Genomic DNA, 57,671 nt, shown 5'->3' with positions numbered 1-57,671 from the left:
GCGAAGCACCTTCCTAAAAAATTATCGATAATCGGTTGTGACGCCGGTCACGAAGCATGTAGAGTCGTTCTCATCAATTATCGATAATCGATCAAGGGAGATCATCTTGAAACTCGTTACCTTCCGCCGCCACGGAGTTCAGCAGACCGGAGTCCTGAACGATGACGTCTCGGCGGTGACTGCCGTGCCGGGCGGGCAGGACCTGCTCTCACTCATCGACCACTGGGCCGAGGCAGCTAACGAGCTCGCCTCCGTGACCGGCGAAGCAATCCCCGTGGCGGACGTTGATCTGCTGGCTCCCATTCCGCTCCCCCGCCGGAATATTTTCTGTGTGGGCCGCAACTACGTTGAACACGCCAAGGAATTCGCCAACTCCGGCTACGACGCAACTGCAAGCGCCACAGCCCAGCCGGAATACCCGGTGGTGTTCACCAAGGCGCCCTCCACGGTCATCGGCACCGGCGCGGACGTTGACCCGCACACCGGGGTGACCTCAGAACTCGACTACGAAGCCGAGCTCGGCGTCATCATCGGTACAGGCGGCCGTGGTATCAGCAAGGGCGATGCCCTGGACCATGTCTGGGGTTACACAATCATCAACGACGTCACCGCCCGCGACCTGCAGAAAGACCACAAGCAGTGGTTCCTGGGCAAGAGCCTGGACACCCACTGCCCGATGGGTCCGTGGGCGGTCACGCGGGACGAGGTCGGTGACGCGCCGCTAGACCTGCACTGCACCGTCAACGGCGAAACCCGGCAAAAGGCCACGACCGCAGACCTGATCTTCGACATTCCCACGATCATCGAAACGATCAGCGCCGGCATCACCCTGCAGCCTGGCGACATCATCGCGACCGGCACCCCGGTCGGTGTCGGCATCGGCTTCACCCCGCCTCGGTTCCTGACCAGCGGAGACGTCGTCGAAATCAGCATCAGCAAGCTCGGCACACTGAGGAACCGGATCGGAGAAGGACGATGAGCACCGCAACCCTCCCCGCAGGACTGACAGAAGTCGGAACGAAGCACCTCTTCGTCGAGACCACAGGCACCGGGGACGATGTTGTCCTGGTCCACGGTCTCGGCGGCACCACCAGCTTTTACGAACCCCTCGTCGCCTCACTTGCCGAACGGTTCAGGGTCACCCGCTACGACTTCGCCGGACACGGACGCTCGCCCAGGGACAGGGAACTGAGCCTGGAATCCCTGGCCGCCGAACTGGCCCTGGTCATCGAATCCCGGACCGCCTCGGGCCGGGCACACCTCGTCGGCCACTCGATGGGAACCCTCATCGTCCAGCAACTGGCGTCAACCCGGCCCGACCTGGTCCAGGAAATCGTCCTGCTCGGCCCCGTCCGCGAGCAGTCGCAGGCGGCCAAGGACGCCACCCGGGCACGCGCAGCCCTCGTCCGGGCGAAGGGCATGGCGGCTGTGGCAGACACCATCGCCAACGCCGCCACCGCCGACTACGCAGCCCTAGGAAACCCTCTGGTCCGCCCGTTCGTCCGTGAACTTCTCCTTGGCCAGGACCCCGAAGCGTACGCCCAGGCCTGCGAAGCCCTGGCCGCCGCCACCAACCCGGACCTGACCGCAATCCGATCCAAGGTCCTGCTCCTGACCGGCAGCGAGGACAAAGTCAGCACCCCGGCCTCCAACGAAGCCATGTCCGCAGAACTGGGCAGCGCCGAACTTCTGATCGCACCCGAAACCGGCCACTGGACGGTACCCGAGGCGCCGGACTTCGTCACGGCCGCCGTCGTCGACTTCCTGACCACCACGACACTCAAGCCAGACATGAAGAAGACGTGCGCGTGCAGTATCGCCAGCCCCGGCTGCCAGTCACGCCGCCAGCAGACCATCACCATGCAGATCCGCAAAACACCATAACAACCCCCGCACCGTCTCCACCTCAAGATAAGGACAACGAAGTCATGTCGAAAACCCTCTTCACCAACGTCAACATCCTTGACAGCACCGGCGCCCAGCCCTTCCTGGGCGAAGTGCTCATTGTCGATGAGCGCATCACCGACGTCCGCCCCGGTTCCGGGAACTTGCCCCGAGAGGGCGCCAAGATCATCGACGGCCGAGGACAGACCCTGATGTCGGGCCTGTGCGACGCGCACACCCACTTCACCTGGAACAACGGGTCCCTGGACGCACTGGGCACCATGCATGTTGAGGAGCACCTCCTGCATTCCATCCGCTCCGCGAAAACCTACATCGACTACGGCTATACGATGTGCTTCGGCGCCGCCAGCGCCAAGAAACGCCTCGACGTCGTCGTCCGCAACGCCATCAACGCAGGTGACGTCCCGGGCCCCAGGTACCTGGCCAACGGGCAGGAAATCGCCACGACCGCCGGCGAGCTCGTCCCTGGCATCACCCAGGTCGCCGACGGGGTCGAGGAGATGCGCAAAGTCGTCCGTGAAACCATCGGCCTGGGCGTGGACCAGATCAAACTCAGCATCTCCGGCGAGGAAATCACCGGGACGCAGGCCGCCACCGACACCTACATCACCGAAGAAGAACTCCAGGTCGCCGTCGATGAAGCCCACCGCCGTCACGTGCGCGTCTGCACCCACGCCCGCAGCCGCGACTCCGTGATCATCTCGATCAAGACCGGCGTGGACATGATCTACCACGCCTCCTACATCGACGACGAAGGCATGGACCTGCTCGAAGCCGCCAAGGACCGGGTCTTCGTCGCCCCAGCCATCAACTGGCTCGTCGCCACCATCAACGACGCCGAAGCCTTCGGCTACTCCCACGAAGACGCCGAAAAGGCCGGCTACGTCCACGAACTCGAAGTCGCCATCAAAGGCATGCAGGAAATGCGCCGCCGCGGCATCCGCGTCCTGCCAGGCGGAGACTACGGCTTCGCCTGGACCCCCCACGGCACCTACGCACGGGACCTGGAGCACTTCGTCAAGCTCTTCGGCTACACGGAAATGGAGACCATCATCGCCGCCACCGCCCTCGGCGGAGAACTGTTCCAAAAGCCCAACGAGCTCGGCAAGGTCCTGCCCGGATTCTACGCCGACCTCATCCTGGTCGACGGCAACCCGCTCGAAGACATCACCATCCTCCAGGACATCACCAAAATCACCGCCGTAATGAAAAACGGAGAATTCCACCGCGAACCGGTCGAAAACACACCAGCCGCCCCCGAAAGCGCCGACCCCGCAGACCTCGCCCTGACCCACCTCTAACACCCTGTTCTATGGCCCCGGCCCCCGGCCGGGGCCATAGAACCACGTTCACCCCTCCAAAATGATCAAACGCTCCCGCATTCTGTGCGCGCTGAGAAGCGTGCACCTCCCCTAGCTTTCCTTTTCAAAAAGACAATGACGCCATTTTGACCCTAAGGAACCACCAATGAAGCCCCTCATCATCATCGGAATCACCGCCGGGATCCTCGCCGGCCTCTGGACCCAATTCAGCACACCCCTTGGCCTTATCACCTGGGTCGGCTTCCTCTCCTGGGCATGCTTCTTCGCCGCCGGCGGGAAACGCGCCGGGCTCCTCAAGACCATGCCCGCCAACCTCTCAGGAGTCCTATGGGGCGCCGTCATCCTCTGGGCAGCGGCGAACCTCCCCATCCCCGGTGCGCTCGGAATCTCCGTCGCCATCGCAGCCTTCGCCATGTGCGTCCAGGCCCGTTGGAGCGTCCTGGGCTTCATCCCAGGAGCGTTTGCCGGATGCGCCGCCTACTTCGGCACCACCTTCGACGCAGCCGGCACCTGCCTGGCCCTGATTGCCGGCGCCTGCCTTGGCTGGCTCTCCGAATACACCGCAGGAATCCTGACCACCACCCGCAAAAAAGACCAAACACCCGCACCAGTCGCGAACACCCAACCCGTCGCCTAAAACAACAGCAAGGCCTCTCCACCGCCCAACCCCTCCCAGGTGCCACCGGCGACGCTCCCCGGCGGTCGGTGGCACCTGAACCCAACCCAGCCCGCCACCGCCACCACCTAAAGGAACCGCGATGAACGCACCAACCGCCCATGCAGCCGCCGGGTCCTACCCGATCGAACACAGAACCTCCACATCCCAGCCAGCACGGTCCTTCAGGGTCGATGACTGGTTCCGCCTCCCCACAGCAACAGTGGAAATCCGCCGAAACGGCACCTACGTCAGAACCGCACGCGTCGAAGAAGCCACCCCGGACTCCCGGATGCTCTGGCTCTCACCCGAAGGCGTCGACTCACGCATCCTCATCGACAAACTCGACGGATACGAAGTGTGGATCGACCCCCACCAGCTCTACTACATTCCGTCACAGCGATAACCGAAGGGGGCAGCCATGACTACCGTTACCGAACGGCCCGGCACCATCGACCCGACCCACGTGCGGGACGTCATGTCCAGGGTGCCCACCAGCGTCACCGTCGTCGCCGGACAGCCTGAACTTACCGGTGAACGCGCCGCCATGATCATCGGATCATTCGTCTTCATCTCCGCAAACCCCTGCCTGGTCGGCTTCTTCGTCGGCCACGAGTCCTCCACCTGGCCACAGCTCAATAAAGCCACCGTGCTCGGCATCAGCACACTGGGATCCGCACAGGCAGGCTTCTGCCGCAAACTGGGTAAGAAGGAAGCCGACCGCTTCGCCGACCCCTTCTGGACCCACGGGACCTACGGTGCCCCACTGGTCACAGGCGCCGTCGCAACCATGGAATGCCAAATCGAGAACGTTACGCCCATCGGGGACCACGCCTTCGTCCTGGCCCGAGTCCTCGGCCTCAGCACCGGCAGTCGCACAGACCCACTCGTCTTCCAAAATCACGGATTCTCCGGCCTCCTCCCCCACTGACGCCCCAGTGCCGCCACTGAGAAACGGGAGTAAGCCGTCCCCACCGTGCCGCAGTTTTGCCACAACCGGACGTCGCCATAGGTTGACGGAATCACCATTATCGGCGTTAGCAACGGGAGTAGAAGAAGTAGCTGCGAGAACTCCCGCCTCCCGACGTATTCAACGTTTGCGCAGGTCAGGAGCAGCTTTTCCTTCGAATCGAATCACGTTGAAGCTAGCCGGATTTGCCGCGTTCACCGCGGTTCACCGCGAAAGCTATAGGTTTCCTGCATCTAATGCATGTTTCCACGGTTTAGGGGTTGCGGTGAATGGTTTCGTCCCGCGGATGCTGGTTGATCAAGACATCGGGCTGTTCCAGGCCGACGAACGGGTTTTCACTGCGATGCTGGACGGCTGGCGCGCACAGATGCTCGCGCGAGCCCTCACGACCGAAACCATCAAACAGCGCTGCCGGCTGCTGGAACGGTTTCAGAAGTTCACAGGTGAGTTTCCGTGGCAATGGCGCCCGGCGGACATTGAGGATTTCCTGGCTGATCTGCGGTCCGGCGAGAAGCCCATCAGCCTGAAAACGCTGCGCTCGTACAGCAACGCCGTGGTGATGTTCTGCTCCTACCTGACGCACCCTGGTTATGGTTGGGGCGAGTTCTGCGAACGCACATTCGGCGATTGCCAAGCCAAATCTGCTTCGAGTGGAACATGCCCAGGCACACTACCGACAAGGCGGTGCCGGCGCAGCGGCGGTCATTCACCAAGGCAGAACTGCAACGGCTCTTCGATCACATCGACGATCTCATCGACCGAGAATACGCGGCCGGCACCAAGCGCTGGCTGCCCCTGTTCCGCGACTCGGTGGCCTTCAAGGTTGGCTATGCCTAACTGGCTCACCGACAACGGCTCCAGCCTCGACGGGCTGACCCAAGCTCATCTCGACCTCTGGCAAGCAGAAGGACCCACCACCAGGCGGATCGCCGAACACTTCCTGAAATGGGCCATCAAGGCCAAGGCCGCTCCTGCAGGGCTGACTATCATCTCGCATCCTCGTGGAACCAGCGCCAAACTCGATAAGACAGGGCAGGCCGAAGCATTGAACCGCGTGCTCAACGCCGGCGGTCAAATCGAGGCACGCGATCAGGCCGCCGCGATCCTCGTCTTCGGGCAACAGGCCGAACGCATTGCCCAGCTCGCCTGGGAAGACGTGACGGTCACCGAAGAACTCGTCACGGTCCAGCTCGGATCAATAAACATCGCTGCCAAACCTGTTGGATGAGCCGTGGCGGGAGCTGGCAGAGAACCCGACGCATGGCCTCACCGCCGCACATCCCAACAGCAACTGGGTCTTCACCGGACGATCCCCAGGAAAACACATCCACCCCGGCCACCTAACCCAACGCCTGACCCGGATCTTCAGTACCCGCGCCGCGCGGCTCGGAACACTCCACGAACTCACCAAACTCGCCCCCCGTCGCCATCATCGCCGAGACACTTGGATACTCCCCCACGACCATCGAACGCCACGCCACCAGCTCAGCCGCCAGCTAGCCCAATACATAGCAGCCGCTCACGAGTCTCGGACAACGGGAGACCGCGACCGGCGGAGCGGTTACCGTGTCGGACGATCGAGAAACTCCTGAAGGGCCGGTCCCAAGACGCGGCCGAGAAACTCCGTCCAGATCGCCGCGTCATGTTCGTCGTAGTATGCGAACCAAACATCGCTTGAGTCGGTTGTTGCGGAAGTTGGTGCAAACGATCGAAGGTAGTGCTCTCGCACGTCGGGGGGAAGTTGGGATAGGAACTGCTCATCTGGAGGCGGCAACGTGACGGCGACTTGGCTGATGATCTGGAGCGCCTCTCGCCGCCTAAGCTCATCAAGGAGGGGCCATAAACGGACCCGATTAAAGCCGGTTGCGCGTTCCGGCGTCCTTGATTGCTCGAACTCGACTACGAATCGGTTGCCTGCGCGAGTATCCCAGCCGCTTTGGCCGCATTGGACGGCAATGATGAGGTGATCATCAGCCCATGGCCGAGTCCAGGCATTGCTGCCCAGTCGCTTGAACCCTTCTTCCTTCAACCAAGGTCCTAAACCCGGCCGAAGAACATCAACTAAGTCACGCGATCTGAAGGTGTCTGCACGGGGCGCCCGACGGGCTCCCTGGTCTTGACGCGTTCTTCTGAATCTCACGATGTAACGATAAGGCGGCTGGCAGCTTCGGCAGGACTCACGCTCGGAAGACCTCGGACCATCAACGGAACTATCGTCCTCCGATTCTGGGCTACTCCCGGCCGATGAATAACCGGGCATGCCAGTTGAAACAGGCGGGGGTGCCTGGAGAGGGCGCCTCTCATGCAGTCATTTCGTGGCGTTTTCTCCCCGGACTCCTTGAGTCAGATGCGTGCGTGCTCGGCCACGCAGGAACGAGGCGGGTGGAACATTTGCGGCCAATCTTCGGACCGGAGCAATATGACCGCAGAGGCTCCTCCCGCCTGAGCCATCACTCATTTCTTGTGATGCTGTTCCAAGAGTTCGTGGCTGTAGTGGAGCATTAATTCGTAGTGGTAGTGCAGTCCAATCCAAGGGGACGCGAAAAATTCATCGATGTTGATGGCCTCGTGGACTGTTCGTTCTTTCTCTGCTCCGTGTGTCCGTTCCGGCGCGCTTGGGTGGGAACGCCTGCTGAATGGCCAAGATTCGAGGACGGGGCATGGCCTGTTCTCCTCTCTCGAATTCCCTACTAAAATGTCTTGCTTTAAGACCCGAGGGCCAGACGTGACCTTGGTGTCCCGGTTCTTAACTGCATTGGTCTTCTGTCAAAAGGCTCGGAGGATGTCTTCGACGCGTTGTTTGGCGTCGCCGAAGAGCATCTGGGAGTTGTCGCGGAAGAATAGCGGGTTTTGGACGCCGGCGTAGCCGGCGGCCATGGAGCGTTTGAACACCACCACATTTTCTGCCTCCCAGACCCGCAGGACGGGCATGCCGGCGATGGGGCTGCCTGGGTCTTCAGCGGCGGCGGGGTTGACGGTGTCGTTGGCGCCGATGACCAGGACCACGGAGGTGCCGTTCAGGTCGTCGTTGATTTCGTCCATTTCGAGAACGATGTCATAGGGGACTTTGGCTTCGGCGAGGAGGACGTTCATGTGCCCTGGGAGGCGCCCTGCGACGGGGTGGATCCCGAATCTGACGTTTACGCCCTTCTCTCGTAGTTGGTGGGCGAGTTCAGCGACGGGGTACTGGGCCTGCGCGACGGCCATGCCGTAGCCGGGGGTGATGACCACGGACGAGGCGTTGGTCAGCATGTCGGCGGTGGCCTGTGCGGTGATTTCGCGGTGCTCGCCGTATTCTTTGTCCGCTCCGGTGGGGGCGGCGATCCCGAAGCCGCCGGCGATCACGGAGATGAAGGACCGGTTCATGGCCTTGCACATGATGTAGGACAGGTAGGCGCCGGAGGAGCCGACGAGGGCGCCGGTGATGATGAGAAGGTCGTTGTTCAGCAGGAAGCCCGCGGCTGCGGCTGCCCAGCCGGAGTAGCTGTTGAGCATGGAGACAACAACGGGCATGTCGCCGCCGCCGATGGAAGCCACCAGGTGCCAGCCAAGCCCCAGGGCCAGGAGGGTAACAATGATCAGGAGCCAGAGCTGGGAGTCGTTGACATACCAGACGGTCAGGACCACGAACGAGGCAAGGGCGCCGAGGTTGATCGCGTTCTTGCCCGGCAGCATCAAAGGCGTGGACTTCATCCGGGCCGAGAGTTTCAGGAACGCCACGATCGATCCGGTGAAGGTCACCGCTCCGATGAACACGCCGATGAACACCTCGGCATGATGGATGGCCATGAGCCCGGATGACAGGGCCGGGGCTTCGAGGTGCCCGTTCCAGCCCACCAGGACCGCGGCGAGACCAACAAAGCTGTGCAGCAGCGCGATCAGTTCCGGCATGCCGGTCATTTCGACCACTCGGGCACGCCAGAGCCCGATGGCCCCGCCGACGAGCACCGCGGCGATGAGCAGGACCAGGCCGGTCAGGGCGTGGCCGGTCCCCCAGGCATCCTGGAGGGTCAGCCAGATGGTCGCGGCGAGGGCGATGACCATCCCGGTGATGCCGTAGATGACCCCGGCGCGGGCCTTCTCGTGCTTGCTCAGCCCGGCGAGCGACAGGATGAACAGCAGGGCCGCGACGATGTAGGCCGCCCCCGCAATAGAGTCGGCGGTCAAAGGACCGGAGACGGGGTCAGTCACGGTAAAGCTCCTCGTAAGTGTTGCTGCTGCTGTGGGGGTGACGGCGCTCATGAACGTGCCTTCCCGGCCGAGAACATGGCGAGCATGCGCCGGGTCACGGCGAAGCCGCCGAAAATGTTAATGCTGGCCAGCAGCACAGCGACGGTGGCGAGGACCTGCATAACAATGTTGTCGGAGGTGACCTGCAGCAGGGCACCGACGACGATGATCCCGGAGATCGCGTTCGTGACCGACATCAGCGGGGTGTGCAGGGCGTGGTGGACTTTCCCGATCACATAGAACCCGACCACGACCGAGAGCATCAGCACAGTGAAGTGCTGCGGCAGCGGCGCCGGGGCGACCGCGTTGACCAGGAACAGCGCGGCGATGCCCGCGGCGAAGAGTCCTGCCTTGCCGGCGGGGCTGAGGCCCTGTTTCTTTTTCGGTGCCGTACTTTTGGCGGCCGTTTCGGCGTCGGTCTTCACTGCGGGTGCGGCGGAGACTCGGACCGGTGGCGGTGGCCAGGTCTTCTCACCTTCGCGAACCACCGTCACGGAGCGCTGCACCACGTCGTCGAAGTCGATCCGCAGGACCCCGTCCTTGTCCGGGGTGAGGAGCTTGAGGAGGTTCAGCAGGTTCGTCCCGTACAGCTGGGACGCCTGGGCCGGGAGCCGCGCCGGAAGATCCGTGTAGCCCAGGATCACCACACCGTTATCGGTAACGATCCGTTCCCCCGCGACCGAACCTTCGACGTTTCCGCCCTGCCCGGCGGCCATGTCCACGATCACGCTGCCCGGCTTCATACCCGCGACGTCCTCGGCGGTGAGCAGCTTCGGCGCCGGGCGCCCCGGGATCAGTGCCGTGGTGATAATGATGTCGACATCTGCCGCCTGCTCCGTGTACATTTCGGCGGCACGGGCGTTATAGGCCTCGGAGGTGGCCTTGGCGTACCCGTCGGAGGACTCCATCTCCTCCCCCACCTCAACCTTGAGGTAGGTCCCGCCGATCGACTTCACCTGATCTGCGACTTCAGGCCGCGGGTCCGTGGCACGCACAATTGCGCCCAGGCTGGACGCCGCCCCGATCGCCGCCAAGCCCGCGACACCGGCCCCGGCAACCAGCACCTTAGCCGGCGGGACCTTGCCCGCCGCGGTCACTTGGCCCGTGAAAAACCGGCCAAATTCATGCGCCGCCTCAATCACAGCACGGTAACCGGCAATGTTAGCCATCGAGCTCAGCACATCCATCGACTGCGCCCGTGAAATCCGCGGCACCGCATCCAAAGCCAACGCCGTGATCGGACGCGCCGCCAACGCGTCCACCAGCTCCGGCCGCAACCCCGGACTCAGTGAGCCAATCAATGTCGCGCCCGTAGCCAGTCGATAAATCTCCTCCTCACTGGGCGGATTAATGCGCAGCACGACGTCGCTGCCCCAGGCCTCATCAGCCCCAACGATCAGTGCGCCTGCTTCGGCGTAGGCCTCGTCACGGAAGGACGCCGACTCACCTGCGCCCTTTTCGACCACGACCTTGTAGCCCAACCCCAGCAACTGCTTCACCGTGGTGGGCGTCGCCGCCACCATCGTCTCCTGGCCTAACTCGGCCACAATGCCAATACGTGTCACGATCATTCTCTTTCGTCTGTCTAACCTGCCCGGCGGGAATCCACAACCATGCAAATAACATGGGTTCACTGCTCGCGGGACCCGTCAGGAAAATGCTTGAGTAGCCTCTGGGGCCCGCGCTTTCTTCGGTCATACTCTCGGGCTGCACGCTCAGACGATGAAATAGCCTTAGGGCACGCCGATCGGAGGCCTGTCCACGGAAACGAGGCCACGCACACTTACTCGTCTTAAGGGGCTCCATACCTGGGAGCTGTCTCCAGCAGTAAGACGGGGGGATATGAGCTGTTCCGGTGACGCTGCAAGCTTTCTTCCTTGAAGGCTCCTCAATTGTTCAGCGGATGGTGTATCCGCCGTCAATGGCGATGGTATGGCCGGTGATCAGCGACGCAGCATCGCTGAGCAGGAACGTAACGGCACCAGTGATGTCCTCGGGTTCCCCGAATCGACCGATCGGGATCCTCGACAGCAACTCCGCAGCCCATTCGGGCCTGCTGAGGCTGGATGCGGTGAGTTCCGTGCGGACGAATGTTGGTGCGACAGCGTTCACGCGGATCCCTGACGGCGCCCATTCAAGGGCGAGGATCTTCGTCAGGTGGATCAACCCGGCCTTGCTGGTGCCGTATGCTGCCCGTTCCTCAATACCAACGATTCCTGCCTGTGAGGCGATGTTGACCACCGCTGCGGGGGATCCTCGATCTACCCAGTGTTGCGCCAAGGCTGTGGTCAGGAAAAAGCTGCCTTTGAGGTTCGTGTCGAAGACGCTGTCCCAGTCCCGCTCAGTCAATTCCAGGGCGGGTTTGGGTACGTTGAGCCCGGCGTTGTTGACGAGCAGGTCAATTCCACCGCTCAAGGGCATCAAGATATCGACGAAGTCGCGGATGCTTGTGGTGTCACCCAGGTCAACGGCAAGGCACGGGGTTCCGTACCGTTCGGTGATCTGGCGGGCACTTGTGGCGTCGCGGCTGGTTCCGTAGACCGTAGCGCCGGACTCGGCAAGGCCATCGGCGATGGCTTTGCCGAGTCCGCCGGCTGCTCCGGTGACCAGTGCTTTCTTGCCGTCCAGGCGGAAGTCGGGCACCGGTATTCCTTTAGTTGTCGAAGGTGTGGTCGGACCAAGGCAGGCTGGTTCCGCGGTACTTCGCGGCGCGTACGTCGCCGGAGCGTGCGTGTCCTTCGAACCGTTCTACCCGGGAGGCGCGTCCGCAGAGTTCACCGAAGAAGGCGCTGGATTCGGTGTTGGTCACTTCCTGGTAGGTGACGGTGCGCAGGTACTTGCCGACCCAGAGGCCGCCTGTGTAGCGGGCGGCGCCGCGGGTGGGCAGCACGTGGTTGGTGCCGATGACCTTGTCTCCGTACGAGACGCAGGTTCCTTCGCCCAGGAACAGTGCGCCGTAGTCGTGCATCTTCTCCAGCGCTTCGCGGGGGTTTTCGGTGAGGATCTGTACGTGTTCGTAGGCGTACTCGTCTCCCAGGGCGTAGGCGTCGTCGAGGGTTTCGACCACGTGGACGGCGCCCCAGTCCCGCCATGCGGCACCGGCGTAGTCGCGGGTGGGAATGTCCACGAGGATTGTGTCGATGTGCTCGATGACTTTACGGCCGAGTTCTTCGCTGGTGGTGATCAGGACGGCTGGTGAATCGGGGCCGTGCTCTGCCTGGGACAGCAGGTCCACTGCGACGATGAACGGGTCAGCGTGCTCGTCGGCGACGATCAGGACTTCGGTGGGGCCGGCGAAGAGGTCGATGCCGACTTCGCCGAAGAGCTGGCGCTTTGCCTCGGCGACGAAGGCGTTGCCGGGCCCGGCCAGCATGTTGACCGGCTTGATGGTCTCGGTGCCGATGGCGAGGGCCGCCACGGCCTGGATGCCGCCGAGGAGGTAGATCTCGTCGGCGCCGGCCAGGTGCATGGCGGCAACGGTGGCATCGGGAACCTCCCCCTGGATAAGGGGGGTGCAGGCAGCAACGCGCTCGACGCCGGCAACCTTGGCGGTGACGATGGTCATGTGCGCGCTGGCCAGCAACGGGTACTTCCCGCCGGGGATGTAGGCGCCGGCAGCCTGGATCGGTACATTCTTCTGGCCGAGGAAAACACCCGGCAGGGTTTCGATTTCGAAGTCACTCAATGACTCGAGCTGCTTCTGCGCCATCGTCCGGACCTGCTCCTGGACGAACTTGATGTCCTCGATGGTCTGCTCCGGAACCCGGGCGATGATCTCGTCCAGCTGCTCCTTGCTAAGCCGGAAGGACTCGGGTGCGTACTTGTCGAACTTCTCGGAGTACTCCCGCACTGCTGCGTCGCCGCGTTCGCGGATGTCAGCGATGACGCTCTCTACGGTTGCCCGGATTTCAGACGTGCTCCCCCGCATATCGCTGCTCCGGGCCGGCGTCTTTAGCAGGACAGAGGGCACTGAACTTTTAAGGGTTTCAACTGTCATCCAAAACACTTCCATCTTCATCGATGGGCGGCTCGTGGAGCGCCCAGCCCGGCATCGGTAACTACTTCACGGAAGTGTATACGTATACACTTCACGAAACAACAGCTGCTAGATGGCTGTGCATACGTATAAGCTAGCTCCGGTAGAACTAAGCCAAGCTACAGGAGGTCGGGAAAAGTGGTTACCAGCCGCGACGTTGCGCAACTGGCGGGCGTCTCCCAAGCGACGGTTTCCCGCGTCATGTCCTCCTCTGCCAAACTCTCACCGGCCACCAAGGCAAAAGTCCAGGCTGCCATGGTGACGCTTGGCTATGTGCCCCACGCCGGAGCCCAGGCCATGAAAACGCGCAGGACGAACACAGTAGGTGTTGTGGTCGCCGACCTGATCAATCCCTTCTACGCGGAAGTCCTTGATGAACTCAGCCGCGCACTGGACACAGCCAGGTTCCGCGTAGTTATTTGGAACACGGGCGGGGGCAGCCGGCATGATGCGCTCCGGGCCATCCGCGAACGAGCCGTCGATGGCGTTATCTTCACGACCGCGACTGAGGACTCCGTTGAATTGCAGGCGGCAGTGGAAAGAAACAGCCCCATCGTCCTCATCAACCGCGTGGTCAAAGGCTTGGACTGTGATCAGGTGACCAGCAGCAACGTCAGCGGCGGCGCCGCGGTGGCCGATTACCTCCTGAGCCACGGAAAGTCCCGGGTAGCCTTCATTGGTGGCCCTCAAAAGGCGAGCACATCGCGGGACCGCGGCATTGGATTCCTGGGAAGAATGGCTGACTCGGGACACGCCGTACCCAGCACGTTACAGTTCCACGGCGAGTTCTCCCACGACCTGACTGCAGAAATCATGACTAGGCTGCTGGTGATGGCGGACCGACCGCAAGCTGTTTTTTGCGGTAATGACTATATGGCATTCGGTGCCATCGATGCCCTGCGCGCCAGCCGGCTGAACGCCCCGCAAGACTGCTGGGTCATCGGATACGACGACGTCGAGATGGCGGCGTGGGAATCATTCAACCTGACCACCGTGCGCCAACCCAGCCGTGAGATGGCACGGGCGGGAGTTCGGCTCCTGCTGGACCGCATCCACTCGCCCGGCCTGCCGTCCCGGCGCGTTGACTTCCCGTACGAGCTGGTGGTCAGAGGCAGCACCAACCAGAGCGCCGCATCAAGCCCGAACGTTGCTGCCGAGGCAGCAGCCGAAACCACTCTCCTGGACTGAAACTGTAGAGGCACGCCTGCGCATCCCGCCGCGCAGTTCCGGGGGCCTAGGGCGTGTCTCCTAAATGTGCGGGGTGCTGACTGGAACCCTTGAGGGGTGTCACGAACAGCTCTACTAAGTGATGATCAGTGGTCCCGGATCGAGCCCCTGCTTCCTAGGTACGTGGGTCGGTAGTTGTTTGAGCGTTCCTCAGGTTTGAGCTGTGGCGGCCCGGTGGCCGGTCTCTGAGAACAAGACGGCGGTGCGCATCGTTCAAAACGCAGACATTACCCTCGAAGACGTCCGGATCCCGTATTCAAACTGGTTGCCTGGAACGAAATCCTTCAAGGACACCAACGTCCTGCTTCGTAACTCCCGAATCTGGGTCAGTTGGCAGGCCGTTGGACAGCAGTTCGCAGCATTCGACGTTGCCAGGGCATACGCCCTGAAAAGGCACCAGTTCGGAAAACCGATCGCCTCGTTCCAGATCATCCAAGGCCAGCTCGCCAAGATCATAGCCAACGCAACCATGTCCTTGGCCTGATGATTCAGATGGCGCGGCTTCAAGACAGTGGAAATCTCACAATGGACCACGCCGCTCTGGCCAAAGCGAGCTGCAGTGACAGGATGCGCCAGTCGGTTGCTCTGGGCAGGGCGATGCTCGGCGGCAACGGCATCAGTACCGACTATGAAATGGCGAAAATCTTTGCCGACGCCGAGGCGATCTACTCCTACGAGGGCAGCTATGAAATTAATAGTCTGCTCGTTGGTCGAGCAGTCACCGGTATTTCTGCCTTCGTCTAACCCCTGCCGAACACTGACTTCCGACGTCTGGGCAAACGCCTGATCAAGAGACGTAGCCGAGAGGAGAAAAACTCATGGACATCCACAACACTTCAGCCATCGTTACCGGCGGGGCATCCGGGCTGGGAGCGGCCACCGCACGAGCTTTGGCCGCGCAAAACGTCCAAGTACTTGCCATTGACCTGGCGAAGTCTCTGGAAGATGCACAGCCGGTCGAAGGCGTCACCTATCTGGCAGCTGACGTGACGGACCCTGAAGCCGTAAGGCAAGCCGTTCGACGTGCCGCAGCACATTTGCCGCTTCGCGTGGACATAAACTGTGCAGGGATCCTGCCTATGGCCCGTATCCTTGGCCGGAACGGCCCACACGATCTATCGCTTTTCACGAAAGTGCTCGAAGTCAACCTGATCGGGTCCTTCAACGTTCTGGCAATAGCCGCAGCGGAAATACAGAAGACAGAGCCAGATGCCCAAGGCCAACGTGGCGTCATCATCAATACTGCTTCCATCGCTGCCTATGAGGGACAAGTAGGGCAGGTGGCCTACGCGACATCCAAGGCAGGCATCGCCGGGATGACCCTGCCGGCGGCGCGTGACCTGGCCACACACGGTATTCGGGTGAACGCCATTGCCCCGGGGGTGGTCGAAACACCAATGATGGCCACTGTTACACCGGAAATCCGGGAGGGACTGGCCGCAGGCGTGCCGTTCCCCCAGCGCCTCGCACGCCCAGAAGAATTCGCTCAACTGGCCCTGTCCATCATCGACCACGACTACATAAACGGCGAAGTGATCCGCATGGACGGGGCCTTGCGGATGCAGCCGCGCTGAGCCGTACAGACCCCACTCCAAGCTGCCCGCCAAAGGAATACCCATATGGCAGATAGCAGTTCACTCCCCGTTCCCACTAGCGATGACGTAGTCATCGTTGGTGGTGCCCGGACCCGTCATGGGAGGATCAATGGACAGCTTGCTCCCCTCAGCGCCCCGGCCATTGCCGTTGCAGGAGCCCTGGAAAGGGGCCACGTCGACCCGAACATGATTGACGCCGTCATCATGGGCCAAGTCGTCCAGGCCGGGGCCGGCCAGAATCCGGCGCGGCAGACGGCCATAAAAGCGGGCATTGGATGGAACGTGCCAGCGGTCACCATCAACAAGGTCTGCCTCTCCGGACTCGGGGCCCTCATCGATGCTGCACGAATGATCCGGTGCGGAGACGCTGATATTGTGGTCGCCGGCGGACAGGAGTCAATGAGCCAAAGCCCCCATATCCTGCCCGGGGCGCGGCAAGGATGGACTTACGGAGGATCCTCGCTCGTGGATTCGCTCGCGCACGACGGTCTGACAGACGCGCACGAAGGCATCCCGATGGGAACCCTCACAGAACGGGGCAACAGTCAATTGGGCATCACCCGGGGACGCCAGGACGAAGTTGCCGCCGCATCGCACCAGCGTGCAGCTAAAGCTGTAGCCGATGGCGTTCTGTCTCAGGAGATTGTGCCCGTAAGGGTACGCACTAGGAAGAACAGCACGGTCGTTGTCCGAGTGGACGAAGGCATCCGTCCGGAAACGTCCACGGAGACATTGGCGAACCTCCGGCCCGCATTCGTCGACGGAGGTTCGATAACCGCCGGAAACTCCTCCCCGCTCTCTGAGGGAGCGGCTGCACTGATTCTCGCAAGGTGCTCCACCGCCGAACGCCTGGGCCTGAACGTCCTTGCCGTGGTGGGAACCTACGGGCAGGTGGCTGGGCCGGACAACTCGCTCCATGCACGGCCCGCGGAGGCCATCCACGCGGCATTGGCCAAGGCCTCGTGGGCCGTCGATGACCTGGACTTCATCGAGATAAACGAAGCTTTTGGTGCCGTTGCCCTCCAGTCACTGGATGAACTGAACGTGCCCCTCGACCGATGCAACATCAATGGCGGCGCGATTGCCCTCGGGCACCCGATCGGAGCATCGGGAGCCCGGATCGCTGTCCATACGGCGCTCGAACTCGACCGTAGAGGCAAAGGCCGCGCAGCCGTGGCCTTGTGCGGCGGTGGCGGCCAGGGCGAAGCCCGGCTCCTGTACCGCAACTAATTCCTCAGGATCCACCACCCCCTGCCACCCCATCTGAAAGGACAGTCGTGACGACTACCAATACGGTTCGCGTCTATAAGAGCGAAGAGTACCTCCCCCGCGAAGACCAGCTCGCATATAAGATCGCGGAAGTCGCAGCCGACCCCGTCGAGGTGACTCGGGAGGTAACCCATATGGTCATTAACCGAATCGTCGACAACGCCTCCGTGGCGATCGCTTCGCTGAATCGTGCCCCAATTGTCGCCGCCGGGGCGCAGGCATTGACCCACAGGCCATACGCAAGCTGAGGCTCTGAATGGAACGATCGTCGGAGTTAGGAGCTCCGGTTGAACAATTGAGTTGCTCGGACAACTGCTGTGCAAGCGGTGGTCCTCAATCGCTTCCGCTTTTACCCATACCTGTTCAACTGGCATGCACGGGTATTCACGGCGTGGGAGGAGCCTTCCGGCTTCGCGCAGAGCTGAGCTGGCGTCAGGCTTCCCCCTTCCCAGAGCTCCTCACCTACGCAAACAAAGCAGAACAGCAGTAAAGCAACAAGATTTAGGTAGACCATGTTTCAAACGCCTCACACCTTACGCCGCGTTACCACCGCGGATGCAGCTAAGATCGAGGATCTGTTGAACCTTACGGTCGAAGGGCTCATCCCTGTCGCCCTTGCACTCGACCATGGCATCAGGGTGACCCGAATCGGCCCTGGAGACTACAGTGTCGAAACCGCCCCCGATATTGCACGCGGTTACACCGTTTGTGAGCACCGCTAGTCGCAGCTACCTCCACTCCCGTTGTATAAACGCCCGTGAGTGACTATGACAGGTTTGGATGGCCTCGGCAGGTCGGCTACTTCTGGGTCCACTTCAGAGTCGCCGGGCATCTTGTGACGGTTATATGTGGCCCCGCATCCGCAGGTGGATTCATCAGTGGATGGATTCGGGGACGGCTGGTCTGGGCAAGGGCGCGATTGACGCGCTTTTTCCTTTAGCGCGGGGCGTGCCCGCCGCGCATTTTGGTCCTGGGTCTTCAGGTACCAAGGGAATGTCCCAAGGACGCCAGATGCGCGGCGTCCTCGAAAGTACTTGCCGACGTCTTCGGCGAGGATCCCTGAGGTGGGTCTGACCGACTCAGGGGAGCGAGGTTAGGACTATTGGGCCGGGGTCAGCCAGGACACCGCCGGGCATCTGCCAGGAGTTGAGCCCCCTCCTGGCCAATGTTGACGCGATGGTCGAAGTCGAGAGAGGGAGTCGGAACATGACCGGGGCTCAATTTGCTCAACATCGCCCCTCTTGACGGTCCAGGCAATGCGCCTGCCCTGGTCCCATTACCCGCGTCGCGTCTCCATGCCGAACCCGAGGTCATCTTTTTGCTCTACGGTGTCTAAAGATATTACGAACGGCCTCCAAATATACTAAGCTTGACTCATTCGAGGCGGACGCCTTGTCTGAGGGGCGAAAGAACACCGAGACGAAGGAGTGCTGGAGATGTACGAGCGGTTGCCTACGCTAGAACTATGGGAGCGGACTGCTTTGCGCAGGGACAAGGGGGAGGACCTGATACCCATGCAAGGCGTACCGATGCTACCCATGCCGCCCCATGTGGTCGATGCGGTTGCTCGGTCCGCCGGTAAGGTGTTTCCACGACAGACGCGCGGGTGCTATGCATTGAAGTCGGCGATTGCCGACCAGTTGCGTCGGCGACATGGCCTGAGCGTAAATCAGGACTCCGATCTACTGGTGACTCACGGTGCTCAGCACGGTATGAGCATCGCGCTCAGAGGCATTCTCTCGCCCGGAGATGAAGTCTTGGTCCCCGCCCCCACTTACTTCTTTGACGCTATCGTGAAAATGGCGGGTGCACATCCAATTTATGTTCAAACGAACCCCAGTGACGGATGGGCCTTACCGATAGATGCACTTTCTTCAGCGGTCACGCCTGCCACTCGTGCGATCATCATCTGCAATCCGAACAACCCGACGGGAAATGTTCCAACTCGCGAAGAACTGACAGCATTGCTGAAGTTTGCAAAAGTGCATAACCTCTATGTCTTTTCAGATGAATCCTATGAGGACTATTTCCACGACGGTCCAGGTTACACGCCGCAAATGTCCCTGGCTGACATCCACAACCGTTTGATAACTGTCACAAGCCTTAGCAAGAACTATGCCTTTTCGAGCTGGCGAGTAGGATATATTCATGCTCCCAGCGATATACTGGAGGCGATTCACCCTGCGTTTGAATGTGACGCAATCAACGTCGGGGATATCCCCCAGATCGCCGCAGAGGCTGCACTCACTGGACCTCGTGACTGGCTTGACGTCGAATTCGTTTCGTTTCGCTCGCGGCGAGATCTTCTGTTGGCGGAGATCCGCGGCGCAGGATTTCAGGTTGTAACGCCGCGAGCCGGGATCTTTTGCTATGCAGACCTCACCCCCACTGGGCTCCAGGGTCACGCCCTAGAGGAGGCATTGCTTGATGTCGGCGTGCCCTGTTCCTCGGGCGATCGCTTCTACGGCAACGGCGGATATGCGCGCATTCTCTATGGCGGTACCGCTGAGAACATAATGCGCGTGGGAGAGCGGCTGAGTTTGCTCCAAAAGCTTTAGTTTAGACGTATTGGAATCTTCTCTTCTTAATTTCTCTGCGAGAGAAATCTAACGACGTGGAAGGAAGGTTTTTTCGGTAGCCAAGAGATCCACTTGGTTAACGAAAAGTCTTTCCCGGGCCGACTTGGACTGTCGGCTGCCTTGTGAGCTTGGCGGACTGCTGGTCGCCTAGGATTGGGATTAACGGCCCTTCGCAGACGAGAGTGGTTATAGCGTTTTGAGGCGGGCGCCGCTGTCGTTGGGACGTTTACTTCTCGGCGTGGTGCGGCAGGAAGATGCCGGGGCCCCTTTGTATCGGTAGTGATTAAGCAAACCAGTAACCGAAGAGACCCGGCATGAATGACTCTTTGTCTCGTCCGATGGCCGTTGGTGCTCATGTACGGACACTTTGCTGGGGCGTCGAGCGCCTTCTCGTCAGCTCTGTCACGGCAACGGTAAATGGTATCGACGTTTCCCCGGGCCTGACAATCGAAAGGTGGGGGAGCGGGCTGCGATGAACGGATGGCAGGGCGATCTCTCCGGCGCGCCCGCCGGCAGCGTTTTTAATCTGCTCTGCCCCGCTGCCCGCCAGGCCGGAAGTTGCTCGATATTAACGAGCATACAATCTGACGGCCGGAGGAGTCCGGAGCCTGCGGCAGCGTTCACCGGGAAGCCGGTCACCTTGAGCCTCCGACGATGAGCCGGGTTAGGGCCGTCTAACACCGGGGGCAGGGCGTGGCCTCATGCAGTTGCGGCGTGGTGCGGGAAGAGCGTCAACTGTAATGAAAAAGCCGGAGAATGCGTCAAATAAGTTGGAACTGCGTCACCTTAGATGGAAAAGGACAAAGAGAGTGCGCATGTGCTCCTTGGAGCCTCTCCCCTTCCAACTCGATACGCAGGGGTGCCAGTAAGTTGCCCTAGGCAACTAGTCAATGCGAATCGACAGAATACTATCCCAAACCCCAACTGCCCTAAAAGGTGGTGCGCAGAACCACGCCGCTGACTTGAAGGAAAAGGAGAACGACAATGCCCACGGCCACCTCAACAATCACTGTCACAGCCACCCACCCGGCTCAACGAGACCGACAACTGGACCAGGCCGCCGCACTACTCCGTGAGAAGGCAATTGATCGTGGCATTGTCGTAACCAGGGTCGACCGCAGAACATTTACGATCGCCCTCAGCCCCGAAGTCGCCTACGGCGAAACCCGGGAAGTCGATTTGATGTGAACGAAAGTGTGATTCTGGGAGCGACTGATGGCCGCTTGAGGGAAACGCAAGAAGATGACGCAAAAGCAGACCAGCGATGCGATGACAGCGCGAAACATCCTCTGCTGATATGGACAGCACTGGACTCCGGGGACGTCGTGTCGATGCGAACGTCAGGGAACCGGAACTATGTCGGAACAGTGGAGCAGAAGACAAAGGACGGGCTCATTATGTGGATCAGGGATGATCTAAACGAAAGAAAGCTTTTCCACTTTCGAGACTGCCTCTCCGTCGTCTTAATCTCACCTAGGTCGCGTCGATAGTAGACGTCAGTAAAGCTGGTCGCCTGCCTCATGCTGCGCAGCCAATCCGACCAGGACCGCGACGAAAATGTGGGAGCGGTAGCAGGCGCCGTTATGGGTCAGGACCCTGCCGATTCTCACGCCGCGGGCGGCAAGGCCGCAATAGCGTCGGCCCGAAGCGGTCCCGATGGGGGCATATGGCTGGCCTGCTCTTGCGATCTTCCAGCCCCGCTTCACCTGAACCCCGGTACCTGGGTGACCAGCGGGTGGCCGTCGGGACGGCCACGTTGAACCGCTCAGGTGCCCGGCGAAGGCTTCGCCATAACGCGTTACGGCGGTACACGAGGATCTCCTGGATTTTGTTTGCTCTCAAGCACCACACAACAGCCGGGTCCTCTCTCCCGTCCCATCCAGGACGTGCACTTTATTGCGTCCCATCCCCCGCTACCTTCTTAGTAACCACGGGCAGGCATCGTCGACGAACCGCTCCTACGGATAGCCGATCCCACAACTGTTCGTCTAAACCTCTCCGCGGCGGCCGAAGAAGTAATATCTTCAAAAGACCCTTGTAATATCTCACAGGTCCGCTAGGCTTTGGTTATGTGAGGTCGATCACGCTTGGGAAGTATCCCAGTACCTCAACACATCCATCTACATTTCAGTTAGGAAGCTCTTATGCCTTCGCCGATTACGACCCCTGCGGGGAACCGCAGTGGATGGCTTGTTGCCGCTGACATCGGGGGAACCTTCACCGACATCATCGCGTTGGGCCCGGACGCCCGCGTAGTTCCGGTGAAAGTTCTTTCCACTCCTCCAGACTTCGGCACAGGCGTCATTAACGGAGCAGTTGAGGCGCTATCTGCTGCCAGCGCACATGCCACCGAAGTTGTTGGCGTCCTGCACGCAACTACCGTCGCAACGAACGCCATTCTCGAGAGGCAGGGAGCCAAGACCGCGCTCGTTACGACCAAGGGGTTCCGAGACGTGCTGGAAATCGGTCGCCTGCGACGGCCTCTCCTCTACGATCTGTCTTGGAAGAAGCCGGACCCATTGGTCAAGCGTCGAAATCGTCATGAGCTTTCTCAGCGGATCGCTTCAGACGGCACGGTGCTGGAGGCCATCGAGGGTGCGGAGTTGGAGGCTCTCGCCAAGCAACTCGTCGAGGATGGCATCGAATCGGTGGCCGTGTGCCTCATTAATTCCCATGTGTCCCCTGAAGAGGAGCGCATGGTGGCGGACAAGTTGCGGGGAATGCTGCCCTCCCTGTATGTCACGGCCTCCGTGGACATCTCGCCGGAGCAGGGAGAGTTCGAACGAACTAGCACCGCAGCAGTCAACTCTTACGTCGGACCTCTTGTCCACGTCTACATCAATGAACTGAGTGATAGCCTCAGAAATCAGGAAATTACAGCACCCTTTTCAATCATGCAGTCCTCGGGAGGACTGCTTGATGCGCAAGCCGTCTCTGAAAAGCCGGTACAGATCATAGAATCAGGACCAGCTGCCGGTGTTATTGCTGTCCAGAAGCTTGCTCAATTGCTCCAGCTTGACAACGTAGTCGCGTTTGACATGGGTGGAACCACTGCGAAGGCGTCTCTCATCGAGAACGGCCGCCCGTTTGTAGCAAGTGACTATGAAGTGGGCGGAGGGATGAACATCACTCGTAGCATGGGTAAGGGCGCGGGTTACACCATTCGGGTTCCTTCTATCGACATCGCCGAAGTCGGCGCCGGGGGCGGCAGCATCATCAACGTAGATGCTGCGGGTGCGATGAAGGTTGGTCCTCAGAGCGCCGGCTCACGTCCAGGACCTGCTTGCTACGGAAATGGAGGGGCACAACCCACGCTGACGGATGCCAACGTCGTGCTGGGCTACTTGAACCCTGAATCTATAGCTGGTGGGCGCGTTGAGATTTCCCCTGATCTTGCCGTCCGCGCATTGGAACCAGTTGCGAGGGAAGTCAACAAAGAGGTGCTTGAGGCTGCCAGGGGTGCATACGAAATCGCCGTCTCCAACATGACCTCCGCTGTGAAGGCTGTCACCAGTGAACGCGGCCGGGATCCTCGTGATTCTGTCATGGTGGCATTCGGTGGGGCGGGGCCCCTTTACGGCGCTTCGCTTGCGCGTGAACTGGGAATCAATACAGTGATCGTCCCTGTCCATACCGGACTATTCAGCAGCCTGGGACTGCTGGTGGCCGACACGGAGTACCAGGTTGTCGCCCCTTACACCTCGCAACTGCAAGACCTGACGGCGTTGATTCACCAGTTTGAGACCCTCGAGGCGGAGGCTTTTGATGGTCTGGGCTCATCGGAGTCGGCTGATACTAAAATCGAACGCCTTCTCGATATGCGATACAGGGGCCAGCGCTTCGAGCTGAGGATCCCGATGCCCGAGGGACAGATCGACGCAAATACTCTAGCTGAATCCTTCGCTCGTTTCCACGCGGAGCACTTGAAGACCTACGGTCGGAAAAGCGGGGATGAGCTCGTGGAAATCGTCAACGTCCGCGTCCGCATTTCGATTCCCAATCCTGTGAGTATCGATCAGGCGCTCGCTCTTCCGCTCATGGAGGCCAACGCGGTGGAGACACGGCTGTGCCGTTTCGACACTGAAATCGAGACTCCAGTCATTCGCAGGGCACACCTTGGAATGAAGCCAAAGGCAGGTCCTCTGGTCGTGGAAGACATGGACTCGACGACACTTGTTCCCCCTGGAGCCGTGGCACATCTCGACAAATACAACAACATCATTATCAACTGGGACATTAATGGGGTAGCAGAATGAATACATCGCTTCTTCGCGACGCTGCGACATTCGAGGTCTTTCGTAACGCAGTTGCAGGCCTAGCCGACGAACTCGCGATCACAATCCTCCGAACAGCCCACTCGCAAATCGTGGCCTCGAGCATGGACTTCTCCGCCGCCCTATGCGATGCCAGCGGGCAAACAATTGCGCAGGCAAACACATGTCCAGTTCATCTCGGTTCAATCCCTGACGCAATGGAAGCTGTCTTAGCAGCATTCGGTGGCGAGATCAACGAGGGCGACGTCTACATTTTGAACGATCCCAGTCTAGGTGGCATGCATCTGCCTGACATTTTCATTATCTCGCCCGTTTTCTACGAGAGCGAACTACTGGGTTATGTCGTGACCGTCGTGAACCACAGCGATGTGGGAGGGTGGGTTGCCGGCTCCATGGCTTCGCAGTCCACGAGCATCTTCGCGGAAGGCATTCAGATTCCCCCCTCGCGTCTGGTCGATGCCGGCGTCGTCAATGAGACCTTTTATAGCCTCATTTTGAGAAACGTACGCGAGCCCGGCATGTTGCGAGGGGACCTTGAATCACAGCTAGCTGCGTGCCATGCCGGTGGAACCGGAATGAAAGACCTCGCAGCGCGCTATGGCATCGTCGAATACCGCGCTCTCCTCGATGAATTGCTCGACTACTCAGAGGCGCTCGTGCGAAATGCCCTGGAGCACGCTCCCGACGGCATCTACTCCTTCGAAGATCAGATTGACGAGGATGGGCTGGGATCAGGCCCGATCCCCTTCAAGGTCGAGATCACCATCAAGGGGACGGATATCCACTTCGACTTCACAGGGTCTTCACCTCAGGTCGCCTCCGCATTGAACGCAACCTCGTCGTTTACCCGATCCGCTTCGTATGCCTCTCTCCAAGGAGCACTCGGGTCAGATGTCCCAGCCAACAGCGGGTTCTACCGACCCTTTAGCTTCACTATTCCTGAAGCCTCAATCTTGAATGCTCAGCGTCCCGCAGCACGAGGCGCACGTGGGCTCGTCGCCTATCGAATCATCGATCTTGTCCTTGGCGCTCTGGCGCCTGCGCTTCCAAAGCACGTCCCAGCAGCAGGTGATGGGGGACCCGGGTCCGTGGCTCTTGGAATCACCGAACCGGACGGATCGCAGGTCGTTCTTTGGGACTTCATGATGGGTTCGTGGGGTGCCACCCGCTCTGGTGACGGCAACGATGGTATTAGTCCATTGGGTGCCAACATGGCGAACATTCCGGTCGAGGAACTCGAATCGTCTGGCCACGTGCGCATCGATGCCTACGGATTCCTCCCCGACTCGGCGGGCCCAGGACGATTCCGTGGTGGCTTGTCCGTGGTCAGAGACATGACGCTTCTGTGTTCCGAAGCAACTATGCAGATCCGTTCAGATCGCCGCACCTCACGCCCCTACGGTCTCAAGGGGGGACTAACGGGTGAGCCTTCACTTAATCTTCTCAACCGAGATACTGATCAGGAACGGGTTCTCGACACGAAGCCCTTCCTGACCATTTATGAAGGTGATACACATCGTCATATCACTGCATCAGGCGGCGGATATGGTGATCCCCTCGAGCGTGAAACCGACCTGGTGCTCGAAGATCTTCTCGACGGCAAGATCACGCCTGATGGTGCCCTTCGCGATTACGGGGTGGTCGTAGACCAAAGTGGCTCCTCGGTCCTTCAAGACGAAACGGCGAGCATTCGCCGGGAGCGAGTCAAGAACGCCATGTCGCCCAGTGCCGACGATCAAGAGAAAGGCAATCATCATGACTAACTCTCAGTTGGTTCCCACCATGGGTGTCGAAACTGAGCGCCGCCTGTGGCGCAAGATAAGCTTCCGAATCATGCCTATTATCGGCCTAGCGTTCGTCGTTAGTTATGTCGATCGGGCCAACCTTGGATATGTCGCCAAGAGCATGTCCGCTGATCTCGGCCTGACGGCCACTGCCTTTGGGCTTGCAGGTAGCCTTTTCTTCATCGGCTACATCTTGATGGAGGTCCCAAGCAACATGATGCTGCAGAGATTCGGCGCACGCGTCTGGATCTCCCGGATAATCATCAGCTGGGGACTTGTCACTGTTGTAACTGGATTTATTGAATCTACAACCCAACTCCTGATTGCGCGTATTGTTCTCGGCATAGCGGAAGCCGGACTTTCGGCGGGGATTATCCTGTACTTGACGTATTGGTATCCCAAAAGGGCTCGTGCTTGGGCAATGTCAACTTTTTTCTTGATGATTCCCATTGGTAGTATCGTGGGCTCTCCCATGGCAGCAACTCTGCTCACCTGGGGGCAAGGTCTGCTGGGGATAGCAGGGTGGCGTTCTTTGTTCATCGTTGAGGGGGCGCTGACGATTGTCATAGGAATCGTAGTCCTGGCGTTTCTCCCTGACGGGCCCAGCAAAGCAAAGTGGCTTTCTTCTGAAGAGCGAGCCTTTCTTGAAGCAAGCTTGGAAGCGGAGAGAGTGGAGCACACTGCCCATGGCGCCCTTACGGGCGTGCGCCAAGCGCTAACCAGCGGAAGAATCTGGGCGTTAGCCTCTGCCTTTTTCGCAGTCGTCTTCGGCCTCTACCCCTTGGCCTTTTTCCTTCCGACTATGATCGATACTCTTAATAACACCTTCGGAGCGAAACCCGGTGATGTTTCGGGGGTTTTGTTGGCAGCAATTCCATATTACGTCGCCCTTTTGGCGATGATTGTTTGGGGGCGTGTGGGCGCCCGACGATCGGCAGTGTTTGCGACCACCGTGCCCATGGTCATTGGAGTCATCGGCTTGGTCTCTGCCACCCTCGCCCAAAATGGCGCTCTCTTCATCGTTGCCGTATGCGTCAGTGTTGCAGGGATGTATTCTGCGTTCGCTCAATTTTGGCGCATTCCAGCCATTGCCCTGAGTGGGGCCGGTGCGGCAGCGGGGATTGCGCTGATTAACTCGGTGAGCAATACAAGTGGACTGGTTGGTCCGTACATTACGGGACTCATCAAGGACCAAACAGGAAGTTATACCCTTGCCCTGTTGCTTATAGCGGCAGTGATGATTGTTGGGATTGTGATACTGCTAACAGTCGGACGCCGAGCGGAAAAGGTTGGAGACAACAGTTACCTCGCGGAAAAAAAGGCGAATACCTAGCCATTGTTGAATCGTAGTGTTTGTAGTTGGTGCTGCCCCCGAAAGTAAGATTATCGAGGGCAGCACCAATTTCTACTTTGGGCCGTGGTGCATTTGGATTGGGCCGAGGGTTGCCTGGATCTCGGGTTTGAACGTCCGCACGTTGTGGTCACGTGATTGAATCAGTTCAATTATTATGTGTACCGGTGCAGTTCGGGGCAGCCCGTGTACCCGCCCAGACCATGTTCGCGGCGACAACGCCTAGTCGGCCCGGGCCATCCGAACCCGCCTTCGCGTCCGCAACTTCGTGGCCGTCATCCCGTCGTCATCAACAGATTGGTCACCGGAAGAGACGCGGACGAATCACCGGTGGCAGACCCCCTGCGTTCGACAAAGAGGACTACAAGGGCGCAACGCCGAATGACACCTCACCACCTTCAAGCAATGGCGAGCCCTGGCAACCGCTACGACAAACCCGCCCTCTCCTACCGCGGCGGAGCGGTCCTCCGGGCGATCAGCATCGGGCTGGCAGCTCAGGAGACACGCCCCCTATTTGGAGACGCCGAGATTTTTTAAGCGTATATGGGCAGCTACGAAATAGGTTCTCTCATTGTTACACGTGCAAGAATCAGCCTCCGTTTAGTCGCGGAATGGAAAGTTGGGGCCTCTCAAAAGCAACCTCGCCAATATAGGCACCCTCGCCCTGGCGTACGCGCCTCAGACGGACCCTGACCGACCGCTAGTAACCTGGCGTCCGTCATTGCTGAGTTTCGGTGAACTGCCGTAGCCATTGGCTTCATATGGCAGTGCGCCATGCCGGGGCTTACTTATATCAAAAAAGTATGAGCCGCCCCGTCGGGAGCCTTCATCGGAGACCGACATTCCGAACCAGGTGCGCGCTCTTCTCGAACAACTTAATGCTGCCGTGAAATGCACCGCTGAATACAAGACCGAATGTGGAGAAACCATGACCCAGACTGCCCATGGCGTCGAATTTAAACAGCGACTCTCCCACCGCAGGGTCCCTGATCAAGAGCGTGCGTTGATCCTGGCGAATCCTGGATTCGGTGACTATTTCACCGACCACACCGCCGTCATCGACTACAAAGTTGATGCGACGGGCACAGGCGGTTGGGCGCATGCTCGCATCGAACCGTATGGGCCCATTTACCTGGACCCGTCAGCTGCGGTGCTGCATTACGGCCAAGAAATCTTCGAAGGACTCAAGGCCTACCGCCATTCAGACGGATCGATCTGGACCTTCCGCCCAGAAGCCAATGCGGCCCGCCTAAACCGGTCCGCCCGCCGTCTCGCGTTGCCCGAACTTCCGCCGGCGTACTTCCTTGGAGCCATCCGTGAGCTTGTCCGTGCCGACAGGGATTGGGTCCCGGCTGGTGACGGCCAGGCGCTTTACCTGAGGCCCTTCATGATCGCCACGGAAGCCTTCCTGGGCGTCCGCCCTGCCCGCGAGTTCTCGTTCCGTGTAATCGCCTCGCCGGCAGGCAACTACTTCGGTGGCGAAGTGAAGCCCATTTCGATCTGGATCTCCCGCGAATATGCCCGGGCCGGTCGCGGCGGAACCGGAGCAGCCAAATGTGGAGGGAACTATGCTGCATCGCTCGTAGCCCAGCAAGAAGCGGAAGCCAACGGATGTAATCAGGTTCTCTTCCTAGACCCCTTCAACGACAACGCAATTGAAGAACTGGGTGGTATGAATTTGTTCTTTGTGATGATGGACGGCTCGCTCGCCACCCCGGGGCTGACCGGTACCATTCTTGAAGGTGTCACCCGGATGTCGGTCATGCAAGTAGCCAAAGACATGGGCCTCAAAGTCGTCGAGCGGCAGATCACCTTGGACGAATGGCGCGACGGTGTGGAATCCGGGCAGATCACGGAGGTTTTCGCATGTGGGACGGCGGCCGTGATCACACCGATCGGCCTTCTCAGGGACACATTCGAAACCATCGGCCACGAGAACGCCCTTGCAGGGGAGACGACGATGGCGATCCGTGAGCAACTCTTGAGCATCCAAATGGGGGCTGTCTCTGACACTCATGCATGGCTCACACGATTGATATAACCACGGTCTAAACGTCGCGTCACGGATGGACACGAGTACCTCCTGGTTTGCGTTTTGCTGCCGACAAGCACCGCACAACACACGGAAGTCCACCTGTGACTGAAATCAATTCCCTGTCACCAACCTGACGGGACAGTACAGCCGATATGTAGTTCTCGTTTATCATGAGCGAGAGGAAGCGGTCCGGGGCCCCCCAACATGAACTGCTCCCGGAAAGTTGGACCGAGAATTTCAGTTCCGACTTTTTGGGAGCATTTTTTGCCTGGGGACAGTCTGTTATCCGAGGAGCAATGCCAGGCGGCGGTCTCTTTGTTTGATGCTGGGTGGGGATAAAAAGGCAGTGGCAGCTCGGCTCGGGGTGAACAAAGGACCGATTCGTCCGGCTGCACGAGCGATTGCGGGTTCGTGGAGGTACGGCACTGGTGACCAAGCCAACCAAGCCATTGTTTTCCTTCAAGTTCAAACGTGAGGCTATGCGACGTTACCTTTCTGGCAAGAGCAAGGTCGCGTTGGCTAAGGAACTATTTGTCATCTCCGAGGTTGATGGAGAAATGGGCGCAGCAGTACAGGGACGAGGAACGGCGCTGCGGGTCCGTGCTGTCATCGGTCACAAGGGCCGAACATCGACTGGATGTGCTTCTGATGTCGCAGGGCTTGCACGGTCCACGGTCCCCGTACTTCGATCACCAGAGTCGATTCAAGGCCCCCGATCCGCAAGAAGCACTAAAGGCCGCGGTCAGGGAGATTTTCTAGGCCAATCTTGCCCTGTACGGGCATCGGCGGATTAATACTGAACTGCTGAAGCAGGGTGGTCGGTCGCGAAGAAGACCGTGTTGGCGCTGATGCGTGCTCTGCGCCTCGTTTGCAAGGTCCGACGGAAGAAGCGTTACAAGTCCTACCAGGGCGAACAAGGCAGGATTGCTCCGAACGAACTCAAGCAGGAGTTCGAGGCCGGATTCCCCAAATCAAAAGTGGGTGACAGATGTGACCGAGTTCGCCGTCGGCGACCGGGAACTTAACCTCTCACCGGTCATGGATCTTTTCGACCGGCAAAATCATTTCCTATACCATTGGGGACTCCCCGAACCTTTGAGCTGACTGACACCTCCTCCCTGCGGTCGGCCCTCACATGCCTTGAACCCGGGCAGCAGCCACTCGTGCATTCAGACCAGGGTTTCAGGACCAGCACGCCTTCTGGCGGGCTCTTATCGCGCGTGTCGACGCGTGCAGTCCATGTCACTCAAGGGCAATGCTACGACAACGCGGTGATGGAAAAATTCTTCGAACACCTCAAGGAAGAGCTCTTCCATCACGTCCGCTTCCGGAAGACTGACGCACTGGAAACAGCGCTGCACGACACGTCCATTGGTACAGCACCGTCAGAATCTCAAGAAAGCTCAAGGGTCTGAGCCCGGTGCAATATCGTGCTCAGGCCCTTGCGGCTTGGGCTCTCAATTGGCCCGTCCAACTTTCGGGGACCAGTTCACTTCACCGCGCTGCGACATCATGTACTGCACCCCGAACGACCTGTTCGAACCGTTCGTTGAGACGCACGCCGCCGCAATAGCCAACGCACCGTAACGGAGTGAAGTTAAGACGTCGGAATCGCTAAGCGCACCCAACCCGTCGGGACTGACGACAGTTAGTAGGTCACACGAGCCCATACGCTGGCCGGTCGCCTGCGATCGCTGCCGCCAGCACGACCAAGCTGTTGGGAGATGGCCTGACGGTCAGCAGGCGAATTGCACCAAAGGCATCTGTGAGCTGCCGACATGAAGGAGTGTGCCAGAGGCCTCGTCGATGAGCGGCTGGGGCGCCGGAGGCGAGGCCAACTGCACTGCCGCGGTCTGGCTCGGCGGGGTTGGAGACGGCGAAGCTGCGTTCCTTGCCTTCGGCATCTCGGAGCGTACTATCCCAGATGGTAGGACGGCTCTATTTTGGGTTGGGCGCTATCACGAGAAGGCTTGTTGTTTTCAAAGGGACGTGCTGCCGGGTTCTCGGTTTTTGATTGCCTTCCGTGCGAGATTGAGAGCCTCCTCCAGAGGAGCCTTGTTGTTTCTCTTTGCCTCTCGCAGAATGGCTGTGACCCGTCCTTCAATCTTGCTGATCTCTGTGAAGGTGGCATCATTGCCCAGTCCTTCCAGGTCACAATGCACGTGAATCACTCCGCCGGCGCTGCTGACAAAGTCCGGGACGTAGATAATTCCCCGCTCTTGGAGACGGACGGCGATCGCCTCATGGGCGAGAGGATCGTTGGCCGCGCCTGCAACGATCCTGCACTGGAGTTGCTCGACGGAATCGTCATTGATTGTCTTGGCCGATGCGCACGGCGCATATATGTCGCAGTCGTATCCTATGACTTTATCGGGATCGACAATCCTTGCGCCTGTGGCGTTGGATACGACTTGAGCTACCTCTGGGTTAATGTCGCTGATGAAAACGTCTGCCCCCCGTCCGATGAGCGAGGAGGCGAGCTTTGCTCCGACATGGCCAACGCCCTGTATAAGCACTTTGAGACCCTGCATGGACGAGGTGCCGTATGTGAACCGGACGGCGCCTGCAATAGCAGCATCTACGCCTTGTGCAGTCCAGCCGGAGGGATCGATTTCACTGCAAGCAACAACTGCGCCTCCAGCCCGCATCAACTTGAGGTCTTCCGTTGTGGTGCCCATATCGACCCCAGGCATGTATGCGCCTCCGAGACGATGAACGAACTCCCCAAACCTACGCATCACTGCCCCGCGGTCTCGCCACTCATCTGCGAAGATAATGGACTTGGCTCCTCCGTAGGGAATTCCTGCGACAGCATTCTTAAGCGTCATCGCCCGCGCAAGGCGTTGCGCTTCGACAATGCCTTCCCGCTGGCTTGGGTACGAACGGAGCCTTACTCCGCCGAACCCCGGTCCACGGTTGGTATTGTCAATTGCGATCACCGCTCTCAGGCCAAGGCTTTCATCGCTGCAGATGATAACTTGTTCGCCGGTGAACAGGGAGTCATATTCTGATCTAAGCTGTGACATCTTTGTTCCTTTCAACTAGATAGTTCTGGCTGGAAAAAGCGTTTGCCGATGAGCGATTCTGAGGCCGTTGAATTTGTACCAGTCTGTAAATGGGACATTAACGCGTTCCCCGTCTTTGAGAGTTCCGCGAAATACACCGCGTACTGCCACCCATGTGTCGCCGGGGACGACCGCTTCCAGCGAATGCTTGCCTGATTCGATTACCCGCTGAGACTGGTAGAAGAGCCGCATTTGCTCTTTTCCGTTCATTTTTTGGCTGCCTTGGCGTTCGTACACGGCGTCCTCGGTAAAGAGCGCAAGTAGACCTTCGATGTCGCCAGCGTCTACGAGCAGGTAATACCGGCGAACCAGAGCGTCGACTTCGGTGTCGCTCATGCTTCGGCCACTTCCAAACGGGTGACTGTCCAGGTGTGGACGGGTTCAGGACAGATGGTGCTTCTCCTGCGATGGCATGGCACGGTAAGAGGCCTTTCCGTTCGAATCTGGGGGCGACACGCCACTTGATTGGCGGCCTTGTTCACCAGGTGCCATGCAAGCATCTCAATCAGAGAGGATGAGAGGAATATTCACGCGTGAGATCTGCTCTAGTCGCAGACTATGTAACCTTTGCGTCCCTGTATTGGGAACGTATGCTGCTTAATACGGCATGATTCATGCTCGCTCAAGAGTGACCTTTTGGGCAGTTCCGAGGCGGGCGAGACGGATAATCCGCCCGCGGTCGGAGGGATCGTTTGGAGTAGAGCAATGAGGGAGTCATGGACGACATCGACCGGCAGATTGTGGAATTGTTGCGGAACAATGGACGGATGCCTGTCTCAGACATCGCTAGGCGGGTCGGGCTGTCCGCTGCTCCCGTTTCCCGGAGAATGGAGCGATTGGAGAATACTGGCGTCATTCTGGGATACAGCGCGATCGTTGACGAGGGTGCCTTAGGTGAAATAGATGCCTTCACTGAGATTCGATTGAACAGCGGGAGCGACAACCGAGAGCTTGAAGAGCTTGCCAGGCAAGTGCCCGAGATTCAGCAGTGCTACACCATAGCTGGTGACCCGGATGGCCTGGTGCGATTTCGCGTACGTAACGTCGAGCATCTCAAAGGAGTCGTTAATGCTATTCGTCGAACAGGCTTCGTCGCGGGGACGAAGACACTCATAGTGCTGGCGACTTGGGATCGCTCGCGCCTGGTAAGGGTCGATCTACCGGAAGTTTGACGGACAAGAAATCATCGCGGAAGTCATCCGAGCCTTTCCGCTAAGTGTCTCGCATCGTTCAACGCCCTCTTTGCCTAAACGTGTGGTCGGGTGCGGCCGTATGGTTTTCTGAGACAGCTTGATGGAAGCATCACTTCAGATGACCATGGGCAGAAGAAAATATGATGCGGCTTTCCGTGAGGAAGCAGCGCGCCAGGTGCTGTCCTCGGACCAGCTGGTGAAGCAGATCGCCGAGGACGCTGGGCGGATGCCAGCGCAGCGGACGGACCGGTCGCCGCCCGCGTCGTCGGAAAGAACACCGGACCAAGCGATTCCCGGACATGGTCATGATCCGGAACAGGCCTGCAGAAGCGATCGCTAGATTAGTACCAAGGCATTGGGGAGGGGACTCAATCATTGGAAAGGGAGGCCGCTCTTCCATCGCCACACTGGTCGAACGGACCACGCTTCATCATCCTCGTACACCTGGCAGGAAACCGCGTAGCTGAGAATCTGCGCGATCGACTGGCCGAAGCGATGAGACCGCTCCCAGCACATCTACGCCAATCTCTGAAGATGCAACCACCGAATAAGCGCCCAATCTTCCACAGTGACCGCCCACCCAATCGTTTGAAACGGGCGGCTGAGTTTTCGATCATCACCGACACGGCCACACCGTCGAGCGCTCCCGTGGCGGACCAGGTACAACCCTCCACCACCTGCGACGGCCGATGGCGCGGCCATCTTCCCCCGTCCAGAGTGGGCGGCCCGGGTAGTGGCATCTTCACCCACCTCCTGTCAGAATCAGCATTCCTGTCTCGGACCGGGCATGCCCGCGGCCGGGGATCAACGCCATCACCGCCGAACCGAAAGTCCAAAGGCCAACTGCGAACGCAAGGGCCTCGGTACGGCCACCCCCGGCATTCGTCATTGACAAGAAGTAGCCGAGCTGAGCTGGGATGGCTGCCGATGTTCTAGCGACCTATTCTGCCTATTTCGGCATCGTTCGCGGTGGACAATCAGCGGATTGTATATCCCCCGTCGGCGACGAGGGTGTGGCCTGTCACGAGGGAGGCAGCGTCACTCAGCAGGTAGGTAACCGCGCGCGCCACTTCCTCTGGCTCGCCGAACCTGCCGAGGGTGATTCGGCTCAAAAGTTCTGCGGACCACTCTGGGCGCTCGAGAGTGCTGGCCGTGAGTTCCGTCCGGACAAAGGTCGGGGCTACGGCATTGACCCGGATGCCGTGCTTGGCCCACTCCAATGCGGAAAGTTTCGTGAGGTGGATCGCCGCCGCCTTGCTTGAACCATAAGCTGCGCGCTCCTCGATTGCCGCAAGTCCGGCTTGCGATGCCAAATTAACGAGGGTTCCAGGACCTTCCTCTCTATCCAGTGCCGGGCAAGGGCCTGGGTTACGAAGAACATTCCCTTCAGGTTTGTTTCGAGGACGAAGTCCCACTCGTCCTCGCTGACTTCCAGCGCAGGCCGAGGAGCATTGGCGCCCGCGTTATTGACGAGCATATGGACCTGACCGCTGGCAGCGATCACGCACTTGACCCCATCAGCTGTGGAGAGACGGTGTCACGCATGTCCGTTACGATTGGAACGGTTTTGTACCGATTAGCGATGGCGATCGCGGTCTTTTGGTCGCGACTTGTTCCATACACAATTCCGCCTTCAGCCAACACATTCTCAGCGATGGCCCGCCCAAGGCCTCGGCCCACCCCCGTCACGAGGACGGGTCTGCTGCACGGATAGGTGACATCTGTTGTGCCTAGTCAACGGGACTGGGCTGGGAGGATGTCTACTATGACCAAGCCGTACCCGAAGGAATTCCGCGATGATGTTGTCCGGGTCGCGTTGAATCGCGAGCCCGGGGTTGAGCTGGCCCAGATCGCCAAGGATTTCGGGGTCCATTTCACGACGTTGTACGGGTGGATGAAGAAGGCCGAGGTTGAGGCGGGGAACCGTCCGGGGATCACGGGTGAGCAAGCCGCGGAACTCGCGGCCGCGAAGCGGCGGATCAGGACGTTGGAGCAGGAGGTTGAGGTTCTGCGCCGGGCAGCGGCATATTTCTCCCAGGCTCATCTGCCGGGAAAATGAGCTACCCGCTCGTCCAAGACCTTGCCGCTGATGGTATTCCCGTCACGGTGACGTGCCGGGTGTTGAAGATCGCCCGCCAGCCTTACTACCGCTGGCTGGCCACCCCGGTTACCGATGCCGAGTACGAACAGGCCTACCGGGCCAATGCTTTGTTCGATGCCCACCGGGACGACCCCGAGTTCGGGTACCGATTCCTGGTCGATGAAGCCCGCACCTCGGGTGAGCCGATGTCTGAGCGGACCGCGTGGCGGATCTGTGCGGACAACGGCTGGTGGTCGGTCTTTGGGAAGAAACGCGGCAAATCCAGGAAGGCTGGCCCTCCGGTCCACGATGACCTGTGCGCGGTGACCGACAGCAAAGGCCGAACCCGGCACGAATTCACCGCCGAGGGTCCCAACCAGTTGTGGCTCTCGGACATCACCGAGCACGCCACCGCCGAAGGCAAGCTCTACCTGTGCGCGGTCAAGGATGTTTACTCCAACAGGATTGTCGGCTATTCGATCGACTCACGGATGAAGTCCCGCCTGGCCTTGGCAGCACTGAACAGTGCGGTCGCCCGACGCGGTGACGTGGCCGGCTGCATTCTGCATACCGATCGCGGGTCTCAATTTCGGAGCAGGAAACTCGTCCATGCCCTGAATCGTCATGGCATGACCGGGTCGATGGGCCGGGTCGGGGCGTGCGGGGACAATGCAGCGATGGAATCGTTCTTCGCTCTGCTTCAAAAGAACGTCCTGGACCGGCGTTTCTGGGCTACCAGGGAGGACTTGAGGATCGCGATCGTGACTTGGATCGAACGCACCTACCATCGCCGCAGACGCCAAGCCGCCCTCGGCCGTTTGACCCCGATCGAATACGAGTCCATCATGAACACGCAGGCCACACTGGCAGCGTGACTAACCACTGTCACCTATCCGTGCAGCAGACCCGACTGTCTTCCCTTTGTACCGCCGAACATAGCCGGGTTCGCCCTTCCGTTCGTGCGTAATTCAAAAGTCCCGCAGTGTCGCTGAGGCGTGGGCTGCCAGCTCTTGGTGGGATAAACGCTTCATTCAGTCTTCGCGTCGTAAGATATTACGCTGGGCTCGTGTATATCAACTGTACAAAGCGGCGCAGCGATGACAAGGGGGAAGGATGAGAGGCTTCGGGACTATGGATGCGCTCTCCCGGGCGCTTCAGAGTCAGTCCAGCCCTATCTCGTGTCCGAGAGGCGTTTCTGATCATCATTACGATGTTTGCGTCCCGTAAGATATCAGTCAGATGCGAGGGCACGTGGCGAAGGAGGACGAATGGAACACTTCCCTGAACTGGTGAAGCCCGTAAAAGGACTGACACTAATGGACCAGGCATATCACCGACTTAAGCGCGAGATCATCGAGCTCAGGCGGCCTCCTGGGCACCAATTCACCGAACAAGAAGTCGCCGCGAGCTGGGGCATCAGCAAGACTCCTGTCCGAGAAGCGCTCGCCCGCCTGCACCGCGACGGGCTCGTTGAGCCCATCGCGAGGGCGGGGTACGTCGTTGCGCCGGTTACGCTAGGGGATGTCGCTAACCTGTGCGACATGCGCTCACTTCTACTGGGAGAGGCTGCTGCTCGCTGTGCAGATCGTGGCCTGGGCGCCGATAAAATCGCTCGCTTGTCGGAACTGGCATCGGATGCCCAGTTTGTGCAATTGGCCGGCCCTCAAATGTCCGAACGGCTGCGTATGAACTTCGAATTTGAATCCATTATTGCCAATGGTGCTGGGAACGATCGCCTGGCTAACTCTATCGCCCAAGTTCTCGACGAAATTGAGCGAATTGCAAGGATCTCTGTTCAGATATCCCCAACCAACACGCCATACAGGATAAGGGAGCGGGCGGCGATCGCTGAGGCGATAGCAAGCAGGGATCCGGACGCAGCAAGGCACGCAATGCAGGTCCGCGCGGAATCGGGTAAACGGGAAATGATCAACGCACTCACCCTGAGCCCCGAGGTCGCGAGGGCCCAGATCACTGTTCAAGCTGTCTAGGCGCGGAGTCTAAGGCGGGGGATCGATAAATGGGAACCTCTCGATGATGCCGTCCACTGGCGTATTCTCATGATCCATCACGCAACTTTAGTTCCTGCGAGTGGAGGGCGCATTCGTCCTTCTAAGAGGGCCTTGTAGTCGTGGATATGGAGAGTTGGTTACCTGGGGTGCCGTTTGAGGGCTCTTCGCATTTAGGCATGGTTGGTCTGTTTGATCCGGTAGGAGCGGTGGCCTCCTGCGGCGAGTAGGCATCTGAGTCTGTAGTTGGTGAAGTTGCGGAAGCCGCGGGCGATTCTGCGGGTGGTTTCGATGACGCCATTGATCGCTTCGGTGGGTCCGTTGGAAGCGCCGTGGGTGTCGAAGTAGGCCAGGATCGTCGCCTTCCATTGCTTGAGGGTCCGGCCCAGTCGTGAGACCTCGGGGATCGGGCAGGACGGGAATGAGGAGATTACCTCGTTGACGAGTTCCCTGCCCCGCTCGGGTCTGGCGTGGTAGATGTTGCGGAGCTTCTGGTAGCACTGCCAGGCGAGGGTGACTTCGTGGTCCGGGTCCCCGAGGGTGAGTTTCGCATCGAGCCGGGCGGATTGTTTGTCGGTGAGGTGTTCGGCGCCGATCTGCAGGGTCCGGCGGATCCCGTAGAGCGGGTCTCCCTTGCGGCCGCGGTGCCCGAGGGTCTCCTGCTGGACCCGGCGGCGGACCTCATCGACCATAGCCGATCCGAGCTTCACGACATGGAACGCGTCCAGCACCGTGATGGCTTCGGGCAGTTCGTCGCGGATAGCGTTCGCGTAGCCGCGGAAGGGATCCAGCGCCGCTGTTTTGATGCCGGCGGTGAAATTCCTCGCCGCGGGCTTTGAGCCAGTCGGCATAGGCCTTCCCGGACCGGCCCGGAACAAGGTCCAGCAGCCGGGCGTGCACCACACCGTTCCCGTCGCGGGCGTGGTCCACGATCCCCGTGACCATCCCGGATCCTGGCGGGCCGGTATGGGACCAAACGTGCTCATCAACACCGAGCGCGTTCACCCCTGCCAGCCTGCCGGTCGCTGCGATCCGTCGGGCAGCCTCTGCCTTGATGGCGTCCCAGGCCGTGTGCCAGGAGACGCCGAGCTGGTGGGCCAGGGCGGAGACGGAGGTATCGAAGCGCTGCAGGCCGTCGGTCGCCCACGCAACGGCCCTGGCCGTGAGTTTCGCCCTCGGTCCTGCCAGAGGGTGTTCTTCGGTGAACGTGGTTCTGGGACAGTCGGGGTCCGGGCAGCGCCAGACACGTTTGGCCCACAGCAGCCGCACCGGCCGCCCGAAACACGGGGTGTCATGGAGCCGGACCTGCCGGCGGCCCTGCCCGACCGCGACGACACCGCAGTCCGGACAACCGCTAACGGTTTCGGCTGTCTCGACGTGCAGAACCAGGCCGGTACCGGCGGTCGTGACAGAGCAGACGTGGATGCCGTCGACACCAAGAAGCGCGTCGGCCCGCTCGCACCAGCGACCACCCGGGCAGGAAGTAGCATTGGGCATATCAGGGTCTCTTTTTTATTTGGAAGCTTGGTCGCTACCAATTCAAAGAGGCCCTGACCTCTCTCCTCCCGCACCACGCCGCAGCTGCATCCGGACACGCTCCTGCCCTCGGCGTCAGACGGCCCTAACCACGCTCATCTGCGAAGGGCCCGTTTGAGGCTCCTGCTGGGAGGGTGAGGCGACGGGCTCTAGTCCACCCGGAAAAGTGAGAGTAACGTAGCCTCACGCTTCAGCTTGCAGGTTAGAGATTTTCGATACTCTGTCCGCACATTGGATTGAAGAGGCCAGCATGACGGGATGGAACGCCGACACTGCCGCAGGGCCACTGGGTCCTGGTTCGGTCACTCTGGTTGAGGGTTCTTCTTTCTGCATTTCCCTTGCAAATGGTGATATGCAACCACTAACTCCCAATGGATTGTTTTACGAGGACAGCCGCTACTTATCCACTTGGAATTTGACGGTAAACGGGCAGACGCTTGAACCTCTTGCAACTGAGGCAACGGAACCTTATAGAGGCTTGTTCGTGTGCCGGGCGCCCCGTTCCGATGGCCTGGCAGACAGCCCTCTCGTCGTGGAACGCCTCCGAGAGTTGAGCGGTGGTATAGCCGAAGAAATAACGATCTGGAACTACTCGGCCGAAAGTGCCGCCTGTCATGTTGTCCTACAGGCTGGCGTCGATTTCGCGGATCTCTTCGAAGTTAAGGAGGCCCAGATCAAGAGAGTTTGGGATACGGCGCTGGAGCTTGGCCCTGGCACCTTGACTATAAGAGGGTCTTGGGGTGACATCAGGAAAAAGCTCGTCGTAACGGCCAGCGGCGCAGTTGTTGAAGGGGATGCGCTGACCTACCGCATAGTCATCCCACCTCACAAAAAGTGGACTGCCCGGCTCACTGCAGAGCCTGCCAGCGCCGATGATGACAGGACTGCGCTCTTCGACCATGCCGCTGGCGAATTGTTGCCAAGTGATCAGCGGCGCAAGGAATGGGTCGCCAAGATACCTGTACTGCAGATGGGCAACATTTCCATTGAGCGGACTTTACGCCGCAGCTACGACGACCTCGGCGCACTTCGAATTCAGGATCCCAACCACCCGGATCGCGTCGTTGTAGCTGCGGGCGCCCCATGGTTTATGACTCTGTTCGGGCGGGACTCGCTTTGGGCGTCGGTAATGGCCATGCCAGTTGATCCTTCATTGGCGTTGGGAACAGTCCAGACGCTCGCCGAGCACCAAGGGAGAGTGGTCAACGCTATAAACGAGGAAGAACCTGGGAAGATATTGCATGAGGTTCGATTTGGGTCTACCAGCCGGCTCGCACTGGCGGAACAGCATGCCTACTACGGTAGTGTTGATGCAACATTGCTTTTCCTGATCGTGCTCGGCGAGATGAGCCGGTGGGGATTCTCCCCTGAGGTTACTTCAGCATTGTTGCCGAACGCGGACGCCGCATTGAGCTGGATACGGGATTATGGCGATAAAGATGGCGACGGGTTCGTGGAATACGCCCGCCTCAACAACCGTGGACTCATCAATCAGGGGTGGAAAGACTCCTGGGACGGAGTTAACTTCGCCGATGGAACCCTGGCGGAGCCACCAATTGCATTGTGTGAAGTGCAGGGATACTTGTACGGTGCTTACATCTGGCGGGCATGGATGGCTTTCCAAGAACGGGACTTTATTTTAGCGGCCGACCTACGCTCACGAGCTGAGCGGCTTAAGCGGGACTTCAACCAGAAATTCTGGTTACCAGAGCGCGGGTATTACGCGGTAGCCCTGGATCGCAACAAGAATCCTGTCGACGCCTGCGCCTCAAACATGGGCCACTGCCTTTGGAACGGTATCGTGGACGAAGACAAGGCGCCGCTAGTCGTAAAACGGCTGATGTCTCGCCAAATGTTCAGCGGATGGGGAATACGGACGCTGGCTAGCGATATGGGTGCATACAACCCCGCAAGCTACTACAATGGCTCTATCTGGCCTCACGATAACGCGATCATAGCAGCGGGTCTTTTGAGATACGGCTTTGTTGAGGAAGCACAGCAAATCTCGACCGCTCTGCTTGAAGCCGCCCAATACTTCAACGGCAGGCTACCCGAACTGTTCTGTGGCTTTGATCGGAGCCGGCTAAAAGCGCCTATCCCCTACCCCACTGCTTGCTCCCCCCAAGCGTGGGCTGCAGCCACCCCGATATTCATAATCACGAATCTGATGCGATACTATCCGCATGTCGCGCTGGGTGGCCTCTGGATGGACCCCGTCATCCCGGAATCTTACGGCGACTTGCACATAAGCAACGCACCCATGGCCGGCCGCCGGATCACCATCGACATCATCAACTCCAAACCTTCCGTTGAGGGACTGCCAGAAGGAATGACGCTACATCACGGTCACCGCCCCTGGATGACAGAAATGGTAAAGTGCAGATTCTTTGGACTATTTCGACGTTTCTCGAGCTACCTCACCCCGTTTCCTTCCCCTCCGACTGTCAGGGTGGGTTCTGAGAACTTCATGAGCCACCGTCAATAAAACGGAATTTCGCCCTATTCTGACGCCAACGCACGAAGCGGCGGGTGCCGCCGGGTGATGAGGACCTGAGGACGTAGGGCCAGAGTATGACTTGGCGGCCAGCATCAGTCGCGCACCCGTGCGCCCTTGACTTCGCGTCCCAGATGAGCCCGAAGCTAACGCACGCCAGGCCCCGAGGAACTGCACCACGACAGCGATGCGATCAAGGACGCCTTCCGGATGCTCGGCCTGACTTGGAGGAGTAAATAGTCCGCTCCCCCGCGGCTCCTCGCCCTGGCTTGACGGGATATCCGTTATCGGCGCCAGAATGGCCGAGGGAGCCCTAAGAAGGGGCTTCCGGACTTCCTCGCTCTCCTGTGCGGCTCATTCCGACCCGCAAAGACTCACCTATTAGAACGCATGGCGACCTCTCTGGGCCCTCGACTAAGATTTTGCAGCCGATCTCGATCCCGTTCTCATTCAGCAAATAGTGCGCTGATTCGAACAAAGCGCTCGGTCGCCGCGCAATAAGACCAAGGACACGTAACCGGTGCAGCAAATCGTCGCTGATTTCGATTTTGAGATCTTGCCGCCAATGGCTTTCTCCGCTTTGGCTTGAGCGGGAATCCCGGCGCGACACCCGACCTTCGGGTTGTGCGTTGCGATTCTTCTTGCCGCACCGGGAAATCTTTGGCTCATTTTTGAGGACCTGTCTGTTCTGCTGGGACGACGCATTGCGAGCAGGCGATTCCGGAATGCCGGCTTAGCAGTGAGAGAAGTTGGGCTGTCTCTTTTCGACGAAGGCGCGCATGCCCTCTTTTTGGTCAGAGATGGCGAACACGGAGTGAAAGATCCTGCGTTCGAATAGGATGCCTGGGCTTCGACACACCCATCTTCACGCCAATCTTCGTCGCCAGCCGCATTACCGGCTGGACAGCCCACATCATGGAACAGAGGAGGCGTCTGGACCGTCCAGCAGCCATGCGATCACCCCGTCCTCGCCTTCGTAGATTGGCACAGGGGAGGTCTGCGCGTGCATGGCACGGTCCGCGGCCTCAACGGCCATCTTCCCGCAAACGCTGGGGCGTGCGCCTTCCAGGTGGAAATCTCGCCCTTACGCGACTGCCGCGTCGCGGTGGTGGTGTGCAGTGCCTGGCCGACGGACTGGAAGATGGTCTCGACGTCAAGCCCCAGCAACGTGCCGATCCCGGCCGCTGCCGACGGGCCCAAATGAGCAACGTGGTCGATCTTGTGCTTGTGCAGGCAGATCGCCTTCACCAGGTTCACCTGAATCTCATACCCAGTAGCGATGCCACGGATGAGGTCCCGCCTGCTGGAACCGACGTGCTGGCCCACAGCCAGGATCGGCGGAATGTTGTCCCCCGGGTGGGAGTACTCGGCTGCCAGGAAGGTGTCGTGGTAGTCCAGCTCACGCACCGCCACGCCGTTGGCCCACGCCGCCCACTCCCACCCGGGGGAAACCCGTTCGCCGATACCGAAGACCTTTGCGCACTTCCCTCCCGAGCTGCGACCATGGGTCAGGGCCTGCGCCCGGGCGGCCACGATCGGGGCCCGGTCCAGCGAGGCAATGGCGACGGAGGCGTTGTCGATGATTCGGTTGATTACCATCTCCGTGACTTCCGCAGTCACCTCGACGGGGTCTGTGGCGACCACAGCGATCTTGTGGGCCAGTTGGTCTTCACGGGCCAGGTTTTCTTCACTCTTATGAACACGGACGTGGCTTACAGCTGTCACGAAATTTTCCTTTCAGATGGAAGTGCAGTTGAAGGAGGCTCTTAGGGCCGGGCCGACTGTTAGTTAGTGCGGTAGAGAAGCAAGGCTTCTCCTTGTCCCCCGCCGCCGCACAGGCCTACGGCAGCGCGTCCCTCTCCTCTGCGGTTGAGTTCGAGAGCTGCATGCAGCGCAAGACGGGCCCCTGATGCTCCGATTGGATGGCCTAGGGCTATGGCACCGCCATTTACGTTGCACCGGTCCAGCGGGATGCCGAGTTCGCTGAGCGATTGAATTGCTACGGCGCCGAAGGCTTCATTGATTTCAATGAAGTCCAAGTCGTTCACTCCCCAGGATGCCTTTACCAAAGCAGATCTGATGGCCTGCGCTGGCTGGGAATGAAGGGAATTGTCGGGGCCGGCGACCTGGCCCGACGCTCCTATGACGGCGAGGATTTCCAGATCCAGCCGTTGAGCAGCGGATCGTCTGGCGAGGACCAAGGAAGTTGCACCGTCCGAGAGCGGCGATGAGTTTCCAGCTGTTATTGATCCGTTGTCGGCGAAGGCGGGTCGGAGAGAGCCCAAAGTTTCCGCCGAGGTTTCGGGCCGAATGCCTTCGTCTGTTTCGATGAGGATTGTGTTCCTTTTCCTGTCCCGGACTGCAACGGGGACGATTTCCTGGGCAAGGATTCCTTCGGCGGCGGCCCGTGCAGCCCGCTGATGTGAGGCTGCAGCCACTTCATCCTGCTGCGCCCTGCTGATGGTTAATGCACTATTGCCGCGTTCAGTGAGGGTGCCCATGGAAATTCCTTCATGCGCGTCGGTCAGGCCGTCGTGAGCGAGGGAATCGATGAGAGCGCTGCCGCCGTATGCCCATCCCGTCCGTGATCCGGGCAAGAGGTGGGGGCTCTGGCTCATGGATTCCTGCCCGCCGGCCACGACTATATCGGCATCGCCGCAACGAATCATGCGGGAGGCATCGATCACCGCTGCAAGACCGGAAAGGCAAACCTTGTTTATGGTTATCGCCGGGACGTTCCATCCGATCCCGGCTTTGATGGCTGTCTGACGTGCCGGGTTTTGTCCTGACCCGGCCTGCACTACCTGACCGACGATGACCGCATCAACCTGCCCGGGAAGTACACCTGCATTTTCCAAGGCGCCCGCCACGGCAGCGGCTCCAAGGTCGGCCGCGCTAAGGGAAGCCAGTTGCCCATTGATCCGGCCGTGCGGGGTCCTGGCACCCCCGACGATTACGACATCGTCGGGGCTTTGCTGGGGAAACGTGCTGCTGTATGACATGAGGACATCCTTGATTGGTGTGGCTTGTTCCAGAGAGCGATTTTGCCGGAGGTGCTTAGCGGGGCTGCATGCGCAATGCGCCGTCCATCCGAATCACTTCACCATTGATGTAGTCATGGTCGATGATGGACAACGCCAGACTGGCGAATTCCTCAGGTCGTGCCAGACGCTGGGGGAAGGGTACGCCCGCGGCCAGGCCTGCCCGGATCTCGTCGGTGACAGTGGCCATCATGGGTGTTTCGACCACACCGGGTGCGATGGCATTGACCCGGATTCCATGCTCCGCGAGGTCGCGGGCGGCGGGAAGTGTCATGCCGACGATGGCCGCTTTCGATGCGGCATATGCAACCTGCCCGATCTGACCATCAAAGGCCGCGATCGATGCTGTGTTGATGATGACCCCGCGCTGGCCGTCCCGATCGGGAGCTGTCTTCCGGATTTCGCTGGCAGCGCTTGCCAGGACATTGAACGTGCCCATTAGATTTACGTTGATGGCTTTTGCGAAAAGCGCAGGATCGTGTGGTCCGCTGCGGCCCAGAATACGGGCAATCGGAAGGATCCCCGCACAGTTAACGACAGCCCGGAGCGGCCGCTCGGTTGCCGCGGCGATTTGAACTGCTTTTCGCACGGCATCGGGGTCGGTGACGTCTGCCGCCAGGTAATGGATACCATCAATGCACTCCGCGTGTTCTAGGGAGTTCTCCAGGTCAATGGCATAAACTTGGACGTCGTGCGCGGCCAGGGCCTGCGCGGTGGCCGCGCCGAGTCCTGATGCGCCTCCTGTGACGATGGCTGATGTGTGTCGCAGGTCCATTTTGTTTTCTCCTCCCGGGCAGGCTGCCACGCCGATGCGTGGTCCTGGCCCGGATTCGTGGTGGTGGATGGCTTTAGACGAAGGCCGAGATGCCTGTGACCGCTCTGCCTACGAGCAGGCTGTTGACTTCGTAGCTGCCCTCGTAGGAGTAGATCGCTTCGGCGTCGGCGAAAATCTTCGCCATTTCGAAGTCCGTACTGATGCCGTTGCCTCCGAGCATTGCCCGGCCCAGGGCAACAGACTCTCGCATTTTTTCGCTGCAGTTGGCTTTTGCGAGAGCAGCTTGATCCATCGAGAGCCTGCCGCTGTCCTGGAGGCGTGCTATCTGAATCATCAGTGACAATGACATGGTTGCGTTGCCCATGATCTTCGCAAGTTGACTTTGAATGATCTGAAAAGAGGCGATGGGCTTTCCGAATTGGTGACGCTGCAGGGCGTACGCTCTGGCGACGTCGAAGGCGGCCAACTGCTGTCCCACCGCCTGCCAGCTAACCCACACTCGGGAGTTACGGAGCAGCGTGTTGGTATCACGGAAGGATGTCGTGCCGGGGAGCCAGTTGGAAAACGGGATTCGGACGTCAACGAGGCTAATGTCAGCGTTCTGGACGATGCGCACTGACGTTTTGTTGGCAATGACGTGCGCGTTGAACCCCGGACGTTCCTTTTCGACTATGAAGCCTTTGATTTCGCCATCAGACGTGTCCTTCGCCCAGACCAGGACATAGTCGGCGAAGGAGCCGTTGCCTATCCATCTCTTGGCGCCGTTGAGCACCCATCCGTCCTCAACCCGTTCCGCTGTGGTGGTCATTTCCCGCGAGATGTCTGATCCGTGGCCAGGCTCGGTCAACGCGAAGGCGCCGATCTTCCTTAGCGCCAAGAGATCAGGCAGCAGCGTCCGCCTCTGCAGGTCGGAACCAAGTTCAAAGATCGCCGTGGTGACCAGTTCATGGTGGACGCCGAAGAAGGTGGAGATTGATGTGTCGGCGCGGGCGAATTCCATTTGAATCAAGCCGGAAAGCAGATGGCTGGAAGTGTTCAGTGCCGAAAGTTCCTGAGCTGCCAGCTTAGGCAGCAGTTCGAAAGGGAACGCGGCGCGATTCCAGTAATCCGGCGCAATGGGTCTTACCTCGCTCTGGAAAAAGGACCGGGCATTGTTGTACTGCTCTTGTTCGCCTTCGGTCAACAGATCAGTAACGAAAAGGAAGTCCCCTTCAGGATAGGGCGTGGCCGGGGTAAGGCGCTCTTCAGTGACCGGTGCACCTTCTCTAAGTGGTGTCATGGGTTATCTCTTCTAATCTGGTTCTCGTTAAAGGATGGAGTTAATGGCCGCGCGGCGCCGTAAAAATGAGGCGAACTGATCCAGGTCCATGAGGATCCAGTCAGAGCCTTGATCTATGAGTTGCCTACCGAAAACGCCTTCGGCCGAGAGCCATAAAGCGCGTCCATCGCCGGTTACGTCTTCAACCTGCCCATTCCTCATGGCGACGTTTCCGCGTTGTACCTGGACCCGGAACCCCTGAGGAAAGACCAGTCATGCACAACGGCTGCCCTGTGTGGGAGGCTTTCAGGACGTCCGTCACAAAACAGGGTCGGATCAGGAGCCTTTGATCGCTTCATCGTCTTCTTTCGTGCCGCAGCTGTACTGATGCCATCCGCCCTCACCCGGACCTCAGTGCGGCTGGATATTTTTGATGGCGTGGTGGTCTAGAGCAGTGACAATCCGGGCTCGGTGAGAACTGCAGCAGTGTCCGCCAAGAGCCGGGAACCTTGTTCTCCGTCCATGACCCGATGATCAAATGAGAGCGCCAGTTGCAGGACTGAACGGATTTCAATCCGTTCCCCTGCGTCATCCTGCACCACCCACGGCATCCTGCGTACGGTACCCACGGCGAGAATCGCCGTCTCACCCGGGTTGAGGATCGGGGTGCCGGTATCAATCCCGAATACACCGATATTGGTGATGGTCACCGTTCCCCCGGCCATGGCAGCCAGATGCGTTTTCCCGGCGCGGGCGGTTGCCCCCAAGGAACTGATTTCCTGCGCCAGCTCCTTAAGGGATAGACCCTGGGCGCCCTTGATGTTCGGTACTATCAATCCCCGGGGAGTAGCGGCCGCGATCCCCAGGTTGATGGTGGGCATTTGGATGATTTCCTGTGCTTCTTCGTCCCATCGGGAGTTTGCCTCCGGAGTGCCGGCCATTGCCTTGAGAAAAGCCTTCGCCACGAACGTCAACGGAGTAAGTTTGACATCGCGGAAGTCGCGTCGGCGGCTGACGTGCTGCTGTAGCTCAATGGTCCTTGACACGTCAACGGTCACGAACTCTGTCACATGGGGAGCCGTGAATGCGGACTTCACCATTGACGCCGCCATCTGCTTCCGGACACCCTTAATGGGTATGCGCACCTCTCCCACGCCGGTTCCTGGTTGTGACGGGGACTGGCTGCCGTTGATGCTGGCAGAGGCCTCAGATGCCTTCAGGACATCCTCCCGCGTCCTGACCCCGTCTTTCCCCGTAGGGGTGATGGTCGTCAGATCCAGGCCAAGGTCTTTCGCCAGCTTGCGGACGGGAGGGGACGCTTTTGGCGGTCCCCCCGCCGGTGTCCCGGGAGCGGGGCCGGGGTCACCGGTCGCGGTCTGACTGTGTATCTTGCGCCGTCTTCGGTGACTGCCGATTTCGCGCGCCCCGTATCCGACGAGGAGCTTGGGGTCCTCGTCCGGGTCTTGCGCGGCGCCGGGTTTTTCTGTCGGCACTTCGGGTTGGGGCGCTGCCGTCGGATCACCTGTAGCAATGCTGATGATGGGCTTGCCTACGTCCACTGTTTCACCCGCTTTCGCGTGCAGCTCGGCAACTTCACCGGCGAATGGCGAGGGCAGTTCCACGAGAGACTTCGCCGTCTCAATCTCGACGATGGCCTGGTTGACTTCGACAACATCACCGCGCTTCACAAGCCAGGTGACGATCTCGGCCTCCGTAAGGCCTTCCCCGACATCGGGCAGGGAGAACTGTTTAATGCTCATGTCTTTGTTCCGTCTGCTAGTAGGTAAGGCTTCTGTCGATGCCGTCCAGGATGCGGTCCAGCCCGGGGAGCCATTCTTCTTCCAGGCGGCTGGGCGGATATGGCGTGTCGTAACCGGTCACCCGGATTACCGGCGAAATCAATGAATGGAAAGCGGCGTCCTGCACGCGTGAGGCCAGCTCCGCTCCTAGGCCAGCAGTCCGTGATGCTTCGTGGGCCACTACCAGGCGGCCTGTCCGCTCTACGGATGCAATAACTGTTTCGTCATCGATGGGTGAGAGCGACCGAAGGTCAATGACTTCAATGCTTCGACCTTCGGTCTGACACACTTCGGCTGCCTTCAACGCGACCGGCATCAGTGCACCATAGGCAACCAAAGTCAGGTCTGCACCCTTTCGAACTGTGACCGCTTTGTGAAGTTTTTCCGGAGTCGCTCCCGTGGTGACGTCGCCCTTGAGCCAGTAGGAGCGTTTGGGTTCAAGGAAGATAACCGGGTCCTCGCTGCGGATGGCAAGACCGATCATGTCGTATGCCTGCTGTGGAGTCGACGGACTTACCACTTTGAGGCCGGCAGTGTGGGCGAAATAGGCCTCTGGCGACTCTGAGTGGTGCTCGATGGCGCCGATGCCCCCGCCGACCGGGATTCTTATCACCACCGGAAGGCTGACCGCTCCTTCCGAACGGTGCCTATATTTTGCCAGCTGGGTAATGATCTGGTTCATCGCGGGGAAAACGAATCCGTCAAACTGGATTTCACAGACGGGGCGGTAACCTGCCATGGCCAGTCCAATGGCGCTTCCCACGATGCCCGCTTCACCTAAGGGCGAATCGACTACTCGATGGTCTCCAAAGGCCTTCTGGAGACCATCGGTTACCCTGAAAACTCCCCCGAGCTGCCCAATGTCTTCTCCCAGGAGCATGACCTTTGTGTCGGTTTCCATGGCATGTCGCAGGCCGAGGTTCAGCGCGTGGGCAATCGGCATACGGCTTGTTACTGCAGTCATTCCCCTGCCTCCACAAATTCCATGTGTTCGTTCATCTGCCGCTCGAGCTCATCCGGCAAATCGGCGTAGGTGTTTTGAAACGGTGATGCGTGCCCAGGGACAGGCAACGCCCGGCACCCTGACCTGAGGTGATCGGCCAGTGTGTTCTTCTGGCCTGAAATCCCGTCGAGAACAGCCTTGTTCAATTGATCCGTCGACTTCAGATACAGGTGAAGACGATCGACGGGATCTAGAGCAGCCCACGCATCGTTTTCTGCCAGCGTCCGGTAGCGGCCGTCGTCATCTGATGTCGTGTGCGGATTCCTGCGGTAAGTCATCGCTTCGATCAAGGTGGGCCCTTGACCGGAACGGGCTGCCGCCAATGCTTCCCGTGTGGCGGCCAGACAGGCAAAAACATCATTGCCGTCGACGCGGACCCCATCAAATCCGAAGCCCTGCGCTCGTTGAGCTACTGAAACCTTGCTCTGCACTGAGTAAGGCGCTGAGATGGCCCATTGGTTGTTCTGGCAAAAGAAAACAACGGGAAGGTTCTGAGCTGCTGCCCAGACAAAGGCCTCGTTGGTCTCCCCTTCACTGAGCGCCCCGTCACCGAGGAACACCAGGACAGCACGATCGCGTTCCGGGTCTCCCGTACCCACATCGCCGTCCCTGACGATGCCCATGGCGTAGCCGACGGCATGGAGAGTCTGGGCGCCAATGACAAGGGTGTAAAGGTTGAAGTTGTTTGCCGCGGGGTTCCAACCCCCAAGAGTCGTCCCCCGAAAGAGACCTAAGAGGTCAACGGGATCGACCCCGCGGCACCAGGCCACACCGTGCTCCCTATAGGTGGGAAATACAACGTCCTTCTGCTTTAGGGCATGCGCCGCCCCTATCTGGGCAGCTTCCTGGCCCAGAAGAGAGGGCCAGAGCCCCAGCTCGCCCTGACGCTGGAGCGCAATAGCCTCGGTGTCCACAGTCCTGGTCATGACCATGTCCCTGTAAAGCCCGACTGCGTCAATAGAGCCCATGTCGAGCGGCAGTTCTGGGCTCGCGGTGAAAACACCGGCCGGACTCAACATTGAGATTGGTTCGCCGTTCATGGTTATCCTTTCCTCTCGTCCCAGACGGTCCTGACCCCCTGCTCGGCTGAAGGTCGGAGTCCGTCCTCCCTCACCAGGTTCTCGGACGACATGTGGCGCTTACGCGGATACGGACGGCTGCGAGGTCTCCACTGTCTGGCGATATCCGCTTTTACGGCTTCTTCGTCGTAACCACCAAGTAAGCGATTGGTTGGACTAACCTTGAAGCGGCCTGAGGATTTGTTCAACTCAATTTGTGGGAACTGAACACCATGCCAACGTGGCAGACCTAACAGCGAGGACTTCTTGACAAAATGAGCAGGATTGACCGCCTTGACTCGGAGTTGCTTAAGCGGCTCAACAACAACGCGCGCGCCGGCGTGGCCGAACTTGCCGCGCAGTTGGGCATATCGCGAAACACCGTGCTAGCGAGGCTTCAAAGATTGGAGAGAGAAGGGATTCTGAAGGGCTACAAGCCAGTTATTGATCTTGAAGCCGCAGGGCTGCCGGTGCAGGCCTTTGTCGGACTGGAGCTTGATCAGCGGCAGATGGCTCAGGTGATCGCCGGGCTTAGCGAGATCCCTCAAGTTCTCGAGGTGACGACGCAGGCCGGGCGGGAGGATCTTCTGGTTAAGGTTGCAGCAGTGACCCTCGCACAACTGCAGGAAGCTGTGGGAAGGATGGTTGAGATCCGCGGCGTGAGGCATTCCAACACCACACTTTCGGTGTCCACTCCCCTGCCATACCGGGTCCAGCCCCTGCTGGATCACTTAACCAGCGAGGCGGGGTGGGGTCGGTCAACTGCCCTGCCCAGCTAGAGCGCCCGACACCGGCGACGTCATTGAGGCCGCACGCTCAACCCTCGACATCGGAATCAGCTAGAACCGACAAACCGAGCTGTGAAAAGACCGCCATTGCGAACTAACAGTCACAGACCAGGCCTGCTCAAAACATTGGCGAACACGGCCTCTTGCGTAGCCGGACCCGGGCTCGGAAAGTCCGGAGAACCCTGCGTCTTGGCTGGGAGCTCCGCCCGATTTGAGTACACCCAAACTTGACGCCTGAAGCGCCTGAATTGGGAGGACATTGGCTGTAGGCGGAGCTTCTCTAGTTCTCAGACGTCGCGACCCACCCCCAACATGTGACTTAGCCGCCCCACTGCCCCAACCGGCTTCGCCAAGTCGAGATTCATTGGGCTATATCGACTATTCCAAGCTCCCCCAGCCCGATTTCCTTCCCTCCGACTGTCAGGATGGAATCTAAGAACAGCGTGAGACCCTGTCAATAAAACTGGATCTCGCTCTATCCTTACGCCAACCGACGTAGGCTTCGCTCGTACTCCCGCGACAAGTCAAACGGCAACCTGACGAAATCACGGTAATCGGCGTTAAGTCTGAGGTGTGATCAGATGAGTGATTCATGTATTTGATGCTGTTGTTTCGCGCATGCGCGGGGCTGAGGGAACCGCCTAAAGGGTATCCTGTTGGGCACACTCGAGGGCTGGTACTTGGGGCTGAAGTGCGGTTTCTCTTGCTTTCGTGTCGAAGCTGTTTTTAGCATGAGCATTGTAGAGGAAGCGCGTCGGGTCGGGCTGTCCGTTCTCATTGCCATGTGCGTCTTCGCATCCAAGGTGTCAGTCGACGGCCCATTGGTCGTTAAACCCCGATACCCTGTGGGCTGACAGTTTCAGCACCACAGGGCACCGCCGGTAGGGGTATCGCCGATATTCGGTTCGCGATAAACGAACCTACCCTCCCTAGGGCGTCAGCGAGGTAGACCGTCAGACTTCAGCGACAGTTGTTGCAGCGTCAGTCGATCCAGGCTCAGCAGCTGTACGACGCCCGATCCGGGCGTAGATATCCGGTCGCTTTGTTCGGAAAAGCAAAGCCAGAATCACTCCGATCACGCCAGCGCCCCAGACGCTGCCCTGGAGTGCGACCGCTAGGGGGCCAGATCCCCCGGTCAGCGTAGAAAAGTTCACAATCGCAACAACGAAGAGGCTTCCCATGGCAAGAACGGATACGACGGGTGCCACCACCGCTACCCATGCATTAACCGTGTGAGACCGACGCTTACGCCAGAAGTAGACAAGGACGGAGAGGCTCACAAGTGTGAAGAGCAGCAAGTACGCGTATCCCCCGGTTCCACCAAGTTGCCCATACAGGAGAGAAGGATCTGAACCAACAAGAACAAAAGGAATCGCGATGACCAGGAACAGTGCGCTGGCCGCAATCGCTGCGATGAACGGAGAATTGTGCCGGGCGTGAACAGTAGCAAGCCGTCGCGGCAGCACTCTGTCGACGCCTAGCGAGAATATGTAGCGCGACAGAATACTGTGAATCGAGACAGCGCCGGCAAAACTCGATGTCAGAATCATTACGTTGGTGATATCCACCATCAACTGGCCGGAAGAACCCGCCAGGGCGTTCGTGAACATGTGGGCTGGATCGCTCGTAGCCAGTTCGACTGCCTGGTCACCACCGAAGTATGAGATGAGCGCCCACGATGAAATGGCATAGAAGCCGCCAACGAAAACTACAACAGCTACTGAAGCTCGACCGATTGTTCGAGCGGGGTTACGCACCTCTTCACGAAAGACGGCGGTACCCTCAAAGCCGTTGAACAACAGAATTGCAAAGAGTATCCCGATTCCCCAGGATGCCCCTTCAGGAAGGGAAGTCAACGCAAACGGCTCCGTGGAGACGTTGCCGGTTGGTGATGTCCCTCCAGAGAAGACGGCGAGATCGAAGATAACGACAATCAAGATCTCGATGGCCATCGCCACCAGAAGGACTTTTGCAGAAACCTCGATATGGAAATAGCCAAAGATGCTTACCAGGATCAGCATGGCTAAGGAGTAGAAGTATGGGCTGATCTCTGGACCGCCGCGGTCAACGACGTAGCCCGAGGCCACGATTCCGGAGAATATGAAGCAGGCAAGACCCAGGAGGGCATAGGTCAGAGTCGCAATAAAGCCGGCGCTGAGCCCCATGACCCGTCCCAGGCTGGCGCCAACGTAGGAATAGAAGGCTCCGGGGTTGGACATGTGGTGCCCCATTGCCACGAATCCAATGGAGAAGACCAGTACGAGCACCGTAGCAGCGAGCATCAAAAGGGGTGCTCCTTCGCCGCCGTAAACGATAAGAATCGATACCCACCCAGCCACAGTCACAAGTGGTGAAACGAAGGCCATGACAAGGGCGAAAAGGCGGAAGGTTCCCATTGATCCACTCAAGCCCTTGGCCGTGGAGCCGCTCTTGCCGTCTTTTGGCGCTTCAAGAGTGGCCGTGGATGCTGCCTTCATTTCCCTCGCCCCCGGGTTGTTGGCTTGGTCCATTGAGACCCATATGAGATCGAGTGGGCACCGATTGCAGGTGCTGAGTTGCCTGGATTTTTCATAGTGTAAAACTCCGGTGTGTATCGGGTCGAGGCCGCGCACTTTTAGTGGCCTACACTTCAGGAAGTCTCCGCTCCATTGAAGGGAAGTACCCTTCATTGGCAAGTCGCCTGGAGCCCCCGAGGTGAGGAAAAGTAGCTGGCAATGTCTTGAGGGCCTGGCACTGCACTTATGGCGATTCTTTCTGCGGGAGAAGCACGGCCGACCATAGACGTAGCCTGACGATGCAGAGTCAGCCGGGCCCGCATGGCGACATCGTCGATGAGCGTCCTGGTCTGTCTTTGACTCAGCCTGACGACTAGGTCGGGGGTCCGTGCGTTTTCCAAGCGGTAACCATAAATTAAAGTGTCGTCCATCACCCTCAAAGCAGCCACTATGCCCCAATACAGATTGCTCGATCGCGGTTAGACGGATCCACAAGCGCGAGGTAAAGGGTGCCCAATCGGGCGTAGCTTTCCAGGATTCCTGGTCTGGAGATTGATCCGTAGCCCCTATGCGGTCGTGAGACGCATCGCGCGGATGACGTCCCCGTGGTGGTCGACTTAACCACGCGGTTACAACTGAGTGAAGACCGAAGTCATTGAGGACGCTTCGTCTGATTCCGCAACCGTGCATTCCGGTTTCCTATTGAGCTCTAATTGAATTGAGGAGTTGAGTCCCTCAATGTATAAGTACGCGTCATAGCTTGTAACAGCTGACTGTTGACGAGCTTTTGGGGGCAGTTCGGCGGGGATGCACTCGGCCGGCACTTGACTGCGATGCCATGAGCGTTCGGGCTGACGGAAACATTCTGGTGAACTCCTCCGGAACAAGCAGCTACCCAAAGATTTAAGGGAATGAGTAGATTTTGGATGGTGACGACGGCGTCAGCCAGTCAGTGCTAGAGATGCTTAGTGCATTGAAGGCCGGGGACCAGTTGCAGGCCTGGTACAGGGGAAAGATTTATCACGCGGGTAGGGTTCTGAGGACGTATCCAGCGCTCGGGCTCGTAACTATACGTACCCCGACAAGAGAGGTCCATCTGATTGATGCCCAGGTCCTGGAGATCGTAGGGATAGCGAGTCAAAAGTACAGCTACGTCTAACAGGCTGCCTACTGTAACTACGACTGCGCTGAATGCGTGCCGTCTGCGCTAAGCGTCACCTCTTCAACATCTACCAAGTTGGATGAGCGCTCGAATCAGCCCCAAAGGTGGTTCACTGCCACATCCCTGAGGAAGGCCCCGGCACTTTAGGAGTCATGATGGACCGATCCTTCCCGCGAACACACCGTCGCTACTTCGGCCTTCTTTTACGACTCAGACCCCTCGGACGAGCTTGAAACCAGTTTCCGTCGACGCCGCAACGGAAGCCAGCGCATCACTTATGGCGCCAGCCGCGGCATGCTAGGCGCTCCACGTTGGGCGACCGGATCCAGCCCTTTCGGTCCTGCCCCTGATGAGAAGGGTGACGAGCTTCCAACCAACGACTGGGAGCTTCTGGAAGAGGGCGTCTGCGTCCTTGTAGAGCGCGATAACGGTCCGGTTCTTGGCGGGGAAGCGACGAGACAACCAGAGATGCGTCTGTCGTCTGGATCTGGCTCGACGGCGGACGCGGGCGCATAGCACTGTTCAAGGATGAAGGAACCCGGGTCTGGTTGCCTAAAGGATATGAGCTCCGCGCCCGCGGAGGAAGCGCAAGAGGCTCCTCAGGCGGAGAAGCAGCAGTGTCAGGAGACGTCCGTCCCCCAGCCGTTTGAAACCAACAAGGAATACCGGGACAGATCACTGGAACGACGAGTACATGAACATCGGCGCGGTAACTCCGCCGGCAGAGATTGGCCCTACTTGAAACCCAGAATTGCAACCTGGGACAGGGCCAGGGACAACAGATTGAGAGTCCAGGCTCCTCCTTCTACGTCAGCGGTCGCCCGGGCGGCGAGTTTCGGCAGCCCGGGTTGAACACCCTGCCGTTACTGCCATGAATTCTCTGCAAGAACGGAGCAGGCTAGTCCCCGCCGGCTAGGATTGGGCTTCTGAACTGCTCTCGAGTTGCTCACCGAGGTAGGTTACGCCCAGTCGGGGACTGGCAAGAACCGTGATTCCGGTTTTTTCCTCGAGGCGGGTGGCCAAGCGGTTCATGGATGCCTGCGCGAGTACGATCGTGTCGGTGGTCCTGGCAAGATCCACGGCTTGTTCGATGACCATGGCATCGTGCTTTTCCCGATCCCCGGACATCAGGATAGAGAAGGCGCCTTCGCAGAGCCGCTGCTCGATAGAGATTGCCCGACCGTTTTCATCAGCTTTCGCTCGAATGAGGTCAGATGTCGGACCCAACGTGGTCGGCACTGTGGCAAGGACACCAATTCGATTGCCACGTCGAGCGGCCAGCTCCGCCATGGCCTCATCAATCTTCACGACAGGCGTGGCGACATTCCTGGCTGCTGTATCCCGGGCTGGACCCAAGGAGGAGCAAGCAGAGAATATGATGTCGGCGCCCGCCGCTTCAGCTGCCTTGGCAAGGTGGACCATTCGTGCTTCACTCCGCGAAGAGATACCTCCTTCTCGCACGACCGTTGCCAGGACGTCAGAGTCAACAAAATGCATGATGTCGGCGCCAGGAATGAGTTCGGCGATAAGGTCGGTGATGACGGGTTCGACGGACACGAAAACGAAGCTGGTGTGCAAGATTGCAATTTTCTTCGACATGGAAACTACTCCCTGGATTCTAGGTATCTTGAGGAACGTCCAGCTGCTTTGGACGAAAACCGGTCGCACCCCCGGTGGTAAACCAGCCGTCTACGCTGACAGCAACCCTGACGGGGCTGCCGGGCGGCTGATCCCCGCGGATACCTGGTCGTGGAAACCAGTTGCTTCCAGCACCTGATCCAGCCAATAGACGCGATTCGAAAAACGTTTGACCTTGCTCGGCGGTGTCCAACGGTAGGCCTCATGTTCCCAATCGATTTCCAGACGGCGATTAGAGGTGACCGCCGTAAACGTATGTACGAGCCACAGCGCACCACTGCCGTCTGTCATCAGCAGCTTCGGCCCCGATCGAAGTTCGGAAATATGCGACGCTTCCAAGCCGGCCTCTTCCCGCAACTCATCCATGGCCTGCTGCCTCGGCGTGCGACCCGGTTCCATGTATCCGGTAATGCAGTGCCACTGGCCGCTTTCGTGGCGCAGACTCTGGCTTCGCTTGAACAGCGCGATCTTGGACCGCCACTGAACAACAACAGCAACAACATTGTGTCCCGACGGGACCGCAGCCCCCTCGACAGGATGTGCCAGGGTTCCCGCCCCTAATGTCTGGGTTTTCATCGTCTTCCTTCGAGTACGTGAGAGCAAGATGGGGGCGCAAAGAACGTCACGGCTGGCACCTGCCAGGTATACGTATCCACGTCGGCTGCTCAGGACTTCGACGGAGTCGCAGGATGCCGAACCGATCGCCTATGGAGGCTCCCCGACCCAACTTAAGTTTCGGGCCGCATTAACGATGATGGACGGTCCCAGCACTTCACACCATTAGAGCCATGAACAAAAGAAGCCTATTTTTCTGTATGTCATGACAAGCCTGGGATGAGCTTGCCCTGCACTTCCAAGCCAAACCATGGCGGTCCTAAGATTGCCTATTCGAGCCTCGGGAAGCGAAGGCCGACGGAAACGGGTGTGGCTCCAGATCCGGCAAGCAAAATTGCCGGATCTGGAGCCACGGTTGTCTATCCGGGTGGGTGTTTAGGTGAGGTTGATGCCGCCGTCGACGAGGAGGTCGATGCCGGTGATGTAGGAG

General features: G+C 59.3%; 41 protein-coding genes and 8 pseudogenes. 28 read left to right on the top strand and 21 right to left on the bottom strand.

Features of this window, described 5'->3' with window-relative positions; translation table 11 throughout:
• The first annotated feature begins 106 nt into the window (after positions 1 to 106).
• The 6 genes from QRN04_RS14755 to QRN04_RS14730 all read left to right on the top strand — a co-directional run bounded on the left by QRN04_RS14755 (position 107) and on the right by QRN04_RS14730 (position 4,813).
• Complete coding sequence (locus QRN04_RS14755; protein ID WP_284976776.1) at positions 107 to 979, top strand: fumarylacetoacetate hydrolase family protein; 873 nt, start codon at positions 107 to 109, stop codon at positions 977 to 979.
• Positions 976 to 1,884, top strand: a complete 909-nt coding sequence (locus QRN04_RS14750) for an alpha/beta fold hydrolase (RefSeq protein WP_284976775.1) — start codon at positions 976 to 978, stop codon at positions 1,882 to 1,884. The genes QRN04_RS14755 and QRN04_RS14750 overlap by 4 nt, the downstream gene beginning before the upstream one ends.
• A 44-nt stretch (positions 1,885 to 1,928) precedes the next feature.
• Positions 1,929 to 3,206, top strand: a complete 1,278-nt coding sequence (locus QRN04_RS14745; protein ID WP_284976774.1) for a metal-dependent hydrolase family protein — start codon at positions 1,929 to 1,931, stop codon at positions 3,204 to 3,206.
• A 166-nt stretch (positions 3,207 to 3,372) separates the two neighbouring features.
• Entirely contained in the window at positions 3,373 to 3,864 is a 492-nt protein-coding gene (locus tag QRN04_RS14740; protein ID WP_284976773.1) for a DUF1097 domain-containing protein, read from the top strand.
• Positions 3,865 to 3,985: 121 nt separating this feature from the next.
• Positions 3,986 to 4,288, top strand: coding sequence for a hypothetical protein (locus QRN04_RS14735; RefSeq protein WP_284976772.1), 303 nt, complete (start codon positions 3,986 to 3,988; stop codon positions 4,286 to 4,288).
• A gap of 15 nt (positions 4,289 to 4,303) precedes the next feature.
• Complete coding sequence (locus QRN04_RS14730) at positions 4,304 to 4,813, top strand: flavin reductase family protein (RefSeq protein ID WP_284976771.1); 510 nt, start codon at positions 4,304 to 4,306, stop codon at positions 4,811 to 4,813.
• Between the two features lie 292 nt (positions 4,814 to 5,105).
• Here the strand turns inward: QRN04_RS14730 and QRN04_RS14725 are convergent, their stop codons facing one another.
• The gene (locus tag QRN04_RS14725; RefSeq protein ID WP_284976770.1) at positions 5,106 to 5,486 is read right to left on the bottom strand and encodes a hypothetical protein; all 381 of its coding nucleotides are present in this window, start codon (positions 5,484 to 5,486) and stop codon (positions 5,106 to 5,108) included.
• 23 nt (positions 5,487 to 5,509) lie between these two features.
• Here QRN04_RS14725 and QRN04_RS14720 point away from each other — a divergent pair, with 23 nt between their 5' ends.
• The gene (locus QRN04_RS14720) at positions 5,510 to 5,689 is read left to right on the top strand and encodes a hypothetical protein (RefSeq protein WP_284976769.1); all 180 of its coding nucleotides are present in this window, start codon (positions 5,510 to 5,512) and stop codon (positions 5,687 to 5,689) included.
• Positions 5,682 to 6,080, top strand: coding sequence for a hypothetical protein (locus QRN04_RS14715; RefSeq protein ID WP_284976768.1), 399 nt, complete (start codon positions 5,682 to 5,684; stop codon positions 6,078 to 6,080). The genes QRN04_RS14720 and QRN04_RS14715 overlap by 8 nt, the downstream gene beginning before the upstream one ends.
• A gap of 1,538 nt (positions 6,081 to 7,618) precedes the next feature.
• Here QRN04_RS14715 and pntB read toward each other — a convergent pair.
• From pntB to hisD, 4 genes are all read right to left on the bottom strand, one after another.
• Positions 7,619 to 9,094 carry a Re/Si-specific NAD(P)(+) transhydrogenase subunit beta gene (gene pntB, locus QRN04_RS14710; protein WP_284976767.1) on the bottom strand — a complete coding sequence of 492 codons (1,476 nt, stop codon included), beginning with the start codon at positions 9,092 to 9,094 and terminating at the stop codon, positions 7,619 to 7,621.
• The gene (locus tag QRN04_RS14705) at positions 9,091 to 10,647 is read right to left on the bottom strand and encodes a Re/Si-specific NAD(P)(+) transhydrogenase subunit alpha (protein ID WP_284976766.1); all 1,557 of its coding nucleotides are present in this window, start codon (positions 10,645 to 10,647) and stop codon (positions 9,091 to 9,093) included. The genes pntB and QRN04_RS14705 overlap by 4 nt, the downstream gene beginning before the upstream one ends.
• 331 nt (positions 10,648 to 10,978) lie before the next feature.
• On the bottom strand, positions 10,979 to 11,725 hold the full coding sequence (locus QRN04_RS14700) for an SDR family NAD(P)-dependent oxidoreductase (RefSeq protein WP_284976765.1): 747 nt from the start codon (positions 11,723 to 11,725) through the stop codon (positions 10,979 to 10,981).
• Between the two features lie 10 nt (positions 11,726 to 11,735).
• Positions 11,736 to 13,079, bottom strand: coding sequence for a histidinol dehydrogenase (gene hisD, locus QRN04_RS14695; protein WP_284976764.1), 1,344 nt, complete (start codon positions 13,077 to 13,079; stop codon positions 11,736 to 11,738).
• Between the two features lie 177 nt (positions 13,080 to 13,256).
• On the opposite strand from hisD, the gene QRN04_RS14690 reads away from it, so the two are divergent.
• The 13 genes and pseudogenes from QRN04_RS14690 to QRN04_RS18190 form a co-directional block, all read left to right on the top strand.
• Complete coding sequence (locus QRN04_RS14690; protein ID WP_284976763.1) at positions 13,257 to 14,306, top strand: LacI family DNA-binding transcriptional regulator; 1,050 nt, start codon at positions 13,257 to 13,259, stop codon at positions 14,304 to 14,306.
• 226 nt (positions 14,307 to 14,532) lie between these two features.
• Positions 14,533 to 15,089, top strand: a pseudogene (locus QRN04_RS14685) (acyl-CoA dehydrogenase family protein); the annotation flags it as partial.
• A gap of 74 nt (positions 15,090 to 15,163) precedes the next feature.
• A complete protein-coding gene (locus QRN04_RS14680) occupies positions 15,164 to 15,919 on the top strand; it encodes an SDR family NAD(P)-dependent oxidoreductase (protein ID WP_284976762.1) in 756 nt (251 codons plus the stop codon).
• Positions 15,920 to 15,964: 45 nt separating this feature from the next.
• A complete protein-coding gene (locus tag QRN04_RS14675) occupies positions 15,965 to 17,170 on the top strand; it encodes an acetyl-CoA C-acetyltransferase (RefSeq protein ID WP_284976761.1) in 1,206 nt (401 codons plus the stop codon).
• Positions 17,171 to 17,217: 47 nt separating this feature from the next.
• Positions 17,218 to 17,445 (top strand): annotated as a pseudogene (locus QRN04_RS14670) (MmgE/PrpD family protein); the annotation flags it as partial.
• Between the two features lie 1,278 nt (positions 17,446 to 18,723).
• Positions 18,724 to 19,767 carry a pyridoxal phosphate-dependent aminotransferase gene (locus tag QRN04_RS14665; RefSeq protein WP_284976760.1) on the top strand — a complete coding sequence of 348 codons (1,044 nt, stop codon included), beginning with the start codon at positions 18,724 to 18,726 and terminating at the stop codon, positions 19,765 to 19,767.
• A 1,005-nt stretch (positions 19,768 to 20,772) separates the two neighbouring features.
• On the top strand, positions 20,773 to 20,976 hold the full coding sequence (locus tag QRN04_RS14660) for a hypothetical protein (protein WP_284976759.1): 204 nt from the start codon (positions 20,773 to 20,775) through the stop codon (positions 20,974 to 20,976).
• Positions 20,977 to 21,932: 956 nt separating this feature from the next.
• Positions 21,933 to 24,044, top strand: coding sequence for a hydantoinase/oxoprolinase family protein (locus tag QRN04_RS14650; protein ID WP_284976758.1), 2,112 nt, complete (start codon positions 21,933 to 21,935; stop codon positions 24,042 to 24,044).
• Positions 24,041 to 25,825, top strand: a complete 1,785-nt coding sequence (locus QRN04_RS14645; RefSeq protein WP_284976757.1) for a hydantoinase B/oxoprolinase family protein — start codon at positions 24,041 to 24,043, stop codon at positions 25,823 to 25,825. The genes QRN04_RS14650 and QRN04_RS14645 overlap by 4 nt, the downstream gene beginning before the upstream one ends.
• Positions 25,818 to 27,179: an MFS transporter gene (locus QRN04_RS14640; protein ID WP_284976756.1), complete on the top strand. Its 1,362-nt coding sequence runs from the start codon at positions 25,818 to 25,820 to the stop codon at positions 27,177 to 27,179. The genes QRN04_RS14645 and QRN04_RS14640 overlap by 8 nt, the downstream gene beginning before the upstream one ends.
• Before the next feature lie 399 nt (positions 27,180 to 27,578).
• Positions 27,579 to 27,734, top strand: coding sequence for a hypothetical protein (locus QRN04_RS14635; RefSeq protein ID WP_284976755.1), 156 nt, complete (start codon positions 27,579 to 27,581; stop codon positions 27,732 to 27,734).
• 391 nt (positions 27,735 to 28,125) lie between these two features.
• A complete protein-coding gene (locus tag QRN04_RS14630; RefSeq protein WP_284976754.1) occupies positions 28,126 to 29,238 on the top strand; it encodes a branched-chain amino acid aminotransferase in 1,113 nt (370 codons plus the stop codon).
• Positions 29,239 to 30,604: 1,366 nt separating this feature from the next.
• Positions 30,605 to 30,805: pseudogene (locus QRN04_RS18190) on the top strand (hypothetical protein); the annotation flags it as partial.
• A gap of 406 nt (positions 30,806 to 31,211) precedes the next feature.
• On the opposite strand, the gene QRN04_RS14625 reads toward QRN04_RS18190, so the two are convergent.
• Both QRN04_RS14625 and QRN04_RS14620 read right to left on the bottom strand, forming a co-directional pair.
• A complete protein-coding gene (locus QRN04_RS14625; protein ID WP_284976753.1) occupies positions 31,212 to 32,258 on the bottom strand; it encodes a Glu/Leu/Phe/Val dehydrogenase family protein in 1,047 nt (348 codons plus the stop codon).
• 15 nt (positions 32,259 to 32,273) lie between these two features.
• On the bottom strand, positions 32,274 to 32,633 hold the full coding sequence (locus QRN04_RS14620) for a nuclear transport factor 2 family protein (RefSeq protein ID WP_284976752.1): 360 nt from the start codon (positions 32,631 to 32,633) through the stop codon (positions 32,274 to 32,276).
• 380 nt (positions 32,634 to 33,013) lie between these two features.
• Here QRN04_RS14620 and QRN04_RS14615 point away from each other — a divergent pair, with 380 nt between their 5' ends.
• Together QRN04_RS14615 and QRN04_RS18230 are read left to right on the top strand one after the other, a co-directional pair.
• Positions 33,014 to 33,469 carry an Lrp/AsnC family transcriptional regulator gene (locus QRN04_RS14615; protein WP_284976751.1) on the top strand — a complete coding sequence of 152 codons (456 nt, stop codon included), beginning with the start codon at positions 33,014 to 33,016 and terminating at the stop codon, positions 33,467 to 33,469.
• A gap of 254 nt (positions 33,470 to 33,723) precedes the next feature.
• Positions 33,724 to 34,021 (top strand): annotated as a pseudogene (locus tag QRN04_RS18230) (transposase); the annotation flags it as partial.
• 449 nt (positions 34,022 to 34,470) lie between these two features.
• On the opposite strand, the pseudogene QRN04_RS14610 reads toward QRN04_RS18230, so the two are convergent.
• A pseudogene (locus QRN04_RS14610) lies at positions 34,471 to 34,994 on the bottom strand (SDR family NAD(P)-dependent oxidoreductase); the annotation flags it as partial.
• Positions 34,991 to 35,179, bottom strand: coding sequence for a Rossmann-fold NAD(P)-binding domain-containing protein (locus QRN04_RS18185; RefSeq protein WP_350224944.1), 189 nt, complete (start codon positions 35,177 to 35,179; stop codon positions 34,991 to 34,993). The gene QRN04_RS18185 and the pseudogene QRN04_RS14610, both read right to left, overlap by 4 nt.
• Positions 35,180 to 35,255: 76 nt before the next feature.
• Between QRN04_RS18185 and QRN04_RS14605 the strand changes: the two genes are divergently transcribed.
• A protein-coding gene (locus tag QRN04_RS14605) for an IS3 family transposase (protein ID WP_284976749.1) occupies positions 35,256 to 36,445 on the top strand; the annotation gives its coding sequence in 2 pieces (ribosomal slippage) (positions 35,256 to 35,540 and positions 35,543 to 36,445; 1,188 coding nt in all).
• 393 nt (positions 36,446 to 36,838) lie between these two features.
• Complete coding sequence (locus QRN04_RS14600) at positions 36,839 to 37,561, top strand: GntR family transcriptional regulator (protein WP_284976748.1); 723 nt, start codon at positions 36,839 to 36,841, stop codon at positions 37,559 to 37,561.
• A gap of 191 nt (positions 37,562 to 37,752) precedes the next feature.
• On the opposite strand, the pseudogene QRN04_RS18225 reads toward QRN04_RS14600, so the two are convergent.
• Positions 37,753 to 39,076 (bottom strand): annotated as a pseudogene (locus tag QRN04_RS18225) (ISL3 family transposase).
• A 289-nt stretch (positions 39,077 to 39,365) separates the two neighbouring features.
• Between QRN04_RS18225 and QRN04_RS14590 the strand changes: the two are divergent.
• Complete coding sequence (locus QRN04_RS14590; protein WP_284976747.1) at positions 39,366 to 41,600, top strand: amylo-alpha-1,6-glucosidase; 2,235 nt, start codon at positions 39,366 to 39,368, stop codon at positions 41,598 to 41,600.
• 852 nt (positions 41,601 to 42,452) lie between these two features.
• Positions 42,453 to 42,533: pseudogene (locus tag QRN04_RS14580) on the top strand (citrate/2-methylcitrate synthase); the annotation flags it as partial.
• A 1-nt stretch (position 42,534) separates the two neighbouring features.
• Here QRN04_RS14580 and QRN04_RS14575 read toward each other — a convergent pair.
• The 8 genes and pseudogenes from QRN04_RS14575 to QRN04_RS14540 all read right to left on the bottom strand — a co-directional run.
• Positions 42,535 to 43,334, bottom strand: a pseudogene (locus QRN04_RS14575) (MmgE/PrpD family protein); the annotation flags it as partial.
• A 59-nt stretch (positions 43,335 to 43,393) separates the two neighbouring features.
• Positions 43,394 to 44,611, bottom strand: a complete 1,218-nt coding sequence (locus QRN04_RS14570; protein WP_284976746.1) for an acetyl-CoA C-acetyltransferase — start codon at positions 44,609 to 44,611, stop codon at positions 43,394 to 43,396.
• Positions 44,612 to 44,666: 55 nt separating this feature from the next.
• Positions 44,667 to 45,425: an SDR family NAD(P)-dependent oxidoreductase gene (locus tag QRN04_RS14565; protein ID WP_284976745.1), complete on the bottom strand. Its 759-nt coding sequence runs from the start codon at positions 45,423 to 45,425 to the stop codon at positions 44,667 to 44,669.
• Between the two features lie 73 nt (positions 45,426 to 45,498).
• Positions 45,499 to 46,704, bottom strand: a complete 1,206-nt coding sequence (locus QRN04_RS14560) for an acyl-CoA dehydrogenase family protein (RefSeq protein WP_284976744.1) — start codon at positions 46,702 to 46,704, stop codon at positions 45,499 to 45,501.
• Between the two features lie 27 nt (positions 46,705 to 46,731).
• A complete protein-coding gene (locus QRN04_RS14555) occupies positions 46,732 to 46,905 on the bottom strand; it encodes a hypothetical protein (RefSeq protein ID WP_284976743.1) in 174 nt (57 codons plus the stop codon).
• Between the two features lie 224 nt (positions 46,906 to 47,129).
• Positions 47,130 to 48,443: a dihydrolipoamide acetyltransferase family protein gene (locus QRN04_RS14550; RefSeq protein WP_284976742.1), complete on the bottom strand. Its 1,314-nt coding sequence runs from the start codon at positions 48,441 to 48,443 to the stop codon at positions 47,130 to 47,132.
• 16 nt (positions 48,444 to 48,459) lie between these two features.
• Positions 48,460 to 49,446, bottom strand: coding sequence for an alpha-ketoacid dehydrogenase subunit beta (locus QRN04_RS14545; protein WP_284976741.1), 987 nt, complete (start codon positions 49,444 to 49,446; stop codon positions 48,460 to 48,462).
• Entirely contained in the window at positions 49,443 to 50,525 is a 1,083-nt protein-coding gene (locus tag QRN04_RS14540; RefSeq protein WP_284976740.1) for a thiamine pyrophosphate-dependent enzyme, read from the bottom strand. The genes QRN04_RS14545 and QRN04_RS14540 overlap by 4 nt, the downstream gene beginning before the upstream one ends.
• A 293-nt stretch (positions 50,526 to 50,818) precedes the next feature.
• Here QRN04_RS14540 and QRN04_RS14535 point away from each other — a divergent pair, with 293 nt between their 5' ends.
• Positions 50,819 to 51,322, top strand: a complete 504-nt coding sequence (locus QRN04_RS14535; protein ID WP_284976739.1) for an Lrp/AsnC family transcriptional regulator — start codon at positions 50,819 to 50,821, stop codon at positions 51,320 to 51,322.
• A gap of 962 nt (positions 51,323 to 52,284) precedes the next feature.
• On the opposite strand, the gene QRN04_RS14530 is transcribed toward QRN04_RS14535, so the two are convergent.
• The 3 genes from QRN04_RS14530 to QRN04_RS14520 all read right to left on the bottom strand — a co-directional run bounded on the left by QRN04_RS14530 (position 52,285) and on the right by QRN04_RS14520 (position 57,202).
• The gene (locus QRN04_RS14530) at positions 52,285 to 54,000 is read right to left on the bottom strand and encodes an APC family permease (protein ID WP_284976738.1); all 1,716 of its coding nucleotides are present in this window, start codon (positions 53,998 to 54,000) and stop codon (positions 52,285 to 52,287) included.
• A gap of 1,900 nt (positions 54,001 to 55,900) precedes the next feature.
• A complete protein-coding gene (locus tag QRN04_RS14525; RefSeq protein WP_284976737.1) occupies positions 55,901 to 56,587 on the bottom strand; it encodes an aspartate/glutamate racemase family protein in 687 nt (228 codons plus the stop codon).
• Positions 56,588 to 56,677: 90 nt separating this feature from the next.
• Positions 56,678 to 57,202, bottom strand: coding sequence for an NUDIX domain-containing protein (locus QRN04_RS14520; protein ID WP_284976736.1), 525 nt, complete (start codon positions 57,200 to 57,202; stop codon positions 56,678 to 56,680).
• Positions 57,203 to 57,671 lie beyond the last annotated feature (469 nt).

The sequence above is a fragment of the Arthrobacter sp. efr-133-TYG-104 genome (genome assembly GCF_030208915.1).
GTDB lineage: Bacteria > Actinomycetota > Actinomycetes > Actinomycetales > Micrococcaceae > Arthrobacter.
This window is presented reverse-complemented; position numbering and strand designations above follow the sequence as displayed.

What these genes read in the sequence shown, in the direction of transcription:
- QRN04_RS14750 (WP_284976775.1), top strand. Translation starts at nt 976, where the DNA reads ATGAGCACCGCAACCCTCCCCGCAGGACTGACAGAAGTCGGAACGAAG.
- QRN04_RS14745 (WP_284976774.1), top strand. Translation starts at nt 1,929, where the DNA reads ATGTCGAAAACCCTCTTCACCAACGTCAACATCCTTGACAGCACCGGC.
- QRN04_RS14740 (WP_284976773.1), top strand. Translation starts at nt 3,373, where the DNA reads ATGAAGCCCCTCATCATCATCGGAATCACCGCCGGGATCCTCGCCGGC.
- QRN04_RS14735 (WP_284976772.1), top strand. Translation starts at nt 3,986, where the DNA reads ATGAACGCACCAACCGCCCATGCAGCCGCCGGGTCCTACCCGATCGAA.
- QRN04_RS14730 (WP_284976771.1), top strand. Translation starts at nt 4,304, where the DNA reads ATGACTACCGTTACCGAACGGCCCGGCACCATCGACCCGACCCACGTG.
- QRN04_RS14720 (WP_284976769.1), top strand. Translation starts at nt 5,510, where the DNA reads ATGCCCAGGCACACTACCGACAAGGCGGTGCCGGCGCAGCGGCGGTCA.
- QRN04_RS14715 (WP_284976768.1), top strand. Translation starts at nt 5,682, where the DNA reads ATGCCTAACTGGCTCACCGACAACGGCTCCAGCCTCGACGGGCTGACC.
- pntB (WP_284976767.1), bottom strand. Translation starts at nt 9,094, where the DNA reads ATGAGCGCCGTCACCCCCACAGCAGCAGCAACACTTACGAGGAGCTTT.
- hisD (WP_284976764.1), bottom strand. Translation starts at nt 13,079, where the DNA reads ATGACAGTTGAAACCCTTAAAAGTTCAGTGCCCTCTGTCCTGCTAAAG.
- QRN04_RS14680 (WP_284976762.1), top strand. Translation starts at nt 15,164, where the DNA reads ATGGACATCCACAACACTTCAGCCATCGTTACCGGCGGGGCATCCGGG.
- QRN04_RS14675 (WP_284976761.1), top strand. Translation starts at nt 15,965, where the DNA reads ATGGCAGATAGCAGTTCACTCCCCGTTCCCACTAGCGATGACGTAGTC.
- QRN04_RS14665 (WP_284976760.1), top strand. Translation starts at nt 18,724, where the DNA reads ATGCAAGGCGTACCGATGCTACCCATGCCGCCCCATGTGGTCGATGCG.
- QRN04_RS14660 (WP_284976759.1), top strand. Translation starts at nt 20,773, where the DNA reads ATGCCCACGGCCACCTCAACAATCACTGTCACAGCCACCCACCCGGCT.
- QRN04_RS14650 (WP_284976758.1), top strand. Translation starts at nt 21,933, where the DNA reads ATGCCTTCGCCGATTACGACCCCTGCGGGGAACCGCAGTGGATGGCTT.
- QRN04_RS14645 (WP_284976757.1), top strand. Translation starts at nt 24,041, where the DNA reads ATGAATACATCGCTTCTTCGCGACGCTGCGACATTCGAGGTCTTTCGT.
- QRN04_RS14640 (WP_284976756.1), top strand. Translation starts at nt 25,818, where the DNA reads ATGACTAACTCTCAGTTGGTTCCCACCATGGGTGTCGAAACTGAGCGC.
- QRN04_RS14635 (WP_284976755.1), top strand. Translation starts at nt 27,579, where the DNA reads ATGACACCTCACCACCTTCAAGCAATGGCGAGCCCTGGCAACCGCTAC.
- QRN04_RS14630 (WP_284976754.1), top strand. Translation starts at nt 28,126, where the DNA reads ATGACCCAGACTGCCCATGGCGTCGAATTTAAACAGCGACTCTCCCAC.
- QRN04_RS14625 (WP_284976753.1), bottom strand. Translation starts at nt 32,258, where the DNA reads ATGTCACAGCTTAGATCAGAATATGACTCCCTGTTCACCGGCGAACAA.
- QRN04_RS14620 (WP_284976752.1), bottom strand. Translation starts at nt 32,633, where the DNA reads ATGAGCGACACCGAAGTCGACGCTCTGGTTCGCCGGTATTACCTGCTC.
- QRN04_RS14615 (WP_284976751.1), top strand. Translation starts at nt 33,014, where the DNA reads ATGGACGACATCGACCGGCAGATTGTGGAATTGTTGCGGAACAATGGA.
- QRN04_RS14600 (WP_284976748.1), top strand. Translation starts at nt 36,839, where the DNA reads ATGGAACACTTCCCTGAACTGGTGAAGCCCGTAAAAGGACTGACACTA.
- QRN04_RS14590 (WP_284976747.1), top strand. Translation starts at nt 39,366, where the DNA reads ATGACGGGATGGAACGCCGACACTGCCGCAGGGCCACTGGGTCCTGGT.
- QRN04_RS14570 (WP_284976746.1), bottom strand. Translation starts at nt 44,611, where the DNA reads ATGTCATACAGCAGCACGTTTCCCCAGCAAAGCCCCGACGATGTCGTA.
- QRN04_RS14565 (WP_284976745.1), bottom strand. Translation starts at nt 45,425, where the DNA reads ATGGACCTGCGACACACATCAGCCATCGTCACAGGAGGCGCATCAGGA.
- QRN04_RS14560 (WP_284976744.1), bottom strand. Translation starts at nt 46,704, where the DNA reads ATGACACCACTTAGAGAAGGTGCACCGGTCACTGAAGAGCGCCTTACC.
- QRN04_RS14555 (WP_284976743.1), bottom strand. Translation starts at nt 46,905, where the DNA reads ATGAGGAATGGGCAGGTTGAAGACGTAACCGGCGATGGACGCGCTTTA.
- QRN04_RS14550 (WP_284976742.1), bottom strand. Translation starts at nt 48,443, where the DNA reads ATGAGCATTAAACAGTTCTCCCTGCCCGATGTCGGGGAAGGCCTTACG.
- QRN04_RS14545 (WP_284976741.1), bottom strand. Translation starts at nt 49,446, where the DNA reads ATGACTGCAGTAACAAGCCGTATGCCGATTGCCCACGCGCTGAACCTC.
- QRN04_RS14540 (WP_284976740.1), bottom strand. Translation starts at nt 50,525, where the DNA reads ATGAACGGCGAACCAATCTCAATGTTGAGTCCGGCCGGTGTTTTCACC.
- QRN04_RS14535 (WP_284976739.1), top strand. Translation starts at nt 50,819, where the DNA reads ATGAGCAGGATTGACCGCCTTGACTCGGAGTTGCTTAAGCGGCTCAAC.
- QRN04_RS14530 (WP_284976738.1), bottom strand. Translation starts at nt 54,000, where the DNA reads ATGAAGGGTACTTCCCTTCAATGGAGCGGAGACTTCCTGAAGTGTAGG.
- QRN04_RS14525 (WP_284976737.1), bottom strand. Translation starts at nt 56,587, where the DNA reads ATGTCGAAGAAAATTGCAATCTTGCACACCAGCTTCGTTTTCGTGTCC.
- QRN04_RS14520 (WP_284976736.1), bottom strand. Translation starts at nt 57,202, where the DNA reads ATGAAAACCCAGACATTAGGGGCGGGAACCCTGGCACATCCTGTCGAG.